This window comes from Paraburkholderia sp. CNPSo 3272, assembly GCF_024206495.1.
Taxonomy (GTDB): domain Bacteria; phylum Pseudomonadota; class Gammaproteobacteria; order Burkholderiales; family Burkholderiaceae; genus Paraburkholderia.
This window is the reverse complement of the sequence record NZ_JAMBPQ010000002.1, coordinates 228,852-285,775: the sequence shown is the minus strand read 5'-3', so window position 1 is coordinate 285,775 and position 56,924 is coordinate 228,852. Positions and strand designations below refer to the sequence as shown.

Here is a 56,924-nt window from a genome sequence, read left to right as displayed (position 1 = left end):
AGAACAGCATGGCCCTGATGATTACCGACGAGTGCATCAATTGCGACGTGTGCGAGCCCGAGTGCCCGAACGACGCGATCTCGATGGGCCCGGAAATCTATGTGATCGACCCGAAGAAGTGCACCGAATGTGTCGGCCATTTCGATGAGCCGCAGTGCATCCAGGTGTGCCCGGTGGAGTGCATTCCCAAGAATCCGGAGCATGTCGAGTCGCCCGAGCAGTTGATGCAGAAGTACCACGCGCTGAGGGCCGCCAAGAACAACGCCTGAATCGCGCAATTCTGCGGAAAATAAAAAACGCGCCAACTGGCGCGTTTTTTGATTTCATCCTGCCGTCTTCTTACGCGACGATGGCCTTCAATGCGTCGATGAGCGTGTCGCACTCGGCATCCGTGCCGATTGAGATACGCAGATGGTGGTTCACGCGCGGCGCGTTGAAATGGCGCACGAAGATCTCCTTTTCGCGCAGTTTGGCCGCAATTGCCGCTGCGTCGTGCGCGGGATGCTTCGCGAATACGAAATTCGCCGCCGAAGGCACCACTTCAAAACCGAGCGCCGTGAGCGCGGCCGTCAGCCGCTCGCGGCTTGCGATCACGCGCGCGCTCGTCGTCCTGAGCCAGTCGCCATCTTCGTAAGCGGCGGTCGCGGCGGCTTGCGCGAGGCGGTCAAGCGGGTACGAGTTGAAGCTGTCCTTCACGCGGTTGAGCGCATCGATGAGATCGGGATGACCGAACGCGAAGCCCACGCGCATGCCCGCGAGCGAGCGCGATTTGGAAGTCGTATGCACGACCAGCAGATTGGGATAGCGGTCGATCAGCGCGATCGCCGATTGGGCGCCGAAATCCACGTAGGCTTCGTCGATCACCACCACGGATTCCGTGTTCGCTGCGACAAGCCGCTCGATTTCCGCGAGCGGCAGCGCGTGACCCGTAGGCGCGTTCGGATTCGGGAAGATCACGCCGCCATTGGGCTGCCGGTAATCGTCGACGCTAATCGTGAACTGCTCCGTGAGCGGCACCGTGTGGTACTCGACCTCGTAGAGCCGCGCGTAGGTCGGGTAGAAGCTGTAGGTAATGTCGGGAAAGAGGATCGGCTTGTCGTGCTTGAGCAGCGCCTGGAATGCGTGAGCGAGCACCTCGTCCGAGCCGTTGCCGACGAACACCTGCTCCGCGCGGATGCCGTGATGCGCGGCCACGGCGGCGCGCAGACGCTTCGCGACGGGGTCGGGATAGCGGCGCAGCGACTCGCCCGTCTCGCCCAGCTCGTGGCGGATCGCCTCGAGCACGCGCGGCGAGGGCGCATACGGATTCTCGTTGGTGTTGAGCTTGACCGGCTTCGCGAGCGCGGGCTGTTCGCCCGGCACGTAGGGCACGAGCCGGTTGACGATGTCACTCCAGTAACGACTCAAGACACTCTCCTTGTTTCAGCCATTGCGATGCAGCTGCATCACCGCGCGTTCGGCCTCGCCCTTCACGAACGTCGGCATCACGGCGAGCGCGCGCTCGATCGAGGCGTCGATGACCTCCTGCTCCTCGCGGCGCGGCGGCTTGAGCACGAAGTTCGCGACATCGGGCTTCGCGCCGGCGCGCGAGCCTTCGGGAATCAGGTCGCGCGGATGGCCGATGCCGATGCGCAAACGCCAGTACTGCTGCGTCGACAGATGCGCGGAGATGTCCTTCAGGCCGTTGTGGCCGCCGCTGCCGCCGCCGAGCTTGAGCTTGACGGTACCGGGCGCCAGATCGAGCTCGTCATGCGCGACAAGGATCTGATCGGGCAGGATCTTGAAGAAGGCCGCGAGTGCGACGACCGATTGCCCCGAGCGGTTCATATAGGTCTGCGGTTCGAGCAGATGCACTTCCTCGCCGTAGAGGCGCGCCTTCGCATAGTGGCCGTGGAAGCGCCGCTCGTCGCGCAGCGTCGTGCCGGCTTCGCGCGCGAGCTGGTCCACGAGCCAGAAGCCCGCGTTGTGGCGCGTCGCCGTGTATTCGGCGCCCGGATTGCCGAGCCCGACGATCAACCTGATCATTGTGGTGTTCCGCCTGCGTAAATCGATGAACTGACCCGCAAGTGTACGAAAAAGTGCGAAAAAAAACCCGCCGGGGCGAACCGCGGCGGGTCACGTCGTCCGTTTCAGGGAAACGGATCGAGAGGATCGGCTCATTGAGGCCGCTGCGCTTACTCCGCAGCCGGCGCTTCTTCGCCTTCAGCAGCCGCCTGGGCGCCAGCCGGCACGGGTGCCGACACGATGACCGGGTTCTCCGCTTCAACGTGCTGAACCAGCGTCACGCCTGCGGGCAGGGGGATGTCCTTGGCATGCAGCGATTGACCGGCTTCGATCTTCGCGAGGTCGACTTCCAGGAATTCCGGCAGTTGGCCCGGCAGGCACTGGATTTCGATTTCAGCCAGAACGTGCGAGATGATCGCGCCACCCGTCTTCACAGCCGGGTTGGTTTCCTGGTTCATGAAGTGCAGGGGCACCTTCGTGTGGATCTTCTTGCTCGGATCCACGCGCTGGAAGTCCACGTGCAGCACGAGCTGACGGAACGGGTGGTATTGCACGTCGCGCAGCAGTACTTGCTGCGACTTGCCGGCCACTTCGAGGTCGAGGATCGACGAGTGGAAGGCTTCCTTCTTGAGGGCGTGCCACAGCGCGTTGTGATCGATTTCGATCAGTTGCGGCTCGGCGCCGACACCGTAAACGATGCCAGGGGTCTTGCCAGCAATGCGCAGGCGGCGGCTCGCACCCGTACCTTGCAGGTTACGCTCGAAGGCGATGACTTTCATTTGATTCTCCATTGCACTGCCCGCGACCAGGCAGTAAAACGGGGCCTTTTCAGCAGAATGCCTGCCTTGCGGCCCCCAGCGATGCAGCGCGAACCATCGTCCGTTCGCGCCGATTACGTGCAAAAGCGCGGCGTCCTTGCGAACACCGCGCCTTGCGCGTCAATTCTTAGCTTTCCGCGAACAGCGACATCACCGAGTCGCCGCGACGGATACGCGAGAACGTTTCGGCGAGAAGTCCTGCGCTCGTGAGCGAGCGGATCTTCGCGCACGAACGCGCTTCGGCGCCCAGCGGAATCGTGTCTGTCACAACCAGTTCGTCCAGAGCCGAAGCGGCGATACGCTCGCCTGCGCCACCCGAGAGAACCGGGTGCGTGGCGTAAGCGAACACCTTCTTCGCGCCGCGTTCCTTCAGCACTTGCGCTGCCTTGCAGAGCGTGCCGGCGGTATCGACCATGTCGTCCATGATCACGCAGGTGCGGCCTTCGACTTCACCGATGATGTTCATCACTTCGGCGACGTTCGCCTTCGGACGACGCTTGTCGATGATGGCGAGATCGCAATTCAGTTGCTTGGCGAGCGCACGGGCGCGCACCACGCCGCCGACGTCCGGCGAAACGACCAGCAGGTTCTCGTGATTCTGCTTGCGCAGATCGCCGAGCAGCACGGGCGTTGCGTAGATGTTGTCGACGGGAATATCGAAGAAGCCCTGAATCTGGTCAGCGTGCAGATCCATCGTGATGATCCGCTCGACGCCGGCGATTTCCAGCATGTTCGCCACGACCTTCGCCGAGATGGCGACGCGCGCCGAACGGGGGCGGCGGTCTTGACGGGCATAGCCGAAGTAGGGGATAGCTGCGGTGATCCGGCCTGCGGATGCGCGCTTGAGCGCATCGACCATGATCATCAGTTCCATCAGGTTGTCGTTGGTCGGCGCGCAAGTCGACTGAAGGACGAAGACGTCCTTGCCGCGCACGTTTTCCTGGATTTCGACCTGGATTTCACCGTCGGAAAAGCGGCTAACCATAGCCTTGCCGAGGGGAATACCGAGGATGTTGACGACTTCCTGGGCAAGCGCGGGATTTGCGTTGCCAGTAAAAACCATCAGGCCGTCATGGCTGCTCATCATGCACCTGCTGCGGACTTTGAGGGGGCGAGAGGAACTACTTAGGCGAACTGCCCTGGGTAACCCACAGAGCGAACTGCCTGGAATTTTTGGCAGGGGAGGAAGGACTCGAACCCTCGCATGCCGGAATCAAAATCCGGTGCCTTAACCAACTTGGCGACTCCCCTACACTCAACTTTGAGCCTGACTGACCGGTAGGACGATCGGCCACGCAAAACTATGCCGCGAAAGCGAAGAGTGGATGCTTGTTCAGACTCGAGGCTACCGCGCTTCTCCAGTCCGGTTGTTCCGCAAGCAGTCTGGCTTGTGCCGATTCTGCTTCGGACCGACTGGCGAATGCTGCAAAAACGCTGGCACCCGATCCGGTCATCCGCGCCGGTGCGATGCTGTTCGAGACATTCTCAAACCATCGAAGCACTTGCGCTACTTCCGCGTATTTTCCTGCGACAGCCGCTTGCATATCGTTATGACCGAAGCCTTCTGGCCATCCCTGCTGCGTTGCTTGCTGTGCAAGAAAGACTGCAATTGTGCAGGCCTTTGTGTCCCTTGTCAACGATTTTTCTGAAAAAATCTCGGCAGTCGGAACATGAACCCGCGGCGTCACGACCAAAAAATGACGCGGGGGCAATTGTACAGCCTCGAGGGCTTCGCCAACACCCTCCGCGAACGCATTTTTCCCGAACACGAAGAAGGGTACGTCTGCACCCAGCTTGAGTGCGAGCGCCTGCAATTCCTCGCGCGGCAGGTTGAGCTTCCAGAGGCGGTTGAGCGCGAGCAGCGTCGTCGCTGCGTCGGAGCTGCCGCCGCCGAGACCCGCGCCCATCGGCAGACGCTTTTCGATATCGATCTCGACACCCTCGCTCGTGCCCGTGTGCTCCTTGAGCAGCGTCGCGGCGCGCACGGTGAGATCGTGCTCGGCGGGTACGCCTTCGACTTCCACGGTGCGCGTGATACGGCCATCGTGGCGGCGCGTGAAATGCAGCGTGTCGCCCCAGTCGAGCAACTGGAACACGGTCTGCAGATCGTGATAGCCGTTGGGACGGCGGCCCGTGATGTGCAGGAACAGATTGAGTTTCGCGGGCGCTAGGCAGTCGCGCAGCGAGTCCTGGGTTTCGATCATGATGCTCTTGGGATGATGCCTGGATTCTGGCCGGCGCATGCCGGCCAGATATTGCCGATGAGAGACGGTAACCGGCCCGCTTACTGGTCGAGCACGAGCTTGATCTGGAGCGGCGGGACTTCGCGCGTGAGATTGACGCGCTTCACGCCATTGGCCGGCGCGTCCGCGTAGGCGACGTAATCGACGGTCCAGCCGTCCTGCTCGATCTGCGAAAGCCGCTGCGGATTCTGCGGGTCGGGCGTGGTGCGCGCGTGCGACGTGGGCGCGACCGAAGGCTGCAGCCAGTAGCGCAGCCCTTCCACGGGCAGTGCGAAGCCGAGCGCCTGCTGCATGAGCGTGCTCACGTTGTCGGCCGTGAGCGGCTGGCGGTTAGGCAGTTCCAGCGTGGCTTGCGACGGCGCGGAGGTGACGAGCGCGAGCGTCTGGCCGAGCGGATTGAGCAGTTGCAGCGTCACCGTCGAATCGGTCTCGTGCCAGTCGAAGTTGCCGTACGCGTTGCGCTGCTGGCCGTTCTGGTCAACGTACTGCACGGCGAAGCGGCCATGATAGGCGCGGTTCGTCTGCGTACTGAGCGAGGTCGTGGCGTTCGAGGTGGACGGCTGGCGCGGCGGCTGTTGCGTCGCGCAGCCCGTGAGCGCGAGGAGCGCAGCCGCCGCTGCACCGAGCGACGCGCGCCGTACAAGACGGGCGGCGCGCGCAACGGGGAGGGCCTTGGGGGAAACCGAAGTGAAAAATTCTGCCATCAGAGATCGTTGACCTGGAGGCGCTTGAGCGTCTTCAGGAGCGTGTCGTTGTCGGGTTCGAGCTTGCGGGCCTCGCGCCAGGCTGCGCGTGCGCCGTCCTGGTCGCCGTTTTTCCAGAGCACTTCGCCGAGGTGCGCGCCAATTTCCGCGTTCGGCTGCAGGCTGTAGGCCTTGCGCAAGAGCTTGATCGCGTCGGCGTTGTCGCCCAGGCGGAATTTCACCCAGCCCACGCTGTCCATGATGAACGCGTCGTCCGGTGCGAGCGACGAGGCTTTTTCCACCAGTTTGTCGGCTTCCTGCAGGCGCTGATTGCGGTCCGCAAGCGAATATCCCAGCGCGTTGTAGGCCTGCGGATTGTCGGGCTGCGTCTTGATCAGCTTGCGCAGCTGCGCTTCCATGACGTCGTAGTGGCCGGTCTTTTCCGCGGCCATTGCGTAGTCATAGGTGAGGTCCGGATCGTCGGGGAAGTCGGCGGTCGCCTTCGCGAGCCGTGCCTCAGCCTCCGGGTAGCGCTTCGCGTCGAACAGGATCGCGGCGTCGGTGCGCGCGATCAGCGCCTGGTCGCGCGGATCGTCGGCCTGAATGCTCGCGAGCTGACGGCGCGCGTCGTCGGTCTTGCCTTCCTTGTCCAGGATCTGCGCGCGCGTGATCTGGGCCGGCACGTACTGCTGGCTGCTTGGCTGGATCTTGTCGAGCCACTTCTGCGCGCCGGCGTCGTCCTTCTGTTCGACCGAAAGCTGCGCGAGGTAGATATAGGCCTGACCGGGGTCGGCGGCCGGATTCTTCTCGGCAAGTTGCGCGTATTGCGTCAAATACTTCTGCGCAGCGTCGAACTTCTTCTGCTGCACGCTGATGAGCGCGAGCGCCATGAGCGGCATCAGGTCGGTCGCGTTGTCCTTGTGCAGGATCTCGAACTGCTTTTGCGCGTCGTCGAGGCGGTCGGCAGCGAGATAGGTCTGCGCGAGCGCGAGACGCCCTTCACGCGACTTGGGGTTCTGCTGGACGTACTTTTCGATCGACGCAATGCCTTCGGCGCGCTCCTCCGGGCCCATCTGCGCGAGCATCAGCGCGGCGGGAAGGTAGTCGGGCTTGAGCGCGAGCGCCTGCTCGAAAGACTTGCGCGCGCCAGGCGCGTCGTCGGCGAGCAGTTGCTGGCGGCCGATGGCGAGCTGTGCCTCAGGACGGTTCATGTCGTCCTTGAGCAGCGCTTTGAGCACGTTCAGGCCGCCCACGCGATTGGGGCCGCGCGAAAGCAGAAGCTGCAGCGAGAGGATGGCCTGGCCGCGGCTGTCGGCGGGTACTTTCGCGAGTTCGCTCGCGAGCAGCGGCTCGGCGTCGTCGGGCTTGCCGGCGAGCACGAGCAGCGAAGCGTCGAGCTGCGCCGCGCGTTCCGAATCAGGCGCGTACTGCTGCCAGAGCTGGACCGCGGTCAGGGCGTCGGACGGGCTTTGCGCCGCGAGCGCGATTTCGGTCCCACGCTGCGCCATGCGCGGGTCGTGCGTGTCGCGCGCGAGCGCGAGATACGTTTGAAAGGCCGGTGCAGGCTGGTCGCGCTGCAGCGCGATTTCCGCGGCGAGCACCTGGAAGACGATCTGGCTCGACAGCGGAACGCCCGGCAGATCCTTCTTCTCGTCGGGCGAGGCGGGGCCGAAAGCGTCCGGCATGGTGACGGAAGTGTCGTCCGTGTCGGGGGACGGATCCTGCGCATACGCGCTCGACGTGGTCAGCGCCCAGGCGGCGAGAACCGCGGCGCCAACGAGGCGACGGGCGAAGGCGGCAGGCACGCGGGGCGTCGCGGGACGCTTCGCGAACAGCTTAACGAAAGACAGTTCCATGGAATTCCGTCGAATGTTTCGGTCGATTGTAACGCGCTGGCTACAATACGCGCACAACGCGCACACACGTTTACGCAAGTTGCAGACCAACCCGGACCACCATCCGAACCAGGCCGCCAGACATGCCAGAGTTGCCAGAAGTCGAGGTTACCCGAAGGGGGATCGAACCGTGGGTCGCGGGCCGCCGCGTCGAGCGTGTGGAGGTGCGCAACCCCGCATTACGCTGGCCCGTGCCGGCCACGCTCGCCCGTACGTTGCGAGGCCGTACGATACGTTCGGTCGGGCGGCGCGGCAAATATTTGCTGTTCGAGGTCGACGAGGGCTGGTTCATCGTTCATCTCGGCATGACCGGCACGCTGCGCGTGCTGCGCAACCTGCCGAAGCCGCCTGCCGCTGAGAAGCACGATCACGTCGACTGGTTCTTCGACGACTTCACGCTGCGCTTTCGCGACCCGCGCCGTTTCGGCGCCGTGCTCTGGCACCCGCGCGAGGCGGGAGACGTGCTAGGCCATCCGCTGCTGGCGGGGCTCGGCATCGAGCCGTTCACGCTGGCCTTCGACGGCGCGCTGCTCTTTCGCGAGACCCGCGGCCGCAAGGTCGCCGTCAAGCAGGCGCTGCTCGCCGGCGATATCGTGGTGGGCGTCGGCAACATCTATGCATCGGAAAGCTTGTTCCGCGCCGGCATCCGGCCGACGACCCCGGCGGGCCGCGTTTCGCTTGCGCGTTACCAACTCCTCGCGGACGCCGTGCGCGCCGTGCTCGCCTCGGCCATCGAGAAGGGCGGCAGCACGCTGCGCGACTTCGTCGGCAGCAACGGCGAAAGCGGCTATTTTCAGCTCGAATACTTCGTTTATGATCGCGCGGGCCAACCCTGCCGCGTGTGCGGCACGCCGATCAAGCAAATCGTGCAGAGTCAACGTTCCACCTATTTCTGTCCGCGCTGCCAACGCTGAGCGCCGCGCATTTTCCATGTACCGAACGTCCTCCACTTCCGCGCCGCTGCCGGCTGGCGCCTATCCCGCCGAACTCCTTACCTCTTTCGCGCCGCGCCTGATCGCCTGGCAGCGCGAGCATGGCCGTCACGACCTGCCGTGGCAGAACACACGCGACCCGTACCGCATCTGGCTCTCGGAAATCATGCTGCAGCAGACCCAGGTTTCGACCGTGATTCCGTACTACACGCGTTTTCTCGAGCGCTTTCCGACGGTCGAAGCGCTTGCCGCCGCGCCCGACGACGACGTAATGGCGCTCTGGGCCGGCCTCGGCTATTACTCGCGCGCGCGCAATCTGCACCGCTGCGCGCAGGTCGTGGCCGATACCCACGGCGGCAAGTTTCCGTCGACGGTCGAGGCGCTCGCGGAGCTGCCCGGCATCGGCCGTTCGACGGCGGCGGCGATCGCCTCGTTCGCGTTCGGCGCGCGCGAGACGATCCTGGACGGCAACGTGAAGCGCGTGCTCGCGCGCGTGTTCGGCGTGGAAGGCTTTCCTGGCGAAAAGCGCGTGGAGAACGCGATGTGGACGCTCGCCGAAACGCTCGTGCCGGGTCCGAAAGCGAGCGACGCCGACGTGAGCGCGTACACGCAAGGCTTGATGGATCTCGGCGCGACGCTGTGCGGGCGCGGCAAGCCCGACTGCGCGCGCTGCCCGTTCGCTGACGACTGCGTGGCGAAGACGACGGGACGTCAGCGCGAACTGCCCGCCGCGCGACCGAAGAAGGCCGTCCCCACGCGGCGCACATGGATGCTCGTGCTGCTCGACGGCGATGCAGTCATGCTGGAGAAGCGCCCGCCGTCGGGTATCTGGGGCGGATTGTGGAGCTTGCCCGAAGCCGCGGACGAACCCGCGCTCGCCGAGCGCGCACGGGACTTCGGCGTGACGCCGGAGGGCGCGGCGTCGAGTTCCGTGCTCATGCCGCTCACGCATACGTTCACGCATTTCAAGCTCGACATCGAGCCGCGCGTGATCGAACTCAAGCACGATGCCGCGCCGCTCGAAGCCAACGATGGACAGACCGCATGGGTGTCGCTCGGCAACATCGACGCGTATGGCGTGCCCGCGCCGGTGCGCAAGCTGCTCGACGGTTTGCGTGGACCGCTGATCTGAGTCGGCGAGCAAGCGACATCAACGCCGCATCAACGCCGCATCAAAGCAACTGATGCTGCTGCATGTAGTGATGGACGATTTCGATACGCGCGCCCGCGTCGTTCAGCTCCATGAGCTTCTGGCGCGCGCGCAGCGCGATCGGCAGCACCTCGGCCAGACGGTTCGACACCCACGAGGGATCGTCGAAGCGGAACGGCTCCGCAAACGGCAGGCTCGCGGGGTCGCGCTCGCGGATCGTCGCGATGATGCGCTCGAGCACTTCCGCACACGCGCCGAATTGCGCGAGCTGTTTGCCGCCTTCCAGCGGAATATCTTCGGGGATCAGTTCGGCCATGCCCACCAGCAGGCCGTCGGCTTCGACGCGATGCGAGAGCAGATGAAAGCGCTGCGTGCCATGAGCCTGGATGTGCAGCATGCCGACGGTCTCGACATCGCATTGCTCGATGAGCGCGAGGCAGCCTACGGATTCGGGCACGGCAGTCGTCTCGTCGGGCTGCGCGACTTCCGCGCCGCTTTTGAGCAGGCACACGCCGAAAGGCGTTTGCTCGCGCAGGCACTCGCTCGCCATGTCCAGGTATCGCGCTTCGAAGATCTTGAGCGGCAGCAGGCCACCGGGGAACAGCACCGTATGCAGCGGGAACAACGGCAAACGGCCAAGCACGGCAGGAGACGAGGACATGGCGCAACGCTTTCGGTTAAGGGCCGCGCGATGCGCAGCCGGTTAGGCGATCAGCCGTGACGACTCTCCGACATCGAGAGGCGCGTCGCGGTGACGCACGATAACGTTCGACTCGCCGGCGAAGCGCGTGGCGAGCGTCTGGGCGATGTACACCGATCGATGTTGTCCGCCCGTGCAGCCAATCGCAACGGTGAGATAGCTGCGGTTGTCGGCGCGAAAGTGCGGCAGCCACTTCGCGACGAACGCATAGACATCGTCGATCATTTCGTGAACGGCCGGCTGCGCATTCAGAAAGTCGATCACGGGCTGATCGAGCCCGGTGAGCGGTCGCAGGCGAGCGTCGTAATGCGGGTTCGGCAGCGTGCGCACATCGAACACGAGGTCCGCGTCGAGCGGCACGCCGCGCTTGAAGCCGAACGATTCGAACGTGAGCATGAGCGAGCCGCGCTCGCCGCCGACGAACACTTTCACCCACTGGCGCAGCGCGTTCGAACTCAGGTTGCTCGTGTCGACCTGATGGCCGAATTCGGCGAGATTCGAGACGAGTTCGCGCTCGTGCTCGATCGCTTCTTCGAGTGACTTGAGCATGCCCACGTTCGCGTCGTGCGCGGCGGAGCCCGAAAGCGGATGGCGGCGCCGCGTTTCCGAGAAGCGCTGGATGAGCGACTGCGTACTGGCGTTGAGGAAGAGCACGCGCACGTCGTGGCGAAGAGCCAGGTCGCGGATCATCTCCGGCATGTCGTCGAACGACGAACTCGAGCGCGCATCGATAGCGACGGCGAGGCGTTCGTAGCCGTCGTCGCTGAGATATTGGGCGAGCGGCGGTAGAAAGCGCGGCGGCAGATTGTCGACGCAATAGTAGCCGACGTCTTCGAGCGCGTTGAGCGCAACCGACTTGCCGGAACCCGAAATGCCGGTGATCAGGATGATACGCATGGGAGAGTCGATGAACCCGATTGGGTCATCATAGCATCCGATTCGCGCGCCTGTATTGGCTCTCCGGGCCGCAGGCGCTCGTTTCGGGGACGCGCGCGGCGTGCTTCACGCGCCTCGCCGGCCGCGCCTGGCCGGCCGCACCTGGCCGGCCGCGCGCTTCGGGCGTCAGATCAGCTTGCCGGGAAACTGGCTGTCGGGGTCCTGCATGGCGAGACGCTGGCGGTCCATAAAGTCGCGCAGGGTATCGATGCCGCGCAATTGCAGGATCGTGTTGCGCACGGCGGCCTCGACCAGCACGGCGAGGTTGCGGCCCGCGGCCACCTGGATCGTGACCTTGCTGATGGGCAGGCCGAGCACGTCGACGGTCTGGCTCTCCAGCGGCAGACGCTGGAACTCGCCGTCCGGGCGGCGTACGAGCTGCACGATGAGCTTGAGCTTCATCTTCCGGCGTACGGCCGTTTCACCGAAGATCGTCTTGATGTCGAGCAGGCCGAGGCCGCGCACTTCGAGCAGGTTCTGCAACAGCGGCGGGCAACGGCCCTCGACGAAATCGGGGCCGAGGCGCACGAAGTCCACAGCGTCGTCGGCCACGAGACCATGCCCGCGGCTGATCAGCTCCAGACCCAGCTCGCTCTTGCCGAGACCCGAGTCGCCCGTGAGCAGCACGCCCATGCCGAGAATGTCGAGAAACACGCCGTGCAGCGTCGCGCGCGGCGCGAGTATGCGCGACATGTAGAGGCGCAGGCTGTCGATGACGGTGGCCGCCGACATCGGCGTGGTAAAGAGCGGCGTGGAAGAACGCGTACAACGCAGCACCAGTTCGGGCGGCGCGGTCATGCCGTCGGCGACGACGAGAAACGGCGGTTCGAGTGCGATCAGCTCGGCCATGTGGCGCGAGCGGTCTTCGTCGGTCTGGCGCTGGTAGTAGTGAATTTCGGCGTCGCCGAGCACCTGGATGCGGTTCGGGTGGATCAGGTTCAAGTGGCCGACGAGATCGGCGCTCGCCGTGGCCGTGGCCACCGTCTCGGTCGAAAAGCCGCGTTCCCAGCCTTCGTGCCCCGTCAGCCAGCTGAGTTTCAGCGTGGTGGCGTTGTCGTCGAAGATGCTTTGGGCGTTGATGCTGGAAGTGTCCATGAGTCGGTGACTCCGCGAGATGACTCGCTTAACGGCTGACTGAATTGCTGGCTAAATAGACCGCGCGACCTGAATGCGCTACCTGGGTAGTTAACGGCTGCCGGCGCCTTACGCTTCACCCCTGCAACGAGCGTCGAGCGCGCACTGTTCGGCCGCGCGTACCGCGACCGCGCACCAGAAACCGCCGCACATTACATCAAGGTTGCCACTGGGTGAGCAGGCGATGCAACGTTTCGCGGTCTTCTTCCGTATGGAGCCGCTCACGCGTTTCGCGATCCGACAACAGTTGTGCGATCTCTGACAGGATTTCAAGGTGCTGCTGCGTGGCCTGTTCGGGCACGAGCAGGAAGATCAGGAGCGAGACGGGCTGACCGTCTGGCGCTTCGAAGGCGATTGGCTCGGCGAGGCGCACGAACGCGGCCTGCGGCTGCTTCAGGCCCTTGATGCGGCCGTGCGGGATCGCGACGCCTTCGCCAAGGCCCGTGGAGCCGAGGCGCTCGCGTGCGAAAAGATTGTCGGTAACCGTGCTGCGGGCGATGCCGTTCTGGTTTTCGAAGATCAGGCCAGCCTGCTCGAAGACGCGTTTCTTGCTGGTGACGGACAGGCCGACGACGACGTTCTCGATGGGAAGTATCTTGGCTAAACGATTCATATTGGCAGGCGAAAACGTGGCCTGAATGCTCCACACCCCGACAGCTGACCGCTTTGGCGGAAGCTTTGGATCTGGCGACGAAGCCCGGTGCCGGGACCAGTGGGGACCTGTTGGCGCGTTAGACCCCGTAATACGACTGGACCATTATAGAACAAGCGTCCACGCCGATGGTGCGATGCGCCACGCATGAGCGCAACCCTCGTTGCCCGGTTGCACCCTGCGGTAAAACCCTGCATTGCGCGTACTCACGAAAAAGCCGCCCGGTCTGGGCGGCTTTGCTTCGAGGGGCGGAGGATGAACTATCGACTCCAGCCCCGGTTCATGGCGTGAATCGCCACACAGGACACTGTGGGATCACTGCGGCGGGATTTCGATGATGGGCGCAGGCTGGTGCTTGATCGCCTCATGTTGATGTCCCTGCACGCGGTCCTTGTGACGTACGACCTGGCGGTCCAGCTTGTCGACCACCAAATCGATGGCGGCGTACATGTCGCCGTTCGCGCTCTCCACAAATATGTCCTTGCCTTTCAGATGAAGGTTCACTTCAACCTTCTGTCTCTTATCCTTTTCCTTATGGTTGTCGACCGAGAGGACCACATTGCCATCGATAACCTGATCGAAATGTCTTAGCACCCTGTCCAGTTTGGTGATCACGTATTCTCGCAACGCTGGCGTTACTTCGAGATGGTGTCCACTGATCTTCAGATTCATAGTGCTTCTCCAGGCTAATGGCCGCGTGACGCGTGAAGTGCGGCAATGCCGGTCGACTGTCTGCCAGTGCGCGGCTCCCCGAAAGGCCTGCGACGGCGGGCTAACTCGGCCGGCCATGTCCGCCAACGGGCGTAGCGGCCGGAAAACGCCTGCTCCGAAAAAGCCGGAACAGGCTAAAGAGACTTGCGCAGATTGACGGCTGGAATCTTCAGTGCCTCGCGATACTTCGCAACGGTGCGTCGCGCGACCACGAAGCCCTGATCTGCCAGCAGTTCGGCTATGCGGCTGTCTGAAAGAGGAGATTTGGTGTTCTCGGCTCCTATGAGTTGCTTGATGAGGGCGCGGATGGCGGTGGACGATGCAGCGCCCCCCGTGTCCGTCGATACATGCGATCCGAAGAAGTACTTAAATTCAAGTGTCCCGAATGGAGTCAGCATGTATTTACCGGTTGTCACACGCGAGACAGTAGATTCGTGTAGGCCCAGCGTATCAGCAATCTCCCTCAAAACCAAGGGGCGCATGGCGATTTCGCCGTGCACGAAAAAGTTCTTCTGACGCTCGACGATAGCCTGCGCGACACGCAGGATCGTCTCGAAGCGCTGCTGGATATTCTTGATGAGCCAGCGCGCTTCCTGCAGTTGCTGGCGCAGCGAACCGCTTCCTGGATCGCCGCGGTTGTTGCGCAGGATATTCGCGTACAGGTGGTTGATGCGCAGTTTCGGCACCACCTCGGGATTCAGTTCCGCATGCCAGTTCTGGCCGCTCTTCTTCACGATGATGTCCGGTACCACGTAGTCGGCTTCGGCCTTGCCATACGACGCTCCCGGGAACGGTTCGAGCGAACGGATCAGCGCATGCGCGTCACGCAGCTCGTCGTCGCCCGTCTTCAGTTGCTTGCGCAACCGCGTGAAGTCGCGCGCGGCGAGCAGTTCGAGATAGTTCGACACGATCTCGAGCGCGAGTGTGCGCGTGGGCGACGAATTGACGCGCAGCAACTGCAGCTTGAGGCACTCGGAGGCGGAGCGTGCGCCTACGCCCGCGGGGTCGAAGCTGTGCAGCAGCGCTAGTGCCGCATTGAATTCGTCGGCGTCGACTTCGAGTTCTTCGGGAATGTCGGCGAGAATCTCCTCGCAGGTCGCGCTGAGGTAGCCGTCTTCGTCGAGCGATTCGATCAGGAAGGTGATGAGCGCGCGGTCGCGCTGGCTCGCGTTCGTTTCGCGCAGCTGCGCCATGAGATGGTCGCGCAGCGTGGTGGTCGATTCGTGGATCTGCAGCGGCGGCAGGTCGTCGTCGTCGGAGGCGTTGCCCGAGCGGCCGTAGTCGTCCAGGTTCCACTGGCTCGCGTCGCCGTTCGCGTCGCTGCCAAGGCCATCGTATTCATCCACGCCTCGCGGCTCGCTCTCGCTGTTCTCGCCGCTGCCGTTGGACGTCGAGGTGGAACTGTTCGCGCCCTGCATCGGCTCCGCGCCGGCGGACGTGGGCGGCTGCGCGATGAGCGAACCGTCCGCCGCCACGCGAAGCGGGCTCGCGATCCAGTCGTCCTCGTTCTCGAGCAGCGGATTCTGCGAGATCGCCGTCGCGACCTCCTGCTGCAGTTCGAGCGTCGACAGCTGCAGCAGCCGGATGGACTGTTGCAGTTGTGGCGTGAGCGCAAGATGCTGCGAGAGGCGGAGTTGGAGGCTGGCTTTCATGGCGGTGTGCGAACCATTGTAAAGAGTTTGCCACGCGGACGAAACCACGGGGCACACGCAAAAACGAGCGTGCGCCGCGCCGGTGCGTGCCCGGAATTTGGTGCGCAAACAGGGGCGCTCCCGCGCCTGCCATGCACCGTTTTGGGGGCAAGGTCGAGCAGTTACACGGGGAAACGCGCAAGATGAGGCCGGAAAAACGCGAAAGCGGATCGCGCGCGCCCGGGTGGGCACTGCGGGACAGCAGTGAACGGGCGCGCGAGGCGCGCCCGGGGGGTTACATGCGGAAGTGCTCGCCGAGATAAACGCGGCGCACGTTCTCGTTCTCGATGATCTCGCCGGGCGCGCCGGCCGCGAGCACGCTGCCGTCGCTGATGATGTACGCGTGATCGCAGATGCCGAGCGTCTCGCGCACGTTGTGGTCGGTGATCAGCACGCCGATGTTGCGCTGCTTCAGGAACTTCACGATCTTCTGGATTTCCAGCACGGCGATCGGGTCGACGCCCGCGAACGGCTCGTCGAGCAGGATGAAGCTCGGATCGGTTGCGAGCGCGCGCGCGATTTCGACGCGCCGGCGTTCGCCGCCCGAGAGCGACAGCGCCGGATTATCGCGCAGATGCGCGATTTGCAGCTCCTCGAGCAGCGCTTCGGCGCGCTCGGTGATGACGTCTTTCGACAGACGTTTGCCGTTGCCGTCCACCTGCAGTTCTAGCACCGCGCGGATGTTCTCCTCGACGCTGAGCTTGCGGAACACCGAAGCTTCCTGCGGCAGATACGAAAGGCCGAGCGCCGCGCGCTTGTGGATCGGCAGAAGGCTGATGGACCGGCCGTCGAGGTCGATCTCTCCCGCGTCGAGCGGCACGAGGCCCACGATCATGTAGAACGACGTGGTCTTGCCGGCGCCATTGGGGCCGAGCAGTCCGACCACTTCGCCGCTCTTGACGTCGAGCGACACATCCTTGACGACGGTGCGCGAGCCATAACGCTTCTTCAGGTTGCGCACGACGAGCGTGCTCGTCTTGCCGGCCAGCTGGCGGCCGTAGCTTTGGGTGGCGGTGACGGTATTCACTGTGGCGGCGCTTCCTGCAGCTTGGTGGACGGCGTGAGTGCGGCCGGGGCGCCGGCAGGCGGCTGTGCGCCGGTGGTGGTGTTGCGCGGCGAGAGCATCGCGCGGACGCGGCCGCCCGGGTTGCCAGGGCCTGCGACGTCCTTGCCGGAGCGCGCCGTGTAGAAGTCGTTCTGGCCGTCGTACGTGACGACGCTGCCGTGGACCTGATCCATCACCGTCGAGAGGCCCTGCAGGCGGCGCACCGTGGCGCGCGTCGTGAGCGTGGTGAGGTCCTGCTTGCCGTCGTAATCGATGCGCTCGGCGGTGCCGTCGACGTATTCGTCGAGGCCTTCGCGCTTCTGGCGGAAGTAGGCGAGCTTCTCGGCGGGCGTGCCCGGCGCGACGGTGCCGGTCGCGAACTGATAGCCCTGCGGATCCTGCGTGACGACGAGCTTGTCGGCCTTGATGAGGATCGTGCCCTTGGTGGCGACCACGTGGCCGGTGAAGACGGTCTGCTGTTTCAGATCGTCATAGGTCATGTTGTCCGCTTCGATATTGAGCGGCTTGTCCTTGTCGGCGCGCTCGGCGTGGGCCGCGGGCGCGAGGCCGAACAGCAGCGCGCTGGCGAGCGCCATCAGCGCCGCGAAGCGTGCGCGGCGGGCGTCAGGCGAACGGCCGTTCAGTGGACGGGGAAGCGAATCGTTCATGCAATCGTGCCTTGCGTGGACGGCCCGGCGTTCAGGACGAGCCGCCGGAGTCAGCCGGGGCGATCGCTCCACGGACGTTGCCGAAGAGCTGGATGACCCGGGAGACATTGTTGTAGTTCATGCCGCTGGTGGCCGTCATGACCGACTGGCCGCGTCGAAGTTTAACCGGCTTTTCGGTCAGGATCACATCGTCGTTCACGAGCACTTTGAAATGCTCGGAATCAGCCTGCATTTCGGGGTCGCCGGCGCCGGCCGCGCGCAAAATGCGCGCGTTGTCGTACAGATTGACGATCGAGGCGTCGGCGTTGACCGTGCCGCGCAGCCCGGTGGCCGTGACGATTGGCTTGCCGGGCTGGAATGCGCGCACGGCCGGGTTCGTGAGGTCGCTGTTTTCGTCGTCCTCGTAGTGAACCATGTGCGTGGCCGTGAGCCGGTACTGCGTGGCGCCCGACTGGTCGAGCTCGGACACCGAGAAGTTGTCGGCGAAATAGTCGGGCGTATGCGTGGGCGGACGCGGCGCCGCCTCCTTCTCGCGCGGCTGGACGGCCTGCAGCAGCCACCACGTGAAACCGGCGAGCGCGGCCACGCACACGAGCGGCACGAGCGAAGTGAGGCGGAACTTCTGGTTCATCGCGGCATCCCGGCGAGCGGCGCGCAGGCCTCGGCGAGCAGCGCCTCGTAACGGTTCTGCGCACGCAGGATCAGGTCGGTGACTTCGCGCACGGCGCCGTGGCCGCCCACCTTGTCCGACACCCAGTGGGCGCGCGAGAGCACGTCCGGATGGGCGTTCGCGGGCGCGGCGGCGAAGCCGCACTGGAGCATCACGCCGAGGTCGGGCCAGTCATCGCCCATGTAGCCGCACGCTTCGGGCGCAATGCCGGTTTGCGAGAGCAGCTCGGCGAACGCGACGCGCTTGTCTTCCACGCCTTGCCACACGTGCGTGATCTTCAGTTCCTTCGCGCGCACGGCGACGATCTCCGAACGGCGCCCGGTGATGATGGCCGTGTCGATGCCGGCTTCGCGCAGCAGTTTCGCGCCGTGGCCGTCGAGCGAGTTGAACGCCTTCATCGTGTCGCCCGCGCCGGTGAAGAGCAGGCCGCCGTCGGTGAGCACACCGTCGATGTCGAAAATCATGAGGCGCACGCGCGCGGCGCGCGCGGTTGCGTCGAGTGGGCTAGCCATCAGATCACCTTCTTGGAGAACAGGTCGTGCATGTTGAGGGCGCCGATCAGCGTGCCCTCGGCATCGACGACCAGCATCTGATTGATGCGATGGCGCTCCATCAGTTCCACGGCTTCGACAGCAAGTTGGTCCGGGCCGATGGTGCGCGGGCCTTTCGTCATGACCTGCGCGATCGGCAGATCGCGGAAATCGCCCACGCGCTCGAGCACGCGACGCAGGTCGCCGTCGGTGAAAATGCCCTGCACGTGGTCGTCGGCGTTGACGACCGCCGTCATGCCCATGCGCTTGGCCGTGAGCTGGAAGAGGGCGTCGCGCACGGTCACGTCGTCGCGCACCTTCGGGATTTCGTCGCCCGTGCGCATCACGTCGCGCACGTAGGTGAGCAGGCGCCGGCCGAGCGCGCCGCCAGGATGCGAGCGCGCGAAGTCGTCGGCGCCGAAGCCGCGGGCGTCGAGCACCGCGACCGCGAGCGCGTCGGAGAGCGCGAGCGCCGCCGTCGTGCTGGCGGTGGGCGCGAGGTTCAGCGGGCAGGCTTCCTTCTCCACGCCGGCGTCCAGATGCACGTCGGAAAGCTGGCCGAGCGTCGATTGCGGCCGATTGCCCGTCATGCCGATGAGCTTCGCGCCAATGCGCTTGACGAGCGGCAGAATCGCCACGAGTTCTTCGGATTCACCGGAGTTCGACAGGCCGATGAAGACGTCGTCGGCCGTGACCATGCCGAGGTCGCCGTGGCTCGCTTCCGCCGGATGCACGAAGAACGCGGGGGTGCCTGTGGAGGCCAGCGTGGCCGCGAGCTTGCGGGCAATGTGGCCCGATTTGCCGATGCCGGAGACGACCACGCGTCCGCGGCAGCTGAGGATGAGGTCGACCGCGCCGACGAAATTGTCGTCGAGCCGGTCGCGAAGCCCGCGCACGGCGTCCGCTTCGATGTCGAGCACGTTGCGAGCGAGCTTCAGCGCCCGGTCGCCATTGATTTTCGCTATCATCCGCGGAGTATAGCAAAGGCGTCTGCGCGCCGCGCCGGCGCCCCCAGCGCCAAAACCCCGTGCGCGAGCCGCCGGGCTTGCCCAGCCGTTTCTCCGTAGCCCTTCCCATTTAGCCCGTTATTAATGTAAACAGGCCTTAGCCGCCCTGGCGTCGATGATTGACCCGGCGCAGGGCAGAATTTGCATCGCCGGTAACGACGCAGACGAACGAGGACGCTTCACACGATGATCTCCCCGCTGGAAATGACGCTGTTCCTGCTGCTCGCCTCGGTGGTTGGCGTCGTGCTGTTTCGTTATCTGAATCTGCCGCCGATGCTCGGCTACCTCACGGTGGGCATTCTCGTGGGCCCGCGCTCGCTCGGCATCGTGCCGGACACGCATGGCGCGCAGAACCTGGCCGAGTTCGGCGTCGTGTTCCTGATGTTCTCCATCGGCCTCGAGTTTTCGCTCTCGAAGCTGCGCGCCATGCGCCACGCCGTGTTCGGACTCGGGCTTTCGCAGGTGATGGGCACGATCGTCGTGGCGCTCGGGCTCGGGCTCGTGCTGGAACCGTGGGTGCATATCACGTGGCAGGCCTGCGTGGCGCTGGGCGGCGCGCTCGCCATGTCGTCCACGGCCATCGTCAGCAAGATGCTTTCCGAGCGGCTCGAGATCGAATCGGAGCATGGCCGCAACATTCTCGGCGTGCTGCTGTTCCAGGATCTGGCCGTGGTGCCGCTTCTCATCGTGATCGCGGCGTTCGGCGGCTCGTCGGCGTCGCTCGTCGAGTCGCTCGGCACGGCGGCCGTGAAGATCGTGCTCGCGCTCGGCATTCTGCTCATCGTCGGGCAGAAGTTCATGACGCGCTGGTTCAACGTGGTCGCGCGCCGCCGCTCGCAGGAACTGTTCGTGCTCAACGTGCTGCTCGTCACGCTGGGCGCCGCGTTCATCACCGACAAGTTCGGCCTCTCGCTCGCGCTCGGCGCCTTCATCGCGGGCATGCTGATCGCCGAGACGCCGTACAGGCACCAGGTGGAAGAGGACATCAAGCCGTTTCGCGACGTGCTGCTCGGCCTTTTCTTCGTGACCACGGGCATGCTGCTCAACCCGCACGTGATCTGGCAGCACCCCATCATGGTGGCGGCGTTCTTCCTCGGGCCGGTCGTGATGAAGGCCGTGCTCATCACGGCGCTCACGCGTATTTTCGGCGCTTCGCCGGGCGTGGCCATGCGCACGGGTCTCGGTCTCGCGCAGGCCGGCGAGTTCGGCTTCGTGCTGCTGAACCTCATTCTCGACAAGCATCTGGTCGACGCCACGCTGCTCCAGGCCATCCTCGCGGCCATGCTGCTGTCGATGCTCGCCGCGCCGTTCCTGATCCAGAACGCCGACCGCATCGTGCTACGCCTCTCCTCTACTGAATGGATGCAGCAGTCGCTGATGATGACGCGCATCGCCACGCAAAGCATCAAGCAAAGCGGCCATGTGATCGTCTGCGGCTACGGCCGTGCGGGGCAGAACCTCGCGCGCATGCTCGAATATGAAGGCCTTTCGTACGTCGCGCTGGACCTCGACCCCGACCGCGTGGCGGCGGCCGCGGCGGCGGGCGAGTCGGTGGTGTTCGGCGACGCGGCGCGGCGCGAGTCGCTCGTCGCGGCGGGCATCCATCGCGCGGCCGCGGTGGCGATCACCTATGCCAATACGCAATCGGCGTTTCGGGTGCTCCATCACATTCACGAGCTGGAGCCCACCTTGCCCGTGATCGTGCGCACGGTGGACGACGCCGATCTCGAACGCCTGCTCGCCGCGGGCGCGACCGAGGTGATTCCGGAGATCGTGGAAGGCAGCCTGATGCTCGCCTCGCACATGCTGGTGCTGATGGGCGTGCCGATGCGCCGCGTGGTGCGCCGCGTGGAAGAACTGCGCGACGAGCGCTACAGCCTCCTGCGCGGCTACTTCCACGGCACCGACGATGTAGGCGAGGACGGTCACGAGCAGGTGCGGCTACAATCCGTACCGGTCGACGAGCGCGCCGACGCCGTGGGCCGCACGCTCGCGGAACTGGGCCTGTACGAGCTTGGCGTCGAGGTGACGGCGATTCGCCGCCACGGCATTCGCGGCGTGGAACCGGACCCATCGACCAAACTGCGCGAGGCCGACATCGTCGTGCTGCGCGGTCTGCCCGAGCAGCTCGCTCAGGCCGAGGAGCGGCTTTCGCGGCATCGCAAGCCTGGTGCGGCCGGCGCGGGCGCGGCGGCGGCCTGATACGCCGTCGTTCGCGCGATCGCGAGACCGCGCCAAGCGGTCCAGCCCCGTTTAAATAACTCTACCGTTCTTATCTAGTCACTACCCGGAGAAATCATGTCCAACGCACCTGCGAACCCGAGCGCTGAAGCCGCCCAGTTCGTGAACAGCCTGATCCGCACGGTGCCCGACTGGCCTGCGCCGGGAGTGCAGTTCCGCGATATCACGCCGCTCATCGGCCATCCGAAGGGCCTGCGCGTGCTGATCGACCTGTTCGTCGAGCGCTATGTCGATGCGAAGCTCGACTACGTGGCGGGGCTCGACGCGCGCGGTTTCATCATCGGCCCGATCGTCGCGTATGAGCTGAACGTGGGCTTCATTCCGATCCGCAAGATCGGCAAGCTGCCGTACAAGACGGTTTCCGAGACCTACAAGCTCGAATACGGCGAAGCGACCGTCGAGATTCACGAGGATGCCTGCAGCAAGGGCGACCGCGTCGTGATCGTCGACGACCTGATCGCCACCGGCGGCACCATGATGGCCGGCAAGCTGCTGCTCGAACGCCTCGGCGCGAGCGTGGTGGAGGGCGCCGCGATAATCGACCTGCCGGATCTGGGCGGCTCGAAGCTGCTCACCGATGCCGGCCTGCCGCTCTTCACCGTAACCGCTTTCGGCGGCCACTGAAACAACCCGAACGCCCACCGTCACGAGTCGATCTCATGCCGAATTTCGCGCTCTTTCTCGCCACCTCCATCGCCATCACGTTCGCGCCCGGTCCCGACAATCTCCAGGTGCTCGCGCGCGGCATTTCGCAGGGCCGCGCCGCCGGGCTCGTGGCCGCGGCGGGTTTCGCCGCGGGCGTGACGTTCCACACCACGCTCGCGGCACTCGGCGTGGCCGCCGTGCTGCGTTCTTCGCCGCTCGCGTTCCAGATCCTCAAGCTCGCGGGCGCCGCGTATCTCGTGTGGATCGGCGTGAAGGCGCTGCGCAGCCAGGGCCTCGCCGCCGCCGGCGACAAGCCGCGCCAGCCGCTCTCCGCGATCTTTCGCCAGAGCGTGCTCGGCAACATCATGAATCCGAAGGTGACGCTGTTCTTCGTCGTGTTCCTGCCGCAGTTCGTCGACCCGCATGGCGCGCAGCACGTTACGCTGCAGATGCTCGAGCTCGGCCTCGTGTTCATGGCGCAGACGGTCGTCGTGTTCTCCCTCTTTGGGCTGTGCGCGGGCACGATCGGCGGCTGGCTGAAGCGCCGCCCGCGCGCGGGCGTGTGGCTCGACCGGCTCGCCGGCATCACCTTCATCGCCATCGGCATTCGCGTCGCCTTGCGCGACTGATATACGGAGTCCTGATCGATGACATTGCCTTGCATTACCGACGCACGGCGCTTCGATGCCGGCGCGCATCTGCCGTTTCATATCGGTGACGAGCGCGTGGGCTGGATACGGGAGAACGACGTGGCGCTGCTCGCACGCTGGCCCGACGTATTCGAAATCGACGGCGATGCGCATAGCGCCCGCGTGACGCTTGCCCCGCACTTCGATAGCGTCGAGGCGCGCAGCGCGGCGCTCGGCTCGGTGATCGGCGCACTCGCGGCGGAAGGGTGCATTCCGGGCTGGCGCCACGAAACCTACGCGATCCGCAATGCCTTCGACGCGCCGCCGCTCGCCTTTATCGAACGCGCGGCCTCGCGCTTCTTCGGCACGATGACGTACGCGGTGCATCTGAACGGCGTCGTAGAATACGATTCAGGTGCGGCCGGCTCAGGTGCGACCGGCTCAGGTGCGGCCGGCTTGGGTGCGGCCGGCGCGCCGCAATTGTGGATCGCGCGGCGCAGCGACACCAAGGCCACCGACCCGGGCATGCTCGACAACGTCGTGGCGGGCGGCATCGGCTGGGGCTTCGGGATCGAAGCCACGCTCGTGAAGGAATGCTGGGAAGAGGCGGGCATTGCCGAGGAGCTGGCGCGCGAGGCGCGCGCGGGCCGCACCGTGCACGTGCTGCAGTCGCTGCCGGAAGGCACGCAGGCCGAGCAGATCTTCATCTACGATCTCGTGCTCCCGGCCGACTTCGTGCCGCACAACCAGGACGGCGAAGTGGGCGAGCATCGCCTCGCGCGCATCGACGAAGCCGCGCGCTGGATCGAGGAGGGCGCGATGACGGTGGACGCGAGCCTCGCGACGCTCGACTGCCTGCTGCGCCGCCGATGGATAGACGAAGACGCGTGCGAGGGCATTGCCGCGATCTTCGAACCGCCGACGCTGTGAAAGGGCGCCGGTTCTTTTAGCAAAGCCCAAAGCCCTTTTAGACACACCAAAGTATTGACGGGAGTTACCAAGGTCATGTCGACCGATCACAGCTTCATCCTCAAACTGTCGTGCGCCGACCGGCCTGGCATCGTGCATGCCGTATCGGGCTTTCTGTTCGAGCGCGGCAGCAATATTCTCGACTCGGCCCAGTTCGGCGACAGCCACACGGGCGAGTTCTTCATGCGCGTGCATTTCCAGCAAGTGGGCGGCGACCCGGGCCTCGACGGACTGCGCAGCGCGTTCGAACCGCTCGCGCAGGAGTTCGGCATGCGCTGGGAGCTGCATGACGCGAACGTGAAGCCGCGCGTCATCATCATGGTCTCGAAGATCGGCCATTGCCTGAACGACCTGCTGTTCCGCTATCGCACCGGCCAGCTGCCTATCGAGATTCCGGCGATCATCTCGAATCACAAGGACTTCTATCAGCTCGCCGCGAGCTACAACGTTCCGTTCCATCACTTCCCGCTGCTCGGCGGCACTGAGGCCGACAAGGCCGCGCAGGAAGCGCGCGTGCTCGAAGTGGTGAACCGCGAAGGCGCCGATCTGGTGGTGCTCGCGCGCTACATGCAGATTCTCTCGCCGCAGCTTTGCAAGGCGCTCGAAGGCCGCGCGATCAACATCCACCATTCGTTCCTGCCGAGCTTCAAGGGCGCGAAGCCGTACTACCAGGCGTTCGATCGCGGTGTGAAGCTGATCGGCGCCACGGCGCACTATGTGACGTCCGATCTCGACGAAGGGCCGATCATCGAGCAGGAAGTCGAGCGCGTGGATCACAACATGACGCCGGATCAGCTCACCGCCATTGGCCGCGACGTGGAATGCGTGACGCTCGCGCGCGCGGTGAAGTGGCACGTGGAGCATCGCATCGTGCTCAACGGGCACAAGACGGTCGTGTTCCGCTGATCTTTCGTTGATCGCGTGCGACACCATGCCGTAGCGTGTTTCATGACACGCTACGGCTTTTCGAATTAATCTTATTGCTCTCCGGCGCGTTCGCATGCATGCGATCTTTCTTCCGCGCCAACTCGTTCCCCCGGTACTACTCCTTAAGTTCTAGTGGCGCATCGTCGCGCACTCCCTGCGGAGAATAGTCCGCACCTTTCGTCTTTCCTACTCTTGTCACGTCAACTAAACGACAAGAGGGAAATTCATGAAAGCCGCCCCATCCCCGCAGGCGGAACCTGTAGCCGATAGCCGAGCCTGGCGCGTGCTGGGTTCGAGCACCTTCGCGTTCACGATCTGCTTTGCCGTCTGGATGATGTTCGCGATCCTCGGCATTCCGCTCAAAAAACAGCTTCACCTCACCGATACCGAATTCGGCCTGATTGCCGCGATGCCCGTGCTCACCGGCTCGCTCGCCCGCGTGCCGCTCGGCATCTGGACCGACCGCTTCGGCGGGCGCATCGTCTTCTTCATCACCATGCTCGTGACCGTCGTGCCGATCTGGCTCGTCACGTACGCGACGCAACTGTGGCAATTCCTCACGCTCGGCCTGTTCGTCGGGTTCGCCGGCGCATCGTTCTCGGTCGGCACGCCCTATGTCGCGCGCTGGTTTCCGAAGTCGCGCCAGGGGCTCGCCATGGGCATCTTCGGCGCGGGCAATTCGGGCGCCGCACTCAACAAGTTCGTGGCGCCGGTGCTGATCGTCGCGGCCGGCACGTGGACCATCGTGCCGAAGGTCTATGCCGTTGCGATGCTCGCGACCGCGCTGCTGTTCTGGATGTTCTCCGCGAGCAACCCGGCGCACCGCGTGCCTGGCACCCAGAGCGTAGCGAGCCAGATGCGCGTGCTCGCCGACCCGCGCGTGCTGCGCTATGCGCAGTACTACTCGGTGGTGTTCGGCGGCTATGTCGGCCTGTCGCTGTGGATGCCGCAGTACTACGTGAACCAGTACGGCTTCGGCATCGAGCAGGCCGCGTTTCTCGCTGCGTGCTTCTCGCTGCCCGGCGGCGTGCTGCGTGCGCTAGGCGGTTGGCTCTCCGACCGCTATGGCGCGTATCGCACGACGTGGGCCGTGATGTGGGTCGCGCTCGCGTGCTTCTTCCTGCTGAGCTATCCGCCGACCGACTTCACGATCCACAGCGCGCATGGCCCGCTCGGTCTGCATATCAGCACGGGACCGGTGTTCTACACGGTGCTGATGTTCGTCGTCGGCATTGCGATGGCGGTGGGCAAGGCCTCGGTCTTCAAGTTCATCGGCGACGAGTACACCGACAACATCGGCGCTGTCTCCGGCGTCGTGGGGCTGGCGGGCGGCCTCGCGGGCTTCGTGCTGCCGATCCTGTTCGGCCTGCTCGTCGACCTCACGGGCGTGCGTACCACCTGCTTCATGTTGATGTTCGGCGCCACCCTGGTGAGCCTGCTGTTCATGCACTTTTCGTTCCGCCCCGAAGCGCTCGCCCACGGCAGCGCGAAGCTTGCGCACAAGATTCGAGCCGCGCCGCCGGCGCCGAAGGAAACCACGTACTCCGAATAATCCAACTTGCGCCGCGTGTGCGGCGCCTACTGAACGAGCACAATCATGTCCAAGTATCTCCTGACCCAATGGGAGCCCGAGAACACCCGGTTCTGGCAGGCTTCCGGCGAGCAGATCGCCAACCGTAACCTGTGGATTTCGATTCCCGCCCTGATGCTGGCGTTCGTGGTGTGGTCGCTGTGGAGCGTCACGGTCGTCAATCTCGACAAGGGCGGCTTTCACTTCACCAAGAACGAACTCTTCTGGCTCACGGCGCTGCCCGCGCTTTCGGGCGCCACGCTGCGCATCTTCTATTCGTTTCTCGTGCCGATTTTCGGCGGCCGCCGCTTCACGGCGATCTCAACGGCGAGTCTGCTGATCCCGGCCATCGGTATGGGCTTCGCGCTGCGCGATCCGTCCACCTCGTATTCGACGCTGCTCGTGCTCGCCTTGCTGTGCGGTCTGGGCGGCGCGAACTTCAGCTCGTCGATGGCGAACATCAGCTTCTTCTTTCCGAAGGCGCGCAAGGGTTTTGCCACCGGCCTCAATGCAGGCATCGGCAACCTCGGCGTCTCGCTCGTGCAGTTCGTCACGCCGATCGTCATTTCGACAGCCGTGTTCGCCGGCCTGCTCGGCGACGGGCACACCTACGTGAAGGACGGCGTCGAGCACAGCATCTGGCTGCAGAACGCCGGCTTCGTGTGGATTCCGCTCATCGTCGTCTCCTCGTTCGCCGCGTGGTTCGGCATGAACGACATCGCCGACGCGAAGGCCTCGTTCAGCGAGCAGGCCGTGATCTTCCGCCGCGCACACAACTGGATCATGTGCTTTCTCTATGTGGGCACGTTCGGTTCGTTCATCGGTTTCTCGGCCGGCCTCGCGCTCCTCACGAAGGCCGAGTTTCCTGCCATCAACCCGACTGCATGGGCCTTCCTCGGGCCGCTCGCCGGCGCGCTCACGCGCCCCGTCGGCGGCTGGATCTCCGACAGGCTCGGCGGCGCGCGCGTCACGCTCTGGACCTTCCTCGCGATGATCGTCGCGGTGATAGGTGTGATCGCGTTCCTGCCGGGCGGCGCGCTGGGCGGCGCACAGGGCAGCTTCGCCGGCTTCCTCGCGATGTTCGTCGTGCTGTTCGCGCTCACCGGTGTCGGCAACGGTTCGACCTTCCGCATGATTCCCGTGATCTTCCTGACGCAGCATCAACGCGCCGCGAAGAGCAAGGGTGATGACGCACATCGCGGCGCGCTCGCCGAAGCGGGCAAGGAATCGGCGGCGGTGCTCGGCTTCGCGGGCGCGATGGGCGCGTACGGCGGCTTCTTCATTCCGAAGAGCTTTGGCTCGTCGCTCGACATGACCGGCTCACCGGTCGGCGCGCTCGTGTGCTTCATCGGCTTCTATGTGGTGTGCGCGGTGGTGACGTGGTTCTTCTATGCGCGCCGCAACGCGTCCACGCCTTGCTGAACCGGATTAGTCCTTTGGGAGTAGTGCGAACTCTCCCGTTGATGAATGGGCAGGCAGGTGCCTGCTCGCCATACTCGGAACGATACGAGCGCGAGGCGCCAGGCTTGCAACGCGAGCGGGCGGCGACAGGCGCGATCGATCGATTCCAGCAGCAGTCCCGGAGAACCTGATGAGCTATTTTCTGGACCGGTTGAAGTTCATGTCGCGCGTGAAGTCGACGTTTTCAAAGGGCCACGGCGCGGTGGTGAACGAGGACCGCAAATGGGAAGACGGCTATCGCAGCCGCTGGCAGCACGACAAGATCGTGCGCTCGACCCACGGCGTGAACTGCACGGGCTCGTGCTCGTGGAAGGTCTACGTGAAGAACGGCCTGATCACGTGGGAAACGCAACAGACCGACTATCCGCGCACGCGCGCCGACCTGCCCAATCACGAACCGCGCGGCTGCCCGCGTGGCGCATCGTATAGCTGGTACGTGTATTCGGCGCAGCGCGTGAAGTACCCGATGATCCGCGGGCGTCTGATCGAGATGTGGCGAGAGGCGCGCAAGACGCTCGACCCGGTCAAGGCATGGGCTTCGATCGTCGAGGACCCGAAGAAGGCGGCGCACTACAAGCGCGCGCGCGGCCAGGGCGGCTTCGTGCGTGCCGGGTGGGACACGGCCACCGAGATGATCGCGGCGGCCAACGCCTACACCATCGGCAAGTACGGTCCCGATCGCGTGATTGGCTTCTCGCCCATTCCCGCAATGTCGATGGTCTCGTACGCCGCGGGCGCGCGTTATCTGAGCCTGATCGGCGGGGCGTGCCTGTCGTTCTACGACTGGTATTGCGACCTGCCGCCTTCCTCGCCGCAGGTGTGGGGCGAGCAGACCGACGTGCCCGAATCGGCCGACTGGTACAACTCCACCTATCTCATGGTGTGGGGCTCGAACGTGCCGCAAACGCGCACGCCCGACGCCCACTTCTACACCGAGGTCCGCTACAAGGGCACGAAGACGGTGGCCGTGTCGTCCGACTTCGGCGAGATGGTGAAGTTCGGCGACATCTGGCTCGCGCCGAAGCAGGGCACCGACGCGGCGCTCGCGCTCGCAATGGGCCACGTGGTGCTCAAGGAGTTTCACGCAACGGCGAAGTCCGCGTACTTCCGCGATTACGTGAAGCAGTACACCGACATGCCGATGCTCGTCACGCTCGCGAAGCGCGATGGCGCGTTCGTGCCGGACCAGTTCCTGCGCGCGTCGCAACTCGCCGCAAATCTCGACGAGGCGAACAACCCGCAGTGGAAGACGCTCGCCATCGATTCGACCACAGGCGACATCGTCGCGCCGAACGGCTCGATCGGTTTCCGCTGGGGCGAAGGCGAGCACGACGGCGGCAAGAAGGTGGGCCGCTGGAACCTCGAAATGAAGGACGGCGGCAGCGGCCGCGAAATCGATCCGCGCCTTTCGCTCGTCGATCAGCATGACGAAGTGATCGAGGTGGGCTTCCCGTACTTCGGCGGCGAGCATGGCGCGCTGCTCGCGCGCCGCGTGCCCGTGAAGCGCGTGGCGCTCGCGGACGGCACGAGCGTGCTGGTCGCCACCGTCTACGACCTGCAGATGGCCAACTACGGCGTCGACCAGGGGCTTGGCGGCCCGAACGTCGCGTCCTCGTATGACGACGACGTGCCCTGCACGCCCGCATGGCAGGAGAAGCACACCACGGTACCGCGCAAGCTCGTGATCCAGGTGGCGCGCGAGTTTGCCGACAACGCCGACCGCACGCGCGGCAAGAGCATGGTGATCGTCGGCGCGGCGCTCAATCACTGGTATCACAACGACATGATCTACCGCGGCATCATCAATCTGCTGATGATGTGCGGCTGTATCGGCCAGAGCGGCGGCGGCTGGGCGCACTACGTGGGCCAGGAAAAGCTGCGTCCGCAGTTCGGCTGGGCGCCGCTCGCGTTCGCGCTCGACTGGTCGCGCCCGCCGCGCCAGATGAACGGCACGTCGTTCTTCTACAACCACACGAGCCAGTGGCGTCACGAAAAGGTGAGTCTGGACGAGATCCTCGGCCCGGGCGCGGACCGCGAACGCTACAAGAACCTGTCGATGCTCGACCTCAACGCGAAGTCCGAGCGCATGGGCTGGCTGCCTTCGGCGCCGCAGCTGGGCGCCAATCCGCTCGACGTGGTGGACGCGGCGCAGCGCGCAGGCGTGCCGCCGGTGCAATACACCGTCGATCAGCTGAAGTCGGGCGCTCTGAACTTCGCCTGCGACGACCCCGACAATCCCGCGAACTTTCCGCGCAACATGTTCGTGTGGCGCTCGAACATCCTGGGCAGCTCGGGCAAGGGGCACGAGTATTTCCTCAAGTACCTGCTCGGCACCCAGAACGCGCTGTTCGGCGACGAAGCCGATGCGATCAAGCCCGCCGAAGTGAAGGTGCGCGAAGCGGCCGAAGGCAAGCTCGACCTGCTCACTGTGCTCGACTTCCGCATGAGCACCACGTGCCTTTACGGCGATATCGTGCTGCCTTCGGCCACGTGGTACGAGAAGGACGACCTCAACACGTCGGACATGCACCCGTTCATCCATCCGCTTTCGGAGGCGGTGCAGCCGCTGTGGGAGAGCAAGACCGACTGGGAGATCTACAAGGCCATCGCGAAGAAGTTTTCGGAGATCGGCGGCGCGCATCTGGGCAAGCGCATGGACCTCGTGTGCACGCCGCTCATGCACGACACGCCGGGCGAACTCGGCCAGGCGTTCGAGCCGAAGGACTGGCGTCTTGGCGAATGCGATCTGATCCCTGGCAAGACCGCGCCTTCGATGACGCTCGTGGAGCGCGACTATCGGGAGATCTACAACAAGTTCACCTCCGTCGGGCCGCTGCTCGAGAAGCTGGGCAACGGCGGCAAGGGCATCAACTGGAACACCGTGCACGAGGTGGGCGAGTTCGCGCGGCTCACGGGCATCCAGCAGAACCGCGGCGCGGCCGAGGGACGCCCGCGTCTGGAAACGGCCATCGACGCCGCCGAGATGATCCTCACTTTCGCGCCGGAAACCAACGGCCACGTAGCGGTGAAAGCGTGGGACGCGCTCTCGAAGATCACGGGCCGCGATCACACGCATCTGGCCGCAGGCCGCGAGCACGACAAGATCCGCTTTCGCGACGTGCAGGCGCAGCCGCGCAAGATCATCTCCGCGCCTACGTGGTCGGGGCTCGAATCGGAAGAAGTGAGCTACAACGCGGGCTACACGAACGTGCACGAGCTGATTCCCTGGCGCACGCTCACGGGCCGTCAGCAGTTCTATCAGGATCATCGCTGGATGCTCGATTTCGGCGAGGGCCTCTGCAACTACAAGCCCGCCATCGACACGAAGACGACCTCGCCCATGCTCGGCGCGAAACCCAACGGCGAGCACGAACTCGTGCTGAACTGGATCACGCCGCATCAGAAGTGGGGCATCCACTCCACGTACACAGACAACCTGCGCATGCTCACGCTGTCGCGTGGCGGCCCGCACGTCTGGGTCTCGGAAGCCGAGGCGAAGGAGGCGGGTCTCGTCGACAACGACTGGGTCGAGGTGTTCAACGTGAACGGCACGCTCACCGCGCGCGTCGTGGTGAGCCAGCGCGTGCCGCGCGGCATGTGCCTCATGTATCACGCGCAGGAAAAGATCATCAACGTTCCCGGAGCGGAAACGAGCGGCATGCGCGGCGGCATTCACAACTCGGTCACGCGCACGGTGCTCAAGCCCACGCACATGATCGGCGGCTACGCGCAACTGGCGTATGGCTTCAACTACTACGGCACCGTTGGCAGCAACCGCGACGAGTACGTAATCGTGCGCAAGATGAAGAAGGTCGAGTGGCTGGAAGGCCCGATGAAGGAAGGAGCAGCATCATGAAAATCCGCGCCCAGGTGGCGATGGTCCTGAACCTCGACAAGTGCATCGGCTGCCATACATGCTCCGTCACGTGCAAGAACGTGTGGACGTCGCGCGATGGCGTCGAGTACGCGTGGTTCAACAACGTGGAGACGAAGCCCGGCATCGGCTATCCGAAGGAATGGGAGAACCAGGAGAAGTGGAACGGCGGCTGGGTCCGCAACCCGAACGGCAAGCTCGAGCCGCGCCAGGGCCCGAAGCTCAAGGTGCTGGCCAACCTGTTCGCGAACCCGAACCTGCCCGGCATCGACGACTACTACGAGCCGTTCACGTACGACTACGAGCATTTGCAGAAGGCGCGCCTCTCGCAGACGCCGCCCACTGCGCGCCCGGTGTCGGTCATCACCGGCAAGAAGATGGACAAGATCCATTGGGGTCCCAACTGGGAAGACGATCTGGGCGGCGAGTTCGCCTCGCGCAGCCGCGACAAGCTGTTCGAGAACGTGCAGAAGGAGATGTATTCGACCTTCGAGAACACCTTCATGATGTACCTGCCGCGCCTGTGCGAGCACTGCCTGAATCCCGCGTGCGTGGCGTCGTGCCCTTCGGGCTCGGTGTACAAGCGCGAAGACGACGGCATCGTGCTCGTCGACCAGGACAAGTGCCGCGGCTGGCGCATGTGCATCTCGGGCTGCCCGTACAAGAAGATGTACTTCAACTGGAAGAGCGGCAAGGCCGAGAAGTGCATCTTCTGCTATCCGCGCATCGAGGCGGGGCAGCCTACCGTCTGCTCGGAAACGTGCGTGGGCCGCATCCGCTATCTGGGTGTGATGCTTTACGACGCGGACCGCATCAGCGAGGCGGCATCGGTTGAATCGACGCAGGATCTGTATCAGTCGCAGCTCGACGTGTTCCTCGATCCGCACGATCCCGCCATTCAGGCCGAGGCGCGCCGCCAGGGCGTGCCGCAGAGCTGGCTCGACGCCGCCATGCGCTCGCCCGTGTACCGCATGGCGCTCGAGTGGAAGATCGCGTTCCCGCTGCACCCCGAGTACCGCACGCTGCCGATGGTCTGGTACGTGCCGCCGCTTTCGCCGATCCAGTCGGCCGCGGACGCGGGCCATATCGGCATGGACGGCGTGATTCCCGACGTGGCGAGCCTGCGCATTCCCATGCGCTATCTCGCCAACCTGCTGACCGCCGGCGACGAACAGCCCGTGATTTCGGCGCTCAACCGCATGCTGGCGATGCGCGCCTACAAGCGCGCCCAGGCCGTGGACGGCGTGAACGACAACGCGGTTCTCGCGCGCGCGGGTCTCACGCCCGAGCAGGTCGAGGACATGTACCGCACCATGGCGATTGCGAACTATGAGGACCGCTTCGTCGTGCCGTCGTCGCACAAGGAAATGGTCGAGGACTCGTTCAACGAGAAGGGCAGTTGCGGCTTCTCGTTCGGCAACGGGTGTTCGGGCGGCGTTTCCGAGGGCTCGCTGTTCGGCTCGAAGGTCGAAGGCAGCGTGGCGTATGTCGATATGCCGAAGTCGCGTCGCAAGACGCCGTCTGAAGCTTGAGCGGGGGGCACCATCATGTCGATTTATCCGGTTCTCTGCGCGCTGCTCGACTATCCCGAGCAGCCCTTGCTCGACGCGCTCGACGAGATCGAAGCCGCGCTCGAAGCCCTGCCGAACGGCGCATTCGGAGTGCACGAACTGGCGCCGCTCATCGCGGCGCTGCGCGAGCGCTCGCTCGTCGAGTCGCAGGAAGCGTACGTGGCCACCTTCGACCGCAATCCGCGCCACTCGCTGCATCTGTTCGAGCACGTGCATGGCGAGAGTCGCGCGCGCGGCCAGGCGATGGTCGATCTGCTCGACGAATACCGCAACCATGGCCTCGACATCGCGACGAGCGAACTGCCCGACTACGTGCCGCTCTTTCTCGAAGTGCTCGGCCTGATCGGCGAGGACGAGTCGCGCGCGCTGCTCGGCGAGGCGATTCACGTGCTTGCCGCGCTTGGCAATCAGCTCGAGAAGAGTGAAAGCCCCTACGCGGGCATCTTCACGGTGCTGTGCGAGCTGACCGATGTCGAGCCGCTGCCGCTCGTGGACGCTCCCGTGCGCGACATGGACGAGGCGCTCGAACGCTTCGGCACCGGCGCGGACGGCGTGGAGCCGCTCACGCACGCGTTCGGCGCGAGCAACTCGCCGCAGGTCGTTCAATTCCACCCGCGAGCGCAGTTTGCCGCGACCACTGCGACCACTGCGGCTGCCTGCGCAAAGGAATCGCCATGAACACGTTCAATCAGTTTTTGTTCGGCATCTATCCGTATATTGCCGCCGCCATCTTCCTGTTCGGCAGCCTCGCGCGCTTCGAGCGCGAGCAGTACACATGGAAGGCGGACAGCTCGCAGTTGCTCTATCGCGGGCATTTGCGGCTTGGCAATATCCTCTTTCACGTCGGCGTGCTCGGGCTCTTCTTCGGACATCTGTTCGGTCTGCTCACGCCCGTCGCTGTGTGGGACTGGCTCGGCGTGCCGCACGCGGTCAAGCAGCTCGTGGCAATGGTCGCGGGCGGCGTGATGGGCTCGATGTGTCTGGTGGGCCTCGCGATCCTGCTGCACCGGCGGCTTTCGAACGCGCGCGTTTCGGCCGTCACGCGCGTGGGCGACAAGGTGCTGCTGTTGTGGCTGCTCGTCACGCTGCTGCTCGGGCTGAGCACCATCGGCGAATCGGCGAGCCATATGGACGGCGCGATGATGGTGCGGCTCATGACCTGGGCGCAGCACATCGTCACGTTCCGCGGCGACGCCGCGAGCTTCGTGACAGACGCGCCGCTCATCTTCCGCATGCACCTCTTCATGGGCATGACGCTGTTCGTCATCTTCCCGTTCACGCGGCTCGTCCACGTGTGGAGCGGGTTCGCCTCGATCACCTATCTCTCGCGCGCCTGGCAGCTCGTGCGCAGCCGCTAGCGGTCGACGTTTGCCTCCGGACGGCCGTGGGGATGGCCGTTCTTCGCGGGGAGCGAGCCCTCTCGCATTCCCCGCTTTTTTTCGATGCGCAGAGGCCCGGGGCGCGCAACGTGATTCGCCGGGGCTCGCCCGGGAGGCAGGCGATCTGACGCATAGTGTCGCAGTTGGCCGTGCAGACCGCGACATAGCGCGCGATCGGTTGCACTCCGTCCGATAATGTCGGCACAGGCGCCGCCGTTTCGGCGCAGCCGATTCCCGGTCCCGGCCATGACTCCGTCTTCCGATTCCGCAACCGCATCTGCCGCATCTGCCGCCAAGCAGGAAGCGCCGTTCCCAAGGCGGCTCTCCACGCGCATCGTTGTGCTTTCCACGGTGGCGCTCGCGCTCGTGCTCGCGATGATCAGCGGCACGCTCTGGCTTTCCTGGCAGCTCGAGGGCGGCGGCGCCGCGATCAACGACGCGGGCAGCCTGCGCATGCGCGCGCACGCGGTGGCGATCGCTCTATGGGAAGCCCGCACGGGCCAGCCCTCGCAAGTCGATGCCCAGATGCGCCAGCTCGACGAGACGCTGCGCGAATTGCGCGACGGCGATCCGGCGCGGCCGCTTTTTCTTCCCACCGATGCCGGCATCCACGCGCAGTTCGAACGCGTCGCGAGTGCCTGGAACCAGACGCTCAAGCCCGCTGCGCTGAGCGACCTCGCCGGCAGCGGGAGTGAGCCCTCGACGTACATCGGCCTGCTGCCCGGCTTCGTCGACGACGCGAACCGGCTCGTCAGCCTGATCGAGCGCGAGAACGCCCGCAAGACCGCGTGGCTGCGCATTTCGCAGGTCGCGCTCGCGGCGCTGTCGTGCGTGGGCACGATGGCGATCGTCTATCTGCTTTACCAGTGGTTCGTGGCGCCCGTGCAGCGCTTGCAGGACGGGCTCGCGCGCATCGAGGCGCGCGAGTTCGACACACGGTTGCCGGTCGAAACGTACGACGAGTTCGGCCATCTCACGCAAGGCTTCAACCGCATGGTCGCGGAGTTGCAGGCGCTGTACCAGGACCTTGCCGGGCGCGTGGACGCCAAGACCGCGCAACTGGCGGCGCAAAACCGCGAACTCGCCACGCTCTACGAGATGGCGGCGTTTCTCAACACGCCGGGCCCGGCGGAAACCCTGTGCCACGATTTCCTCACGCGCGTGATGCGCGAATTCGACGCCGACGGCGGCACGGTGCGCGTCGTTTCGCCTGACGACGGCAATCTGCATCTGCTCGTCTCGGAAGGCATGCCCGAATCGATCACGCGCGCGGAGCAGTGCATGCCGGCGGCGGACTGTGCTTGCGGGGGTGCCACGGCCGAGGCGCCAGTCGTATTCGGCCTGATGGCGCAGCCAGGCGCGCGCGCGGGCGGGGGAGAAAGCGGCGAGAGCGCAATGAGCGCAATGAGCGGGGCTTTCACGCAGCGCTGCCTGAAGGCAGGCTTCGTGAGCGTCGCGGTGTCGGCCATCGTCGCGCAGAACGAGACGCTTGGCACGTTCTCGTTGCACTTCCGGCGCGAGCGGGAGATTCCGCCGTCGGGCGTCCAGCTGCTCCAGACGCTCGGCCGCCACCTGGGTGTCGCGCTCATGAACCGGCGGCTCGTGGCGCTCGGGCGCCAACTGGCCGTGTCCGAGGAGCGCAATCTCGTCGCTCAAGGGCTGCACGACAGCATCGCGCAAGGCCTGAGCTTCCTGAAGATGCAGGTGCACCTGCTCGATGGGGCGGCGCAGCAGGGCGACCTCGACGAGATCCGCGAGATCGTGCCGCTGCTTGCGGGCGGCGTGGAGGAAAGCTACGACGACGTGCGCGAACTGCTGCTGAATTTCCGCACGAAGCTCGGCCCGGGCAAACTGCGCCTCGCCGTGGAGGACACCGTGGCGCGCTTTCGCCGCCAGTCGGACGCCGAGCTGACGCTCGACTATCGCGACGAAGACGGGCCGCCGCTGCCTCCCGACCAGCAGTTGCAGGTACTCTTCGTGCTGCAGGAGGCGCTCTCGAATGCGCGCAAGCATGCGCAGGCGCTGCACGTACAGGTGAGCGTCGTGAACGCGCGCGACTTCCGCCTGACGATCGAAGACGACGGCGTGGGCTACGATCCCGCCGATATCGCCTCGCGCGGCGAATCGCACGTGGGCTTTCACATCATGCATGAGCGCGCGAGACGTCTTGCCGCCGTGCTCACGCGGCAGAGCGCGCCGGGTCGCGGCGCGCGCGTCGAACTGGTGCTGCCCGCGGCGAGCCGCATGGCCGCGTGAATGCAGCCAATGAACCTGGCCGACGGCGTTACGGTCAGAACGGAAGCCATCGCGAAAGACATCGATCCCCATGACCATACGCATCCTGCTCATCGACGACCACACGCTCTTTCGCTCGGGCGTGAGCGCGCTCCTGCAGCGCCAGCCTGATCTGAAGGTGGTCGGCGAGGCGTCGGACGGCGTGGAAGGCGTCAAGCGCGCGAAGCAGCATCTGCCGGACGTCATCCTGCTCGACCTGAACATGCCGGGCCTCTCGGGGCTCGAAACGCTGCAACTGCTGGTGGAAGATTTGCCGGACACGGCGGTCGTGATGCTCACCGTCTCCGAGGAAGCCGACGAACTCACCGCCGCGATGCGCGCGGGCGCGCGTGGCTTCCTGCTCAAGAGCATCGACGCCGACGCACTGGTGGCGGCGATCCGCAAGGCCGCGAGCGGCCAGCCGGTCATTACCGAGCACATGACAGCGAAGCTCGTGGAGCAGATGCGCAAGCCTGCGCAGTCAACCAGCGGGACCGGCACGGCTGGGGCCGCGCGCGCGAGCGCCGAGACGCTCACGGCGCGCGAGCGCGACATCGTGCGCGAGCTGGCGCGCGGCGCGAGCAACAAGGAGATTGCGCGTGCGCTCGACCTGGCGGAGAGCACGGTGAAGATTCACGTGCGCAACATTCTGCGCAAGCTCAATCTCACGAGCCGCGTCCAGGTGGCGATCTACGCCATGGGGCACAGCGGCATGACCGATGTACCCGGCGAGCCGCGCGGGGGCTGAGGGCCGCTCGCGGGCCTGGGAGAAAGCGGCTCAGACGAGTCGCAGATAGATCAGTTCGCGCTTGATATACGCGTAGAAAATCGGCGCGGCGATCACGCCTTGAATGCCGAACGCGGCTTCCATCACGAGCATCGCGACGAGCAGCTCCCACGTGCGCGCCTCGATCTGCCCTCCCACGATGCGCGCGTTCAGGAAGTATTCGAGCTTGTGGATCAGGATGAGGAACACCAGAGCCGTGACCGCCGCAGGCAGGCTCACGGTGAGCGCGATGGCGACGATCAGCGTGTTCGAAATCAGATTGCCGATGACGGGCAACAGGCCCACCACGAAGGTCACCACGACCAGCATCTTCGCGAGCGGCAGCGGCGCGTGGAACAACGGCAGCGCGAGCAGGAGGAATAGGCCGGTGAACGCCGTGTTGATGGCCGAAATCTTCACCTGCGCGAACACGATGCGGCGGAACGCGTCGGCGAAGCGCGACACGCGCGCGACGAAGGCGGTGGAAAGCGGCAGCCGCGTGGCGTTCTTCTGCGCGCCAATGGCGATGATCGCGCCGATGATCATGCCGATCACGATATGCCCGAAGATGCGCGCGGCGTTCTTGCCGCCCTGGCCGAGCTGGGTGGCGTGCTCGTGCATGAGCGCGAGCGCCTTGAGCTTCATCTGGGCGACGTCCACGGGCAGATAAGCGGCGATAGACTCGGGAATGCGCCCGCGCGCCTGGTCGACGAACGTCATCATCTGCGCCATGACCTTCTGCACGCTGGGCACGTCGCTTTCGAACTGCTCGATGACGCCCACGGTGAGCCCCGTGAGGACGCCCACGATCACGATGGAAACCAGCACCACCGAGAGCCAGCGTGCGCGGCTGCTCGACATGCGCCGCTCGACGATGGGCGAAATGGTATGAACGAGCTGGAAGACGAGCATGCCCGCGAGCAGTGCGCCGAGCAGGTTCAGGTGCAGCACTGCCAGCATGCCGGCGAGCGCAGCCACATAGCTGCCGATTTCCACTGCCGAAAGCTTCGGCAGGCTCATGTCGCTCGTGAGCCTGACCGGGCGTGGCCGCAGGTCGCGCACCTGTTTATCTTCGGTCGCTTCGTTGCGCTTGACCATGTTGGGTATTTTCCGTCTCCAAACTTCGGGGGCGCACGCGCCCCCGACCCGTTGTTGCTGCAGCTATTTCTACTGCTAAATTTCCGGCCCGGTTGTCAGGCCGCCTGGCGGGTTACTTGCCCGAGGCCGTGTCCAACGCGGCGATCTGGCGCTTGAGCAGCGGCGCGAGATAGCGGCCCGTGAAGCTTGCCTTCGACTTCGCCACCTGTTCGGGCGTCCCCTGGGCCACGATCTGCCCACCGCCCGCGCCGCCTTCCGGTCCCATGTCCACGACCCAGTCGGCGGTTTTGATTACATCGAGATTATGCTCGATGATGACCACCGTGTTGCCCTGATCTCGAAGCCGGTGAATCACTTCGAGCAAAAGCGCGATGTCGTGGAAGTGCAGGCCCGTGGTCGGCTCGTCGAGTATATACAGCGTGCGGCCCGTGTCGCGCTTGGAAAGCTCGAGCGAAAGCTTCACGCGCTGCGCCTCGCCGCCAGAGAGCGTGGTGGCGGACTGGCCGAGGCGGATATAGCCGAGGCCCACATCGAGCAGCGTCTTGAGCTTGCGCGCCACCACCGGCACCGCCTTGAAGAACTCGTAGGCGGCTTCCACCGTCATGTCGAGCACTTCGCTGATGTTCCGGCCCTTGTATTGAATCTCCAGCGTCTCGCGGTTGTACCGCTTGCCGTGGCAGACGTCGCAGGGCACGTACACGTCGGGCAGGAAGTGCATTTCTACCTTCAGCACGCCGTCGCCCTGGCAGCTTTCGCAGCGTCCGCCCTTCACGTTGAACGAGAAGCGGCCCGACTCGTAGCCGCGTTCCTTGGCGGCCGGCACGCCCGCGAACAGTTCGCGGATGGGCGTGAAGAGGCCCGTGTAGGTGGCCGGGTTCGAGCGCGGCGTACGCCCGATCGGCGACTGATCGACGTTGATGACCTTGTCGAAGTGCTCGAGGCCCTCGATCGCCTCGAACGGCGCCGGTTCAGCCGACGATCCATACAGATGCTGCGACACGGCGTGATAAAGCGTGTCGTTGATGAGCGTGGACTTGCCCGAGCCCGAGACGCCCGTCACGCAGGTCAAAAGACCGACGGGCAGGTCGAGCGTCACGTGCTTGAGGTTGTTGCCGTAGGCCTCGACGATGCGCAGGCGGCGCTCGCCGGGCTCGAGGCGCTCGTCGGGATAGTCGATGCGGCGCGCGCCCGAGAGGTACTGGCCCGTCATCGAGGCCGGATCGTGCTCGACCTCGCCTGGCGTGCCTTGCGAAATCACCATGCCGCCGTGCTCGCCCGCGCCCGGACCCATGTCGACTACGTAGTCGGCCATGCGGATCATGTCCTCGTCGTGCTCGACGACGATCACCGAATTGCCGAGGTCGCGCAGGTGCTTGAGCGTGGAGATCAGGCGGTCGTTGTCGCGCTGGTGCAGGCCGATGGACGGCTCGTCGAGCACATACATCACGCCCGTCAGGCCCGAGCCGATCTGCGAGGCGAGGCGGATGCGCTGCGCCTCGCCGCCGGAAAGCGTCTCGGCGCTGCGCTCGAGCGAGAGATAGTCGAGCCCGACGTTATTGAGGAACATGAGCCGCGCGACGATTTCCTTGACCACCTTGTCGGCAATCTCGCGCTTTGCACCTTCGAGGTGCAGCGTCTGGAAGTAGCCGAGCGTGTCGCGCAGCGGCCAGCCGCTCACTTCATAAATGGCACGCGCCTCTTCGCCCGCGCCAATGCGCACGAAACGCGCTTCGCGGCGCAAGCGCGTGCCTTCGCAGTGCGGGCAGGCCTGGTTGTTCTGGTACTTCGAAAGCTCCTCGCGCACGGCGGCCGAGTCGGTCTCGCGGTAGCGGCGCTCCAGGTTCGGGATGATCCCTTCGAACACATGCTCGCGTACCGAAGTGCGGCCGCGCTCGTTGATGTACGAGAACGGAATCTCCTGCTTGCCGGAGCCGTAGAGCAGAATCTTGCGCACTTTCTCCGGCAGGTCCTCGAACGCGGTGTCGATGTCGAAGTCGTAGAACGCGGCCAGGCTCTGCAGCATCTGGAAGTAGAACTGGTTGCGCCGGTCCCAGCCCTTCACGGCGCCCGCCGCGAGCGACAGCGACGGGTGCGCGACCACGCGCTTCGGATCGAAGAACGTGATCTGGCCCAGACCGTCGCACTCGGGGCACGCGCCCATCGGGTTGTTGAACGAGAAGAGGCGCGGTTCCAGTTCCGGCAGCGAATACGAGCAGATCGGGCAGGCGAACTTCGAGCTAAAGAGGTGCTCGCGGTTCGTGTCCATTTCGAGCGCGATGGCGCGGCCGTCGGCCAGACGCAGCGCGGTTTCGAACGACTCCGCGAGGCGCTGCTTCATGTCGGGGCGCACCTTCAGGCGGTCCACCACCACGTCGATGGTGTGGCGCTCGCTCTTCTTGAGCTTGGGCAGCGACTCCACCTCGTAGATCTTCGCTTCCCCTTCGTTGGCCGTGCCGCCGCCCGAGCGCACCCGAAAGCGCACGAAACCCTGCGCCTGCATGTCGTCGAACAGCTCGGCGTGCTCGCCCTTGCGGTCCACGATCACGGGAGCCAGGATCATCAGCTTCGTTTCTTCGGGCAGCGCGAGCGCGGCGTCCACCATCTGCGAGACGCTTTGCGACTCCAGCGGAATCTCGTGGTCCGGGCAGTAGGGCGTGCCGATGCGTGCGTAAAGCAGCCGCAGGTAGTCGTGGATCTCAGTGACGGTGCCGACGGTCGAGCGCGGGTTGTGCGACGTCGCCTTCTGCTCGATGGAAATCGCCGGCGACAGACCCTCGATCAGGTCGACGTCGGGCTTTTCCATGAGCTGCAGGAACTGGCGCGCGTAGGCCGAGAGGCTTTCCACGTAGCGGCGCTGGCCTTCCGCGTAGAGCGTGTCGAACGCCAGCGAGGACTTGCCCGAGCCCGAAAGCCCGGTGATCACCACGAGCTTGTGGCGCGGCAGGTCCAGATTGACGTTCTTCAGGTTGTGGGTTCGGGCCCCACGGATACGGATCTGTTCCATGAACCTGCGGGAGAAAGGGAAACCAAACCTGCTACTATAACGACTTTTCCAGACCGCCGTTACGGCTTGCTGACGGTCTTTGAAAGGGCCCGGAGCGGCAAGTGCAAGGGTCTCGAAAGAGGCGCGTCAGGGGGCGTCCCGGTCAACAAACGTGTGGGCACTCGCGGTCCAAACACATAACGCTCCGATGTCCTCCAATTCACCCGCTACATCTTCACGCATGAGCGCGCCCGAGTTGCGCGCGACCGTCTCGCTGGCGGCGATCTTCGCGCTGCGCATGCTCGGTCTTTTCATGATCATGCCGGTGTTTTCCGTCTACGCGAAAACTATTCCCGGCGGCGACAACCTTCTGCTGGTCGGCATCGCGCTCGGCGCGTACGGCGTCACGCAGTCGCTTCTCTATATTTTCTACGGCTGGGTTTCCGACATGGTGGGCAGAAAGCCCGTCATCGCGACCGGCCTCATCATTTTCGCGATCGGCAGCTTTGTCGCGGCGGGCGCGCACGACATGGTGTGGATCATCGTCGGGCGGGTGATCCAGGGCATGGGCGCGGTATCGTCGGCCGTGCTGGCGTTCATCGCCGACCTGACCGCCGAGGAGCACCGCACGAAGGCCATGGCGATGGTGGGGGGTTCGATCGGCATGTCGTTCGCCGTGGCCATCGTCGGCGCGCCGATCGTGTTCCATTGGGTCGGCATGAGCGGCCTGTTCGCGCTGGTCGGGGTGTTCTCGATTCTCGCGGTGGGCGTGGTGATCTGGGTCGTGCCCGACGCGCCCAGCAAGCCCGTGCACGTGCGCGCTCCGTTCGCCGAGGTGCTCCACAACGTGGAGCTGCTGCGCCTGAACTTCGGCGTGCTCGTGCTGCACGCCACGCAGACGGCGCTCTTTCTTGTCGTGCCGCGCCTGCTGGTGGACGCGGGCCTGCCGGTCGCGTCGCACTGGATGATCTATCTGCCGGTCATGGGCCTCGCGTTTGTCATGATGGTGCCCGCCATCATCGTCGCGGAGAAGCGGGGCAAGATGAAGCCCGTGCTCGTTTCTGCGATCGGTCTTATCCTGATCGGCCAGCTTTTGCTCGGCTCGCTCGCGCATACACTTGTCATCGTGGCGGCCGTGCTGTTCGTGTACTTCCTCGGCTTCAACATCCTGGAGGCTTCGCAGCCTTCGCTCGTGTCGAAGCTCGCGCCGGGCAATCGCAAGGGCGCGGCTACGGGCGTGTACAACACCACGCAGTCGATCGGGCTCGCGCTCGGCGGCGTCGTGGGCGGATGGATACTCAAGCACGAGGGCGCGAGCGCCGTGTTTTACACCTGCTCGGGGCTCGTCTTGTGCTGGCTTATAATCGCGGCCAATATGAAGGCGCCGCCCAAGCGGGCAGAAGCCACGCGGGCTTGACCCGGGCGGGCCTGAGTTAGAACCAGCGGTTCACAGCAACGCAATTCGCGGAGGCGGTCCGCGGCCGGTGAAGGCGCATGAAACATCAGGCGCTCGCCGGCGCGCACCGCGCGGCCGCTCCTCGCAACGGAATCAAACAGGAGAAATTCATGGCATCCGTGAACAAGGTGATCCTCGTCGGCAACCTCGGCGCCGATCCGGAAGTGCGCTATCTGCCGAGCGGCGACGCCGTGGCGAACATTCGCCTCGCCACGACCGACCGCTACAAGGACAAGGCGTCCGGCGAGTTCAAGGAAATGACCGAATGGCACCGCGTGTCGTTCTTCGGGCGCCTGGCCGAGATCGTCTCGGAGTACCTGAAGAAGGGCTCGTCGGTGTATATCGAAGGCCGCATCCGCACGCGCAAGTGGCAAGCGCAGGATGGCACCGACCGCTACTCGACGGAAATCGTGGCCGATCAAATGCAGATGCTGGGCGGCCGCAGCGGCGGCGCCTCGATGGGCAGCGACATGGGCGACGACGGCGGCTACAGCCGTGAGCAATCCGCACCGCGCGGCGGCGGCCGTGCCGCAGGTGGGAACAGCGGTGGCGGCGCGCCGCGTTCGAGCGGTGGCGGTGCTGGCGGCGCCGGTGGCGGCCGTTCGAACGCGCCGGCTGGCGGCGGCTTCGACGAGATGGACGACGATATTCCGTTCTAAAACGTCCGAACGCATCTAGCAGGATCTGAAGCCCCGACTCGACCTTGCGGTCGAGCCGGGGCTTTTCATTTGTGCGTGCGGGTCGAGCGGCGACTGGCTGCGACGTTTTCGCACACACAGTCGCTTCTCCGCCTCAAGCGACACCTTTTCTGATTTTTGTCACGGCAAAACTCCCGCCGGCGCGCGACCATTAAAAAGATGCATTGCCCTTGCATCTTACAAGACTGCTCGCGCCGTCACCCCACAAGGAAAAGGAGAAAGCCGTGTTTTGCTATCAATGTGAACAGACCGACCGCACCCAGGCCACACCGGGGTGCGCCTCGGCCAGGGGTAACTGCGGCAAGGACGCCACGACTGCGGATCTGCAGGACCTGCTGATCTACGCGGCCAAGGGCATAGCACAGTATGGCGCGCTCGCGCGCGGCCTCGGCAGCCCCGATCGCGAAGCCGACCGCTTCATGCTCTACGCGCTGTTCACAACGCTCACCAACGTCAATTTCAACGCCAGCCGTTTCGTGGCGATGCTGCGCGAGGCCGCGCAACACCGCGATCGCGTGAAGTCGAGCTGCGAGGCGCTCGCGCTCGCGCAAGGCGTCGCCGCTGCGCAGCCGGGCGGCGCCGCGCTCTGGCGACCGGGCAACGATCTCGCCGAACTGCAGGCGCAGGCCGCGCTCGTCGGCATTCGGGCTGGACTTCCGAAGGTGGGCGAGGACGTCGTGGGCTTGCGCGCCCTCGTGCTCTACGGCCTCAAAGGCGTGTGTGCCTACGCCCATCACGCGCGCGTGCTCGGATACGAGAGCGAAGAGGTCTACGCGGGCGTGGAGGCGGCGCTCGTGTTTCTCGCGGGCGAACCCACGCAGGCCGGCGATATCCTTGAACATGCGCTCGCGCTCGGCAACCTCAACCTCAAGGTCATGGAACTGCTCGATGCGGCGAACACGGGCCGCTTCGGCATGCCAGAACCCGCTGCCGTGCGCGTGACGCCGGCGGCGGGCAAAGCCATCCTGGTTTCGGGACACGACCTCGGCGATCTGGAGGCGCTGCTCGAAGCCACCCAGGGCACCGGCGTGCAGATCTACACGCACGGCGAGATGCTGCCCGCGCATGCTTACCCCAAGCTCAAGGCCTATCCGCATCTGGCAGGCAACTGCGGCGGCGCATGGCAGGACCAGCAATCGGACTTCGCGAACTTCCCCGGCCCGATCCTGATGACGTCCAACTGCCTGATCGAGCCGCTGCCGCAGTATCGCCAGCGCATCTTCACCACAGGGCCGGTAGGCTGGGCCGGCGTGCGCCATCTCGAGCATCACGCGTTCGCGCCGGTCGTGCAGGCCGCGCTCGCGCTGCCGGGCTTCCGCGACACCGCGCCGGAAGAAACCATCACAATCGGCTTTGCGCGCAGCACGGTGCTCGGCGTGGCCGACAAGGTGATCGACGCGGTGAAGGCCGGCCAGATCCGCCACTTCTTTCTGATCGGCGGCTGCGACGGCGCCGCACCCGGCCGCAACTACTACACCGAGTTCGCCCAGGGCGCGCCCGACGACACCGTCGTCATGACGCTCGGCTGCAACAAGTACCGCTTCAACCGCCACGAGTTCGGCGACATCGGCGGCATTCCGCGCCTGCTCGATCTGGGCCAGTGCAACGACAGCTACTCGGCGATCCAGATCGCCATCGCGCTCTCGAAGGCCTTCGACTGCGGTGTGAACGATCTGCCGCTCACGCTCGTGGTGTCGTGGTTCGAGCAGAAGGCCGCCGCGGTGCTGCTCACGCTGCTCGCGCTCGGTCTGCGCAACATTCATCTCGGACCGACGTTGCCCGCCTTCCTCACGCCGAATGTCCTCGACATCCTCGTCAAGCAGTTCGGCATCTCGCCGATCGGCGAGGCGCAAGCGGACCTCGCCGCGGCGCTCGCACGCAAGGCTGCTTGAGCGCGGGTGAAAACGTCATGAGTTATCAAATCGAGCTCACCACGCGCGACGGCCAGGCGTTCGGCTTCGCATGCGAACCGGGGCAGGACGTGCTGAGCGCGGCCGCGGCGGCGGATATCACGCTGCCCTCGCAGTGCCGGCGCGGCAGTTGCGGCGCGTGCCATGCCACCGTGACCGAGGGGGCGTACACGCTCGGCGACCACAGCGCGGACGCGTTGCCGTCCGGCGACCCGCAAGCGGTTCTGCTGTGTCGCACGAGACCTTCGGCGGACTTGCGCGTCGCCGCGCCGTACGACGGCACGAAGGTGCTGCTGCAGCCGGTTGCCGCGCGCGCGGCGCGCATCGCCGCGCTGGAAACGATCGCCGACGGCACGCGCCGTCTCGAACTGCTGCTCGATGCCGACGACACGAGCGGCAGCGCCGCCGAGTTCGAGGCGGGCCAGTTCGCGGAGCTTGAGTTGCCGGAAGGCGGCGTGAAGCGCCCGTTCTCGCTTGCCAACACGAGCAACTGGGAAGGGCGCCTCGAATTCCTGATCCGGCTGCGGCCGCAAGGCAAATTTTCGGCGTATCTGCGCGAGCGGGCGCAGCCGGGCGACGTGCTCACCGTTCACGGCCCGCAGGGCGGGTTCGGGTTGATCGCCGATAGTCTGCGCCCGCGCTGGTTCGTCGCGGGCGGCACAGGTTTGGCGCCCGTGCTCTCGATGCTGCGCCGCATGGCCGAATTCGGGGAAATCAACGACGCGCGACTCTTTTACGGCGTGAATCGCGAGAGCGAGCTGTTCCTGCTCGACGAACTGGACGCGCTTCGGGCGGCGCTGCCGCAACTGCACGTCGAGCTTTGCGTGCGCGACGCGGGTGATGGCTGGCAAGGCTCGCACAGCACTCCCGTCGACGCGCTCGCCGCGGCGCTCGCGGAGGGTGGCGCAGCGCCCGATCTTTACGTTTGCGGTCCGCCCGCGATGGTGAGCGCCGCGCAGGCGGTGGCGGCGCGCGCACGCGTGCCGTCGACGCAGTTCGTGAGCGAGCGCTTCACGGTCTGAGTAGCAATGCAGTGAGTCGTGTTTCTTCGTGTCTGATTGACCTCGCCTTCGGGCGGGGTTTTTTTTCGCGCATCGGGCGGCCAGGCACGGCAATCCTAAGCGATCAATTCAAGAGATTGACATTCAGTCATTAACTGTCAAAATGTCCAACATCATGATGCCAACCCGTAAAACCCGTTCCGGCCATTCCATTGACGAGAACGCGCTGCTCCTGCGCGAAGGCGAGAAGATCGTCGCGGCGCTCGGCCAGACGCTCGCCCCCCTCGTGGAAGTGGTGCTGCACGACCTCACGCGGCCGGAGCACTCGGTTGTGGCAATCGCGAACAATTTGTCAGGACGGCAAGTCGGCGACGCCGCCACCGAAATGGGTCTCGCGCGCATCACCGACTCCGGCTTTCCCGAAGTCGTGGCCAACTATCCGAACCGCTTTCCCGACGGGCGTCCGGCCAAAAGCACATCCATCGGCCTGAAGAACAGCGCGGGAGAGTACGTCGCGGCGCTCTGCCTGAACATGGATGTGTCGCTGATCGGCGCGGTGACAGCGGGCCTCGGTCAACTGATCCAGACCAGCGCGGCTGCGCCCGTCGCCGAAACTCTTGCGCCGCGCGGCGTGGGCTGTGTGCGCGAGGCGCTCGAACGCTTCGCCGCCACGCGCAACACCACACCCATCGGCATGACGCTCGCGCAGCGCCGTGAGGCCGTGCGCGAACTCGCGGCAAACGGAATGCTGAACCTGCGTCATGCGCTCGCCGACGTGGCCTCCACGCTCGGCGTGGCGCGCTCGACCGTCTACACCTACCTGCCAGCCGAAGAACGACCATGAGCACTCTGCCTATTACCTTCGAAGACGTCGCCGCCGCCCACGAACGCCTGCGTGGCGTCGCGCACCGCACGCCGGTTCTGACTTCCAGCACCGCGAACGAACGCGCGGGCGCGCAGCTCTTCTTCAAATGCGAGAACCTGCAGCGCATGGGCGCGTTCAAATTCCGCGGCGCCTACAACGCGATCGCGCAGTTCACGCCGGAGCAGAAGGCGGGCGGCGTGATCACGTTTTCGTCGGGCAACCACGCGCAGGCGATCGCGCTGTCGGCGCGTCTGCTCGGGGTGAAGGCCGTGATCGTCATGCCGCACGACGCGCCGGCCGTGAAGGTTGAGGCCACGCGCGGGTATGGCGGCGAGGTCGTCTTTTACGATCGCTATACCGAGGACCGCGAGGCGCTCGGCAAACGGCTCGCGGCCGAGCGCGGCCTCACGCTCATCCCGCCATACGACCACGCGCACGTGATGGCCGGGCAGGGCACCGCCGCCAAGGAGCTGTTCGAGGAAACGGGCGAGCTCGAGCTGCTGCTCACGCCGCTTGGCGGCGGCGGGCTGCTATCCGGCTGTGCGACTGCCGCGCATGCGCTCTCGCCCGCGTGCACCGTGATCGGCGTCGAGCCCGAGGCTGGCAACGACGGTCAGCGCAGCCTGCGCACGGGTGAGATCGTCCACATCGACACGCCGAAGACCCTTGCGGACGGCGCGCAAACCCAGCATCTCGGCAACCTGACCTTCGCGGTGATCCGCGAGCGCGTGAGCGAGATCGTCACGGTGAGCGACGCGGAACTCGTCGATACGATGAAGTTCTTCGCGAGCCGCATGAAGCTCGTGGTCGAACCCACCGGCTGCCTCGCTGCGGCGGCGGTGCTGCACGGCAAGGTGGACGTGCGCGGCAAGCGCGTGGGCGTGCTCATCTCCGGGGGCAACGTCGACCTGCTGCGCTTTGCCGAACTGGTTCAGTCCGCAGGCTAAAGCGCCTTAACTTAAGCGAGCAGTTCCGCGAGCGCCGCGCGCGCGTTCGTCACGTGTGCGGACTCGCCAGGCTGGCCCGGCAGCAAATGGAATTCGGCCGCGGGCAGAGCGGGCAAGCCGAATGAAGCCGGGCAGGGCATCAGTCCTTCGCCGATCGCCGACTCGTTCAGACACGAGATCCCCAGCCCCGCCTTGAGCGCGAGCTGCAGCCCGGCCACGCCCGAAGCCGAATGCGAAATCAGGTAGGGCATGCGCGCTTCGTCGAGCAACCTCACTACGCGGCGCTGCAACTGGCAGGTCGCCGGCAGCAGCACGAGCGGCCAGGGCGGCGTGAGCGCGGGCCGCTCGCGCAGCGTTTGCGTCGCGCCCACCCACACGAGTTTCTCGCGCCGTATCGACGTGCTCTTGTGCATGCCGCGGCCTTCCTCCATCAGCCGCAGCGACAAGCCGATGTCGTAGGCGTTATCGTCGGCGCTGCTGTCGATCACGGCGCTCGGCAGCACGGTCACATGCAGACGCAGGCGCGGATGCTGGCTCGCGAAGCGCCGGATGATCTCGGCGACGTCGTGCGGCCGGTAATAGTCCGTGATCGCAATGCGCACTTCGCCGTCGAGCGTGCGGCCGAGCATGTCGTCGAACGCGGCGTCGCAAAGCGCGACGATGCGGCGAGCATGGTCGAGCAGCTTCGCGCCCGCGGGCGTGGCGGCCATGCCCTGCTTGCTGCGCACGAAAAGCGGCTGGCCGACGCGCTCCTCGAGCTTCTTGAGCTGCTCGCTCACCGACGACTGAGAGAGGAACACCCGCTCCGCACCCGCCGAGACACTGCCCGCTTCTGTCACGGCGATAAACGTGCGCAGCTGCGCGAGATCGAAACCGCGTGTGTTCATTGATTCAGCTTGATCCGGTGCGTTTCATGCCATTTCATGATTCGGAAATTCCGAATATACGAATTGGAATTTCCCGCTTTTCCGATAGATGTTGCGCCTCTACGATGCCCTCAGTCAATCGTTTTCTGGAGGTCAGCATGGGACGCAGTACGACGCGGGGCGCGGCGCACCGCTGGAAAGTGCTCGCGGTGGGTGTGGCGGCCAACGCCAGTTTTGCGGCGGCGCTTGGCGGCATTCCGGCAACGGGCGTGTTGATCCGCTCGGACTACCGCATCGGCACGGGCGAACTGGGTGTCGTGCTCGGCATGCTCGGACTTGGGATCGTGCTAAGCGAGCTTCCGTGGGGACTCCTGACTGATCGCTGGGGCGACCGGCGCGTGCTGCTCACGGGGCTTTCGACGACAGCGCTCGCACTCGTCGTAATGGCGCTCTGGGGCGCACCGGCGGGCGCGCACACGCCTGGTGCGACGACGCTCGCGGCTGGCCTGCTCGCGCTCGGCCTGCTTGGCGGCAGCGTGAACGGCTCGAGCGGGCGCGCGGTGATGGCGTGGTTCGCAACACACGAGCGCGGCCTTGCGATGAGCATCCGCCAAACCGCCGTGCCAACCGGCGGCGGGCTTGGCGCGCTCATGCTGCCCGCGCTTGCCGAGCATGCGGGATTCGCGGCCGTCTACGGGGTGCTCGCCGCGATGTGTGTGGTCTCCGCCGTGCTGACAATCGTCTGGCTGCACGAACCCGCGCAGGAGCAGGACGCCGGGCATGCGCCGCTTGTCGCTCACGAAGCGCTCGCGCAGGCACAACGCGCAGTCTCGCCGCTGCGCAGCGTCACGGTGTGGCGCATGGTGACGGGCATTGGCGTGCTGTGCATTCCGCAGGTGGCCGTACTCTCGTTCGCGAGCATTTTTCTGCACGACGTCGGCCATGCGGGTACGGCGGCAGTCAGCGCGACGCTTGCAGCGGTGCAGGGCGGTGCCGCGTTCATGCGTGTGTACGGCGGGCGTTGGACCGATCGGCACGGCGACCGGCGCATCTGGTTGCGCGGCTGCGCGGCGCTCACCGTCGCGCTGTTCGTTGTGCTTGCGGCGTTGACGGCTTTTGCGTCGCCAGCGCATCGTGCCAGCACAGTGTTCGTCACGCTGCTCGCCGCGGTGATCGTCCTTGGCGGTATCGCCGCTTCCGCCTGGCACGGCGTTGCCTTCACAGAACTCGCGACGCTCGCAGGCAACGGTCGCGTGGGAACTGCACTCGCAATGGGCAACACCGGCGCATTCGTTGCGTTCTTCGTCGCGCCTTCGGCGATCCCGCTGCTGTTGTCGTGGTTCGGTTGGCCGGCGGTCTGGGCGGCGGCTGCGCTGTGCGCCGCGCTGGCATGGCCCGCATTCGCGGCGCCGCGCGGGCGCAGCGACGCCGGACGCACTGGCGGGAGTCGACAACGCACTCGCGCGCGTGCCGCAGTTTGACAGCACGGAACACAAGCAATCTTTAACGTTTCGGAAATCTCCGATTTCGACGGCGGCTTTTCAATGGTCAGATGAACGACCTGTGGATGTTGCGAGTTGCCGATGCGCTCACGCGGCGCATCGCTTCCACGCAGATCCACCTCGAAGGAGATTCAGTGTGAAGCTACGTGTCGTCCTCGCCGACGATCATCCATTCGTTCTGCTTGGCGTTCGCTCGGCGCTCCTCGCGGCAGTCGATATCGAGGTCGTGGGGGAGGCGTGCGGCGCGCGCGAGTTGTTGCAGACGCTCGAAGCCGTCCCGTGCGACGTGGTGGTCACTGACCTCAATATGCCGCCGGTCTGCGGCGAAGCGGAGGACGGCCTGCGCCTCGTGCAGCGGTTGCGCCGCGACTGGCCGCATATCGCCGTGGTCGTGCTGACCAGCGTTGCGAACGCCGCCCTCCTGCGTGCGGTGGCGCACGCGGGCGTGGTCGCCATGTTGCGCAAAACCGAGCCGATGGACGATCTCCCCGCCATCGTGCGCGGCGCCGCCCAAGGTCTCGCCCGTCTCAGCCCGGCCATCGAGCGCGAACTCGCGGCCGCCGCCGGACCGTCCGACCTGTGTTTGCCACGCTTGACGCCGCGCGAATCGGAGGTAGTCCGCAAATTCGCGAGCGGCAGTTCGATCACGGAAATTGCGCGCACCCTCGGCCGCGACGTGCGCACGGTGAGCTGCCAGAAGCGCGACGCCATGGCGAAACTCGGCGTGAGCAACGACGCGGGACTCCTCGTCTATGTCAAGGCGTACGGACTTCTATGAACCTGCTTCCCTCATCGCTGCCGAATCATTCCGCTGCGCGGCGGCCGCGTCCCAGCGCGCCATGCGCGGCCACGACGAACAGCGCTCCTGCGTCTCGGCGGGCAACATGACGGATACGGCCGACCTCGCGGTACCGGTGCGCGTAATCATCGCCGACGACCATCCGCTCGTCGTGTATGCGTTGGAGAGCATGCTCGCCAACTATCCGAACGTGCAGATCGTCGCGCGTGCGCGCAGCGTGCCCGAGCTGTTCGAAGTCGCCGGCCAGAACGCGTTCGATCTCGTCCTGATGGACCTCTACATGGCGTTGCCCGGCGAGCTGGACGGACCCGAGGCTATCCGCGCCTTTCGCACCGGGTTCCCGCAAAAGGCGGTGGTCGTCCTCACCATGCAAAGCGAGGCCTCGGTCCTGCGCAAGACTATCTCGATGGGGGTGGATGCGGTGCTCAGCAAGCGCGACCGCATCGACCTGATCCCGGTTGCGATCATGTCGGCAATGGCGCAAGAGCAATACGTCGGGCCTGTCGTGCGCGACGTGCTCACTGAAGCGGCGCGCGCCGAGCGGCGTGAAGAGGTGCACCGCATTCTCACGCGGCGTGAATTCGAAGTGATCACGCACTATGCAACCGGACTCGGCGTAACGGAAATCGCAGGTCTGCTCGGGCGCAGCGTCAAGACGATCAGCGCGCAAAAGTGTGCGGCGATGAAGAAGCTCGCGCTCAGCAACGATATCGAGCTCTATCGCTTCGCGGTCGAATGCGGCGTGATGCAGGGCGAGCAAACCTGAGCGGCGCTTCGCACGCAAGGTCGCCCATGCACGCTATCCGGGGCGGTCGAAAAGATGCGCGTCGCACGGGCAAGCCGCTGCGCGTGATGGTTGCCGACGACCACGCGTGCATCCGGCTCGGCGTCGCGAGCCTGCTGCACGCAACGGACCGGGTCATCGTCGTCGGCGAAGCCGGCAACACGCTCGAGCTTGCCGCGCAGCTCGATACGACCGACTGTGACGTCGTCGTTTCCGATCTCTGCATGCCGGGCCTAGACGGCGAATTTGGCTCCCTCACCTTGCTGCGGCGCCTCACGCAAACACGAGGCACGCCTGCCGTCGTCGTCCTGAGCATGATGTCGACGCCGCCCGTTCTGACAGGCCTGTTGCATCAAGGCCTGAATGTCATCGTCGACAAGCGCGACGCCGCGCACGATCTCCTGCTCGCCATTGCCGCCGCTCGCGAGGGCACGCCGTTTCTTTCGGGCCACGCACGCGCGACGCTCGCGCGCGCCGGCGGCGTGTGCGCCCCCTGCTCGGGTGTGCCGAGCGCGCGCGAATGGGAGGTCTTCCAGCTTTACGCGCAGGGTATGTCGGTGCGCCAGATTGCGCAGCGGTTTCAGCGCAGCCGCAAAACGATCAGCGCCCAGAAGCGCAGCACGATGCGCAAGCTGGGGCTCGTCACGGAGCGCGATTTGAGCGACTTCGCCGTCCAGGTGGGACTGACCTGATTCATCCCCGGGTGGCGCGCGTCCCCGGGTTATTCCTGCGTTCGCCGGATTTCCTTCTCGCCGTGTCTTGCGCAATGGGCCCACCGTTTTAAGAGTTTTCCTATCTGATTGCAGGAATCGTCTCTCCATAATCGCAAGCTCGACGCATGGCTCGTCGGATATTGCCGACCCTGGGAATGCGTTCGAACGACGGCCAGGTCAGAACCGGGCCGGGATGTAGTCCGAATGTGGAGAGGAAACGATGAAGCTCGGTAGGCGTTTAGCGGTCGAGGGTGCGGGTACCGCGTGGCTCGTGTTCGCGGGTTGCGCAGCCACGGCGCTCAACGCGAGCCCGCCCTCCCAGGGCTTCAACGTTTTCGAGATGGCAGCGGCATCCGGGCTCGCGCTCACGGTGGCGAACTACGCCGCCGCGCGCGCGGCGAGCGCCCACTTCAATCCCGCCGTCACGATTGGCTACGCGGTCTCCGGGCGCTTTCCGGTACGCGATACCGCGCCCTATCTTGCTGCGCAAACCATCGGGGCCATTCTCGGCGCGGCTCTGCTCGTACGCGTGGCGAGCGGGCGCCCCGGTTTCTCCATCGCGCTGTCCGCCCTCGGCAGCAACGGCTATGACGATCACTCGCCGACCGACTACGACCTCGCCGCCGTGTTCCTCCTCGAACTGGCAGCGACCTTCGTGTTCGTCCTCTTCCATCTGCTGATGTCGAGCACGGTCGCACGCCGCAAGGCTGCGGCGCTGTCCGTCGGAGCCTGCCTTGCCGCCATCTATCTCATCGCCATTCCCGTGAGCAACGGCGGCGCGAATCCGGCGCGCTCGACCGGTCCCGCGCTGTTCGTCGGCGAATGGGCGCTCGATCAGCTCTGGCTCTTCTGGGCGGCGCCGTTGCTGGGGGGCGCCGCGGCTGGCGTGGTGTACCGCCTCGTGAGCAGGCGCTCGCGCAGTTGCGCCACCTCATCTCGCGGCGAGCTTTGAAATCCAGTTTGCCGTGCGCCGATGAAGTCGATTCACCGCATCTTCCGTCTTGGCGCGCGCCCGGCTGCATCGCGGCGCGGGCGCGGACTCGCGTGCGTGATCGCGTACCTCGGCGCGCTTGCCGCGGCATGGGCGCTCGCGTTCTCCGCGGCGGCGGCGAGCGCTGGGACTTCGTGTGAGTGGATAAACGAGCGCGTCGCGTTCTCGCGGCAGGTCGCCGCGACCTTGCCGCGAGAGCTCGTCGTCGGCGTGGTGGAGGGCGGCCGGGCGCCGCTCGAAGTGTTCGACGGTGCCACGCTCACCGGCTTCAGTGCCGCCTATCTGCGCCTTCTCGCCGGTGCCGGCGTCATGCTTCAGCCGCGCGTCTTTGCAGACATGCCGGCGTTGCTCGCGGCGGCCTGCGCAGGAGACATCGACATCGTGATGAGCGTCGCGCGCACGCCGTCGCGCGAGCGCTGCCTCGCTTTCACGGCGCCGTATCTGAACGGCACCACGACATTTGTCACGCGTGCCGGGAACACCGCGCTCGCGACCCAGCCGGCGCGCCTCGGGCGTGCGACGTTTGCAGTCGAGCGCGGCGACGTCCTCGAAGCGGTATTGCGCGAGCGTTTCGCGCAGGCGCGCTTCGAAACCTTCGCGAGCACGCAGGCGGCGCTGCGCGCCGTCGCCCAGGGGCAGGCCGACGTCTATGCAGGCTTTTCGCCCGTGGCGCGCTATCAGCTCGCGCTCCAGGAATTCGGCGATCTGCGCGTCGCCTTCGAGGAGCGCGAGCGCGTGCGCGAGTTGCGTTACGCCGTGCCGGTCTCCAGGTCGGACCTGCGCGATCGGCTGAACCTCCTGCTTGCTGGCGTGCGGCCTGCCGCGGCGGCGGCCGAGCGGTCACGCTGGTTCGAAGGCGACGCGCCGCGAGCGCCGCCGCCGTCCGCGTTCAGCCTGAGCGCCGACGAGCGCGCGTGGCTGCGTGCCTTGTCGCCGCTGAAAGTGGGCTACGACAGTGGCTGGCTGCCGTTCAGCTTCACGGACAAGACGGGCAAGCCGTCGGGCATGGCCGCCGACTATCTCGGCTATCTGGGGCTCACCCTCGGCATTACCTTCGAGCGCGTGCCTATTTCTCCCTGGACGAGCGCCGGGGACGCGATGCAGCGTGGCGAGATCGCGCTCGCCGCGACCTCAGTGGGCGATGGCGTGTTCGGCTCCGGCGTGGCCTACACGGAAGCCTTCGAGCACTATCCGCTCGTCATGGTAGGGCGCCGCGACGAGCCGATGGCACGCTCGCTCGCCGACTTTGCGGGCCGACGCATCGTGCTGGCGCCGCACACGCCGGACATGCAGGAGCTGCCGGGAACGCAGGTCGTGCGCACCGCGAGCCTCGACGCGGGGCTCGCAATGGTCGGTCGCCACGAGGCCGATGTGCTGGTGGGCAACGCAGCCGCGCTCGACGAGCCGCTCAGCGGGCCCTATCTCGACTCGCTGAAGGTGCTGGGAGCGGTGGGCGTCGACGATTCGACGGCATTTGCCGTGCGCGGCGACCTTGCCCCGCTCGCGCGGCTCATCAATCGCGCGCTCGACGCGATGCCGCCTGTCGAACAGCAGCGCATCCGCAATCGCTGGACCGCTGCCGTCTCCACCCAGGCCGGCGGCTGGAGCGTGAATGCGCTGCGGCTCCTGCCGCTCCTGATCGTGTTCGGCGTGCTGCTGCTCGTCACGCTGCGCGCCTACGTGCTGCTCCAGCGAGAGATGCACCGGCGGCGGCGCGCAGAGCAGGTGCTCGCGCGCCAGGTGGAACTGCAGGACACGATGATGGAGATGATCCCGTATCCGCTCGGCGCACGGGATCTCGAAAACCGCTACCTCGCGATCAATCGCGCCTATGAAGAATCGACCGGTCTGGCGCGCTCGCGCGTGCTCGGGCGCACCGGTTCGGCCGTGATGGCGTGGGGGCCCGAAAACAGCCGCCGCATGGACGACCTCTACCGGCTGACGATCGTCGAGGGGGAGAGCCAGCGTGTCGAGTTGACGTTCGAGAACGCGCCAGGGGAGGCGCGTCATGGCATCTTCTGGACGCGCCTGTGCCGCGACCTGCAAGGCGCGCCGTTCTGCGTGCTCGGCACGATGATCGATGTCACCGACATTCGCCGCGCCGAGTTGCGCGAACGCGCATCGGAGCGGCTTCTCTCGGAGGTGACGGGGTCGCTGCCCGCGATCGTGTTCCAGTTGCGCCGCTCGCCCGACGGCCGCTATTCGTTTCCGTACATCGGCGGCGACACGCAGCGGCTACTCGGCGATACCGTCGAGGAGCTTCGCCACGCTCATTCTCTCGATCTCTCTCGGGTGGGTCGACATGATCGCGCGCGTCTTGCCTCGCGGCTCGAACGCTCCGCGCGCTGGTTCATACCGGTGCACGCCGAATTCCGCTTTCAGGGCGCGGCCGGGTTCGTGTGGGTGCGCGCGGAGTTCGCGCCGCGCCGCGCCGAAGACGGCGCGATCGTCTGGAGCGGCTATGCGCTGGACGCGAGCGTCGAGCACGCGCGCGCAGACGAACTCGAACACGCACGCGATATCGCAGAGGCGGCCT

49 protein-coding genes and 1 tRNA gene (1 of these 50 only partly in view) are annotated in these 56,924 nt (G+C 65.5%); 28 read left to right on the top strand and 22 right to left on the bottom strand.

Annotated elements, in window-relative coordinates:
- Positions 1 to 8: 8 nt before the first annotated feature.
- Positions 9 to 269, top strand: a complete 261-nt coding sequence (locus tag M3I53_RS03640; RefSeq protein ID WP_254314597.1) for a YfhL family 4Fe-4S dicluster ferredoxin — start codon at positions 9 to 11, stop codon at positions 267 to 269.
- Between the two features lie 70 nt (positions 270 to 339).
- Here the strand turns inward: M3I53_RS03640 and hisC are convergent, their stop codons facing one another.
- The 8 genes from hisC to M3I53_RS03600 form a co-directional block, all read right to left on the bottom strand.
- The gene (gene hisC / locus M3I53_RS03635; protein WP_254314596.1) at positions 340 to 1,407 is read right to left on the bottom strand and encodes a histidinol-phosphate transaminase; all 1,068 of its coding nucleotides are present in this window, start codon (positions 1,405 to 1,407) and stop codon (positions 340 to 342) included.
- Between the two features lie 15 nt (positions 1,408 to 1,422).
- Entirely contained in the window at positions 1,423 to 2,025 is a 603-nt protein-coding gene (pth, locus tag M3I53_RS03630; RefSeq protein ID WP_254314595.1) for an aminoacyl-tRNA hydrolase, read from the bottom strand.
- A gap of 149 nt (positions 2,026 to 2,174) precedes the next feature.
- A complete protein-coding gene (locus M3I53_RS03625) occupies positions 2,175 to 2,783 on the bottom strand; it encodes a 50S ribosomal protein L25/general stress protein Ctc (RefSeq protein ID WP_254314594.1) in 609 nt (202 codons plus the stop codon).
- A 166-nt stretch (positions 2,784 to 2,949) separates the two neighbouring features.
- Positions 2,950 to 3,906 (bottom strand): ribose-phosphate pyrophosphokinase, encoded by a 957-nt coding sequence (locus M3I53_RS03620; RefSeq protein ID WP_254314729.1) that lies wholly within the window; start codon positions 3,904 to 3,906, stop codon positions 2,950 to 2,952.
- Positions 3,907 to 3,996: 90 nt separating this feature from the next.
- A tRNA-Gln gene (locus tag M3I53_RS03615) sits at positions 3,997 to 4,073 on the bottom strand.
- A 50-nt stretch (positions 4,074 to 4,123) separates the two neighbouring features.
- Positions 4,124 to 5,026: a 4-(cytidine 5'-diphospho)-2-C-methyl-D-erythritol kinase gene (gene ispE, locus M3I53_RS03610; protein WP_254314593.1), complete on the bottom strand. Its 903-nt coding sequence runs from the start codon at positions 5,024 to 5,026 to the stop codon at positions 4,124 to 4,126.
- An 80-nt stretch (positions 5,027 to 5,106) separates the two neighbouring features.
- A complete protein-coding gene (gene lolB, locus M3I53_RS03605) occupies positions 5,107 to 5,769 on the bottom strand; it encodes a lipoprotein insertase outer membrane protein LolB (RefSeq protein WP_254314592.1) in 663 nt (220 codons plus the stop codon).
- A complete protein-coding gene (locus M3I53_RS03600) occupies positions 5,769 to 7,604 on the bottom strand; it encodes a tetratricopeptide repeat protein (RefSeq protein WP_254314591.1) in 1,836 nt (611 codons plus the stop codon). The genes lolB and M3I53_RS03600 overlap by 1 nt, the downstream gene beginning before the upstream one ends.
- Positions 7,605 to 7,726: 122 nt before the next feature.
- On the opposite strand from M3I53_RS03600, the gene mutM reads away from it, so the two are divergent.
- Together mutM and mutY are read left to right on the top strand one after the other, a co-directional pair.
- The gene (gene mutM, locus M3I53_RS03595) at positions 7,727 to 8,557 is read left to right on the top strand and encodes a bifunctional DNA-formamidopyrimidine glycosylase/DNA-(apurinic or apyrimidinic site) lyase (RefSeq protein WP_254314590.1); all 831 of its coding nucleotides are present in this window, start codon (positions 7,727 to 7,729) and stop codon (positions 8,555 to 8,557) included.
- A gap of 16 nt (positions 8,558 to 8,573) precedes the next feature.
- Entirely contained in the window at positions 8,574 to 9,707 is a 1,134-nt protein-coding gene (gene mutY / locus M3I53_RS03590; RefSeq protein ID WP_254314589.1) for an A/G-specific adenine glycosylase, read from the top strand.
- Between the two features lie 40 nt (positions 9,708 to 9,747).
- Here the strand turns inward: mutY and M3I53_RS03585 are convergent, their stop codons facing one another.
- The 11 genes from M3I53_RS03585 to kdsD form a co-directional block, all read right to left on the bottom strand.
- Positions 9,748 to 10,386 carry an LON peptidase substrate-binding domain-containing protein gene (locus M3I53_RS03585; RefSeq protein ID WP_254314588.1) on the bottom strand — a complete coding sequence of 213 codons (639 nt, stop codon included), beginning with the start codon at positions 10,384 to 10,386 and terminating at the stop codon, positions 9,748 to 9,750.
- Positions 10,387 to 10,428: 42 nt separating this feature from the next.
- Positions 10,429 to 11,322, bottom strand: coding sequence for an RNase adapter RapZ (gene rapZ, locus M3I53_RS03580; RefSeq protein WP_254314587.1), 894 nt, complete (start codon positions 11,320 to 11,322; stop codon positions 10,429 to 10,431).
- A 165-nt stretch (positions 11,323 to 11,487) separates the two neighbouring features.
- Positions 11,488 to 12,456, bottom strand: coding sequence for an HPr(Ser) kinase/phosphatase (hprK, locus tag M3I53_RS03575; protein WP_028201859.1), 969 nt, complete (start codon positions 12,454 to 12,456; stop codon positions 11,488 to 11,490).
- A gap of 196 nt (positions 12,457 to 12,652) precedes the next feature.
- A complete protein-coding gene (gene ptsN / locus M3I53_RS03570; protein ID WP_028201860.1) occupies positions 12,653 to 13,108 on the bottom strand; it encodes a PTS IIA-like nitrogen regulatory protein PtsN in 456 nt (151 codons plus the stop codon).
- Between the two features lie 354 nt (positions 13,109 to 13,462).
- Positions 13,463 to 13,819 carry a ribosome hibernation-promoting factor, HPF/YfiA family gene (gene hpf, locus M3I53_RS03565; RefSeq protein WP_028201861.1) on the bottom strand — a complete coding sequence of 119 codons (357 nt, stop codon included), beginning with the start codon at positions 13,817 to 13,819 and terminating at the stop codon, positions 13,463 to 13,465.
- A gap of 173 nt (positions 13,820 to 13,992) precedes the next feature.
- Positions 13,993 to 15,510 carry an RNA polymerase factor sigma-54 gene (locus M3I53_RS03560; protein WP_254314586.1) on the bottom strand — a complete coding sequence of 506 codons (1,518 nt, stop codon included), beginning with the start codon at positions 15,508 to 15,510 and terminating at the stop codon, positions 13,993 to 13,995.
- Positions 15,511 to 15,784: 274 nt separating this feature from the next.
- On the bottom strand, positions 15,785 to 16,576 hold the full coding sequence (gene lptB, locus M3I53_RS03555; RefSeq protein WP_254314585.1) for an LPS export ABC transporter ATP-binding protein: 792 nt from the start codon (positions 16,574 to 16,576) through the stop codon (positions 15,785 to 15,787).
- Positions 16,573 to 17,262, bottom strand: a complete 690-nt coding sequence (lptA, locus tag M3I53_RS03550) for a lipopolysaccharide transport periplasmic protein LptA (protein ID WP_254314584.1) — start codon at positions 17,260 to 17,262, stop codon at positions 16,573 to 16,575. Before lptA ends, lptB begins: the two co-directional genes overlap by 4 nt.
- Before the next feature lie 31 nt (positions 17,263 to 17,293).
- On the bottom strand, positions 17,294 to 17,893 hold the full coding sequence (gene lptC / locus M3I53_RS03545) for an LPS export ABC transporter periplasmic protein LptC (RefSeq protein ID WP_254314583.1): 600 nt from the start codon (positions 17,891 to 17,893) through the stop codon (positions 17,294 to 17,296).
- Positions 17,890 to 18,444 carry an HAD family hydrolase gene (locus M3I53_RS03540; RefSeq protein ID WP_254314582.1) on the bottom strand — a complete coding sequence of 185 codons (555 nt, stop codon included), beginning with the start codon at positions 18,442 to 18,444 and terminating at the stop codon, positions 17,890 to 17,892. The genes lptC and M3I53_RS03540 overlap by 4 nt, the downstream gene beginning before the upstream one ends.
- Positions 18,444 to 19,430 carry an arabinose 5-phosphate isomerase KdsD gene (kdsD, locus tag M3I53_RS03535; RefSeq protein WP_254314581.1) on the bottom strand — a complete coding sequence of 329 codons (987 nt, stop codon included), beginning with the start codon at positions 19,428 to 19,430 and terminating at the stop codon, positions 18,444 to 18,446. Before kdsD ends, M3I53_RS03540 begins: the two co-directional genes overlap by 1 nt.
- A 225-nt stretch (positions 19,431 to 19,655) precedes the next feature.
- On the opposite strand from kdsD, the gene M3I53_RS03530 reads away from it, so the two are divergent.
- The 13 genes from M3I53_RS03530 (at position 19,656) to M3I53_RS03470 (ending at position 37,757) form a co-directional block, all read left to right on the top strand.
- Positions 19,656 to 21,671 carry a cation:proton antiporter gene (locus M3I53_RS03530; protein ID WP_254314580.1) on the top strand — a complete coding sequence of 672 codons (2,016 nt, stop codon included), beginning with the start codon at positions 19,656 to 19,658 and terminating at the stop codon, positions 21,669 to 21,671.
- Positions 21,672 to 21,767: 96 nt separating this feature from the next.
- A complete protein-coding gene (locus M3I53_RS03525; RefSeq protein WP_254314579.1) occupies positions 21,768 to 22,334 on the top strand; it encodes an adenine phosphoribosyltransferase in 567 nt (188 codons plus the stop codon).
- A gap of 35 nt (positions 22,335 to 22,369) precedes the next feature.
- A complete protein-coding gene (locus M3I53_RS03520) occupies positions 22,370 to 22,984 on the top strand; it encodes a LysE family translocator (protein WP_254314578.1) in 615 nt (204 codons plus the stop codon).
- 18 nt (positions 22,985 to 23,002) lie between these two features.
- The gene (locus M3I53_RS03515; protein ID WP_254314577.1) at positions 23,003 to 23,914 is read left to right on the top strand and encodes a DUF4743 domain-containing protein; all 912 of its coding nucleotides are present in this window, start codon (positions 23,003 to 23,005) and stop codon (positions 23,912 to 23,914) included.
- A gap of 75 nt (positions 23,915 to 23,989) precedes the next feature.
- On the top strand, positions 23,990 to 24,859 hold the full coding sequence (purU, locus tag M3I53_RS03510; protein WP_254314576.1) for a formyltetrahydrofolate deformylase: 870 nt from the start codon (positions 23,990 to 23,992) through the stop codon (positions 24,857 to 24,859).
- 247 nt (positions 24,860 to 25,106) lie between these two features.
- Positions 25,107 to 26,432 (top strand): nitrate/nitrite transporter, encoded by a 1,326-nt coding sequence (locus M3I53_RS03505; protein ID WP_254314575.1) that lies wholly within the window; start codon positions 25,107 to 25,109, stop codon positions 26,430 to 26,432.
- A gap of 45 nt (positions 26,433 to 26,477) precedes the next feature.
- The gene (locus tag M3I53_RS03500) at positions 26,478 to 27,872 is read left to right on the top strand and encodes a NarK family nitrate/nitrite MFS transporter (RefSeq protein ID WP_254314574.1); all 1,395 of its coding nucleotides are present in this window, start codon (positions 26,478 to 26,480) and stop codon (positions 27,870 to 27,872) included.
- A 169-nt stretch (positions 27,873 to 28,041) separates the two neighbouring features.
- Positions 28,042 to 31,767 (top strand): nitrate reductase subunit alpha, encoded by a 3,726-nt coding sequence (locus M3I53_RS03495; protein ID WP_254314573.1) that lies wholly within the window; start codon positions 28,042 to 28,044, stop codon positions 31,765 to 31,767.
- Positions 31,764 to 33,317: a nitrate reductase subunit beta gene (narH, locus tag M3I53_RS03490; protein ID WP_254314572.1), complete on the top strand. Its 1,554-nt coding sequence runs from the start codon at positions 31,764 to 31,766 to the stop codon at positions 33,315 to 33,317. Before M3I53_RS03495 ends, narH begins: the two co-directional genes overlap by 4 nt.
- Positions 33,318 to 33,332: 15 nt before the next feature.
- Complete coding sequence (gene narJ, locus M3I53_RS03485) at positions 33,333 to 34,034, top strand: nitrate reductase molybdenum cofactor assembly chaperone (protein WP_254314571.1); 702 nt, start codon at positions 33,333 to 33,335, stop codon at positions 34,032 to 34,034.
- On the top strand, positions 34,031 to 34,714 hold the full coding sequence (narI, locus tag M3I53_RS03480) for a respiratory nitrate reductase subunit gamma (RefSeq protein ID WP_254314570.1): 684 nt from the start codon (positions 34,031 to 34,033) through the stop codon (positions 34,712 to 34,714). Before narJ ends, narI begins: the two co-directional genes overlap by 4 nt.
- Positions 34,715 to 34,981: 267 nt before the next feature.
- A complete protein-coding gene (locus M3I53_RS03475) occupies positions 34,982 to 36,991 on the top strand; it encodes a type IV pili methyl-accepting chemotaxis transducer N-terminal domain-containing protein (protein WP_254314569.1) in 2,010 nt (669 codons plus the stop codon).
- Between the two features lie 70 nt (positions 36,992 to 37,061).
- Positions 37,062 to 37,757, top strand: coding sequence for a response regulator transcription factor (locus M3I53_RS03470; protein WP_254314568.1), 696 nt, complete (start codon positions 37,062 to 37,064; stop codon positions 37,755 to 37,757).
- A 30-nt stretch (positions 37,758 to 37,787) separates the two neighbouring features.
- On the opposite strand, the gene M3I53_RS03465 is transcribed toward M3I53_RS03470, so the two are convergent.
- Together M3I53_RS03465 and uvrA are read right to left on the bottom strand one after the other, a co-directional pair.
- Complete coding sequence (locus M3I53_RS03465; protein ID WP_254314567.1) at positions 37,788 to 38,873, bottom strand: AI-2E family transporter; 1,086 nt, start codon at positions 38,871 to 38,873, stop codon at positions 37,788 to 37,790.
- A 112-nt stretch (positions 38,874 to 38,985) separates the two neighbouring features.
- A complete protein-coding gene (gene uvrA, locus M3I53_RS03460) occupies positions 38,986 to 41,877 on the bottom strand; it encodes an excinuclease ABC subunit UvrA (RefSeq protein WP_254314566.1) in 2,892 nt (963 codons plus the stop codon).
- Between the two features lie 187 nt (positions 41,878 to 42,064).
- Between uvrA and M3I53_RS03455 the strand changes: the two genes are divergently transcribed.
- From M3I53_RS03455 to M3I53_RS03430, 6 genes are all read left to right on the top strand, one after another.
- On the top strand, positions 42,065 to 43,273 hold the full coding sequence (locus M3I53_RS03455; RefSeq protein WP_375542455.1) for an MFS transporter: 1,209 nt from the start codon (positions 42,065 to 42,067) through the stop codon (positions 43,271 to 43,273).
- A gap of 149 nt (positions 43,274 to 43,422) precedes the next feature.
- Positions 43,423 to 43,971: a single-stranded DNA-binding protein gene (locus tag M3I53_RS03450; protein ID WP_254314565.1), complete on the top strand. Its 549-nt coding sequence runs from the start codon at positions 43,423 to 43,425 to the stop codon at positions 43,969 to 43,971.
- A 263-nt stretch (positions 43,972 to 44,234) separates the two neighbouring features.
- Positions 44,235 to 45,902: a hydroxylamine reductase gene (gene hcp, locus M3I53_RS03445; RefSeq protein WP_254314564.1), complete on the top strand. Its 1,668-nt coding sequence runs from the start codon at positions 44,235 to 44,237 to the stop codon at positions 45,900 to 45,902.
- A 17-nt stretch (positions 45,903 to 45,919) separates the two neighbouring features.
- The gene (locus M3I53_RS03440; RefSeq protein ID WP_254314563.1) at positions 45,920 to 46,942 is read left to right on the top strand and encodes a 2Fe-2S iron-sulfur cluster binding domain-containing protein; all 1,023 of its coding nucleotides are present in this window, start codon (positions 45,920 to 45,922) and stop codon (positions 46,940 to 46,942) included.
- A 154-nt stretch (positions 46,943 to 47,096) separates the two neighbouring features.
- Positions 47,097 to 47,765, top strand: a complete 669-nt coding sequence (locus M3I53_RS03435) for a transcriptional regulator (protein WP_254314562.1) — start codon at positions 47,097 to 47,099, stop codon at positions 47,763 to 47,765.
- Positions 47,762 to 48,733: a threo-3-hydroxy-L-aspartate ammonia-lyase gene (locus tag M3I53_RS03430; RefSeq protein WP_254314561.1), complete on the top strand. Its 972-nt coding sequence runs from the start codon at positions 47,762 to 47,764 to the stop codon at positions 48,731 to 48,733. Before M3I53_RS03435 ends, M3I53_RS03430 begins: the two co-directional genes overlap by 4 nt.
- 11 nt (positions 48,734 to 48,744) lie before the next feature.
- Here M3I53_RS03430 and M3I53_RS03425 read toward each other — a convergent pair whose 3' ends face one another.
- Positions 48,745 to 49,620, bottom strand: coding sequence for a LysR family transcriptional regulator (locus tag M3I53_RS03425; protein WP_254314560.1), 876 nt, complete (start codon positions 49,618 to 49,620; stop codon positions 48,745 to 48,747).
- Between the two features lie 137 nt (positions 49,621 to 49,757).
- Here M3I53_RS03425 and M3I53_RS03420 point away from each other — a divergent pair, with 137 nt between their 5' ends.
- From M3I53_RS03420 to M3I53_RS03395, 6 genes are all read left to right on the top strand, one after another.
- Complete coding sequence (locus M3I53_RS03420) at positions 49,758 to 51,080, top strand: MFS transporter (RefSeq protein WP_254314559.1); 1,323 nt, start codon at positions 49,758 to 49,760, stop codon at positions 51,078 to 51,080.
- A 157-nt stretch (positions 51,081 to 51,237) separates the two neighbouring features.
- A complete protein-coding gene (locus M3I53_RS03415) occupies positions 51,238 to 51,879 on the top strand; it encodes a response regulator transcription factor (protein ID WP_254314558.1) in 642 nt (213 codons plus the stop codon).
- Entirely contained in the window at positions 51,854 to 52,666 is an 813-nt protein-coding gene (locus tag M3I53_RS03410) for a response regulator transcription factor (protein WP_309249479.1), read from the top strand. Before M3I53_RS03415 ends, M3I53_RS03410 begins: the two co-directional genes overlap by 26 nt.
- A 26-nt stretch (positions 52,667 to 52,692) precedes the next feature.
- Positions 52,693 to 53,376 carry a response regulator transcription factor gene (locus M3I53_RS03405; RefSeq protein WP_254314557.1) on the top strand — a complete coding sequence of 228 codons (684 nt, stop codon included), beginning with the start codon at positions 52,693 to 52,695 and terminating at the stop codon, positions 53,374 to 53,376.
- 241 nt (positions 53,377 to 53,617) lie between these two features.
- Positions 53,618 to 54,349, top strand: coding sequence for an aquaporin (locus M3I53_RS03400; protein WP_254314556.1), 732 nt, complete (start codon positions 53,618 to 53,620; stop codon positions 54,347 to 54,349).
- A gap of 21 nt (positions 54,350 to 54,370) precedes the next feature.
- Positions 54,371 to 56,924 carry the 5' portion of an ATP-binding protein gene (locus M3I53_RS03395; protein WP_254314555.1) on the top strand. The gene runs 2,024 nt beyond the window's last position, so only the first 2,554 of its 4,578 coding nucleotides appear in the window; the start codon lies at positions 54,371 to 54,373; its stop codon lies off the right edge, out of view.

Excerpts from the sequence above, each read along its gene's own strand:
- M3I53_RS03560 (WP_254314586.1), bottom strand. The coding sequence starts at position 15,510 with ATGAAAGCCAGCCTCCAACTCCGCCTCTCGCAGCATCTTGCGCTCACG.
- M3I53_RS03520 (WP_254314578.1), top strand. The coding sequence starts at position 22,370 with ATGCCGAATTTCGCGCTCTTTCTCGCCACCTCCATCGCCATCACGTTC.
- purU (WP_254314576.1), top strand. The coding sequence starts at position 23,990 with ATGTCGACCGATCACAGCTTCATCCTCAAACTGTCGTGCGCCGACCGG.
- M3I53_RS03505 (WP_254314575.1), top strand. The coding sequence starts at position 25,107 with ATGAAAGCCGCCCCATCCCCGCAGGCGGAACCTGTAGCCGATAGCCGA.
- hpf (WP_028201861.1), bottom strand. The coding sequence starts at position 13,819 with ATGAATCTGAAGATCAGTGGACACCATCTCGAAGTAACGCCAGCGTTG.
- M3I53_RS03530 (WP_254314580.1), top strand. The coding sequence starts at position 19,656 with ATGATCTCCCCGCTGGAAATGACGCTGTTCCTGCTGCTCGCCTCGGTG.
- M3I53_RS03440 (WP_254314563.1), top strand. The coding sequence starts at position 45,920 with ATGAGTTATCAAATCGAGCTCACCACGCGCGACGGCCAGGCGTTCGGC.
- M3I53_RS03495 (WP_254314573.1), top strand. The coding sequence starts at position 28,042 with ATGAGCTATTTTCTGGACCGGTTGAAGTTCATGTCGCGCGTGAAGTCG.
- M3I53_RS03430 (WP_254314561.1), top strand. The coding sequence starts at position 47,762 with ATGAGCACTCTGCCTATTACCTTCGAAGACGTCGCCGCCGCCCACGAA.
- narH (WP_254314572.1), top strand. The coding sequence starts at position 31,764 with ATGAAAATCCGCGCCCAGGTGGCGATGGTCCTGAACCTCGACAAGTGC.
- M3I53_RS03470 (WP_254314568.1), top strand. The coding sequence starts at position 37,062 with ATGACCATACGCATCCTGCTCATCGACGACCACACGCTCTTTCGCTCG.
- M3I53_RS03405 (WP_254314557.1), top strand. The coding sequence starts at position 52,693 with ATGCACGCTATCCGGGGCGGTCGAAAAGATGCGCGTCGCACGGGCAAG.
- M3I53_RS03425 (WP_254314560.1), bottom strand. The coding sequence starts at position 49,620 with ATGAACACACGCGGTTTCGATCTCGCGCAGCTGCGCACGTTTATCGCC.
- M3I53_RS03450 (WP_254314565.1), top strand. The coding sequence starts at position 43,423 with ATGGCATCCGTGAACAAGGTGATCCTCGTCGGCAACCTCGGCGCCGAT.
- lptA (WP_254314584.1), bottom strand. The coding sequence starts at position 17,262 with ATGAACGATTCGCTTCCCCGTCCACTGAACGGCCGTTCGCCTGACGCC.
- pth (WP_254314595.1), bottom strand. The coding sequence starts at position 2,025 with ATGATCAGGTTGATCGTCGGGCTCGGCAATCCGGGCGCCGAATACACG.
- M3I53_RS03600 (WP_254314591.1), bottom strand. The coding sequence starts at position 7,604 with ATGGAACTGTCTTTCGTTAAGCTGTTCGCGAAGCGTCCCGCGACGCCC.
- ispE (WP_254314593.1), bottom strand. The coding sequence starts at position 5,026 with ATGATCGAAACCCAGGACTCGCTGCGCGACTGCCTAGCGCCCGCGAAA.
- mutY (WP_254314589.1), top strand. The coding sequence starts at position 8,574 with ATGTACCGAACGTCCTCCACTTCCGCGCCGCTGCCGGCTGGCGCCTAT.
- lolB (WP_254314592.1), bottom strand. The coding sequence starts at position 5,769 with ATGGCAGAATTTTTCACTTCGGTTTCCCCCAAGGCCCTCCCCGTTGCG.
- narJ (WP_254314571.1), top strand. The coding sequence starts at position 33,333 with ATGTCGATTTATCCGGTTCTCTGCGCGCTGCTCGACTATCCCGAGCAG.
- M3I53_RS03410 (WP_309249479.1), top strand. The coding sequence starts at position 51,854 with ATGTCAAGGCGTACGGACTTCTATGAACCTGCTTCCCTCATCGCTGCC.
- M3I53_RS03465 (WP_254314567.1), bottom strand. The coding sequence starts at position 38,873 with ATGGTCAAGCGCAACGAAGCGACCGAAGATAAACAGGTGCGCGACCTG.
- uvrA (WP_254314566.1), bottom strand. The coding sequence starts at position 41,877 with ATGGAACAGATCCGTATCCGTGGGGCCCGAACCCACAACCTGAAGAAC.
- kdsD (WP_254314581.1), bottom strand. The coding sequence starts at position 19,430 with ATGATAGCGAAAATCAATGGCGACCGGGCGCTGAAGCTCGCTCGCAAC.
- M3I53_RS03420 (WP_254314559.1), top strand. The coding sequence starts at position 49,758 with ATGGGACGCAGTACGACGCGGGGCGCGGCGCACCGCTGGAAAGTGCTC.
- M3I53_RS03455 (WP_375542455.1), top strand. The coding sequence starts at position 42,065 with ATGTCCTCCAATTCACCCGCTACATCTTCACGCATGAGCGCGCCCGAG.
- M3I53_RS03625 (WP_254314594.1), bottom strand. The coding sequence starts at position 2,783 with ATGAAAGTCATCGCCTTCGAGCGTAACCTGCAAGGTACGGGTGCGAGC.
- M3I53_RS03585 (WP_254314588.1), bottom strand. The coding sequence starts at position 10,386 with ATGTCCTCGTCTCCTGCCGTGCTTGGCCGTTTGCCGTTGTTCCCGCTG.
- M3I53_RS03400 (WP_254314556.1), top strand. The coding sequence starts at position 53,618 with ATGAAGCTCGGTAGGCGTTTAGCGGTCGAGGGTGCGGGTACCGCGTGG.
- M3I53_RS03435 (WP_254314562.1), top strand. The coding sequence starts at position 47,097 with ATGATGCCAACCCGTAAAACCCGTTCCGGCCATTCCATTGACGAGAAC.
- M3I53_RS03500 (WP_254314574.1), top strand. The coding sequence starts at position 26,478 with ATGTCCAAGTATCTCCTGACCCAATGGGAGCCCGAGAACACCCGGTTC.
- M3I53_RS03620 (WP_254314729.1), bottom strand. The coding sequence starts at position 3,906 with ATGAGCAGCCATGACGGCCTGATGGTTTTTACTGGCAACGCAAATCCC.
- ptsN (WP_028201860.1), bottom strand. The coding sequence starts at position 13,108 with ATGAATCGTTTAGCCAAGATACTTCCCATCGAGAACGTCGTCGTCGGC.
- M3I53_RS03540 (WP_254314582.1), bottom strand. The coding sequence starts at position 18,444 with ATGGCTAGCCCACTCGACGCAACCGCGCGCGCCGCGCGCGTGCGCCTC.
- M3I53_RS03525 (WP_254314579.1), top strand. The coding sequence starts at position 21,768 with ATGTCCAACGCACCTGCGAACCCGAGCGCTGAAGCCGCCCAGTTCGTG.
- narI (WP_254314570.1), top strand. The coding sequence starts at position 34,031 with ATGAACACGTTCAATCAGTTTTTGTTCGGCATCTATCCGTATATTGCC.
- mutM (WP_254314590.1), top strand. The coding sequence starts at position 7,727 with ATGCCAGAGTTGCCAGAAGTCGAGGTTACCCGAAGGGGGATCGAACCG.
- M3I53_RS03475 (WP_254314569.1), top strand. The coding sequence starts at position 34,982 with ATGACTCCGTCTTCCGATTCCGCAACCGCATCTGCCGCATCTGCCGCC.
- lptC (WP_254314583.1), bottom strand. The coding sequence starts at position 17,893 with ATGAACCAGAAGTTCCGCCTCACTTCGCTCGTGCCGCTCGTGTGCGTG.
- hprK (WP_028201859.1), bottom strand. The coding sequence starts at position 12,456 with ATGGACACTTCCAGCATCAACGCCCAAAGCATCTTCGACGACAACGCC.
- M3I53_RS03515 (WP_254314577.1), top strand. The coding sequence starts at position 23,003 with ATGACATTGCCTTGCATTACCGACGCACGGCGCTTCGATGCCGGCGCG.
- rapZ (WP_254314587.1), bottom strand. The coding sequence starts at position 11,322 with ATGCGTATCATCCTGATCACCGGCATTTCGGGTTCCGGCAAGTCGGTT.
- M3I53_RS03640 (WP_254314597.1), top strand. The coding sequence starts at position 9 with ATGGCCCTGATGATTACCGACGAGTGCATCAATTGCGACGTGTGCGAG.